We start from the raw sequence: 57671 nt of genomic DNA, 5'->3' as shown, positions 1-57671 counted from the left end.
CTCTTTAGCTGTAATACTTTTTTCTTGCTCGATTAATTTTAACAACATTTGAATTTCTCTTTTTGACAATTGCATGACTCTTAATCTCCCTTACATGTTCACTATACAATTCGTAAGCACTTCCAACAATACAAAATAATTGCACTTATATTAGTGCAACTACACGTTAGATGATTGATCTTTTTAAACAAAACAAGTGCATTCCACCCAATTTTTTTAACAACAATCGTTTTCTTACATTACTTATTTTACTTTTTTCACTAATTTTTTTGCACTAATTTGATGCACTATGTAAAAAAAATACGATGAATGTTCAAAAATTAAACATTCATCGTACTTTATTTTATTCTGCATGAACTATTTTTTGATTATTATACACTTCTTTATCCAATGCATCGACACTTTCAGCAACCAACATTGAAATGAACACATCATTATTCACATTCAAGAAGGTACGGAACATACCAGCAAACCAATCCACGCCAATTAATAATGCAATTGAATCTAATGGTAAACCTAGTGACGTTCCCAGAAATGTTGCCACTACAGCTGCACTACCTGGAACTGTAATCGTTCCTAATGTTAACATGATGGATAAACCAATTCCTATCAATAAATTCAAGAACGATAACTCGACACCAGAACTTTGTTGCATAAAGATAATCATGACGACATAACACATCGCAGCACCGGCACTACCCATAGTCATCCCAACACTCATGGTAAAATTCGCGACATCTCGACGAACACCGAATTTTTCAATACAGTCCTTTAAGGCTGTTGGAAATGTAATCGCTGAACTTGTGGTTGTCAATGCCACAATAGACATGTCGACGAATTTCTTCGGCAAGAGCATCGGATTAATCTTACAGCGAATAGCTACGACACTTGCCATGACAATCATCATTACAAGAACACCAATTAATAGAATCCCCAAATATTTAATCATCGGGAAAATAATTTGAATCCCTGTACTTCCGGCTACATCTGCTAATAAACAAAAGACCCCAATTGGCGCAACTTTCATTACTAATTGAATCACATTCAAGACAATCGTATGAATTTCTTTGATACCATCGAGTACAATCGTTTGTCCCGTTTTTTTCACAAACATATTTAAACCTGCCCCAAAAAGTACCGAGAAAACAATAATCGGAATCATATTGGCGGTTGCCATTGCTTCAAAGATATTTGTAGAAACAAAGTTGGTCAATGTTTCTTGAAAGCCCATTGATTCAGGGGCTTCGACAGCAAGTGTTTCACTTGCCATCATTCCTTTTCCAGGTTGAATCACGACAGCTAAGAAGTAACCTAATGCAGCCGCAATCACTGTAAAAGTGATAATCCACTTAAAGGTATTGACCCCCATTTTAATACCAAAAGTGGTATCTTCTTTTTGCCTCGCCATTTCACCGATTGCTGAAATGACGGAAGTCATTACTAATACAACGATTGACATTTGAATTAAGCGAATAAAAATGTCTCCGATAAATTTTAAATTTCCTGCCCATTCACCGACAACTGTACCGAAGAGCATTCCCCCAACTAATGCAATAACCATTTGTGTGGTTGTAGATTTCGCAACCCACTTAAAAACGTTCATCTCCCTCAACTCCTTTTTAGATTATAGATAATCATATTACATATTGAAGCTGATTACAAAAGTTTTAGTACATTATAATGTAAGATTTTGTGACAAATGAATCTTTTCTAAGCTTCTTTTGAAGTATCTAATAAAAATGGTTTATGCGCATCAAGAATAATCGAAACCATCCCCATTTTTTCACGACTATTACGCGTATCAAAACGCAATGACCGCCCAATTTTTCCATCAGCTGGATTCCAGTATTTATAGTGGAATACTTCTTGTTCATCGCAATATTCAAGCAAATCTATCATAAAACCAGCTTCTTCAAAAACATTTATCAGACGCTGATAATCATACAACACTTTGTGGGTAAAAGCTGGATGATCTTCTGGTCCTGGTCCACCCACTTGCACTAATTGCAAAAAGTCCGGATCATGAAAATTGCCATCTGGTACCGCAATTCGCAAATAACCGCCTTCTTCAAGATAGTCATAACAATTTTTTGCAGCTACGATTCCTTCGTCAATTGTCAAATGTTCCCAGACATGTTCAGCCAACATCGCCTGTGCTTTTTGCTGACCAAAAAATTGTTGAAAACTCTCACGCTTCACTAAATTCAATTCTGTTTCATTAGTGGCAATCCAACCAGGTAACGTTGTTTCACCTGCACCAATCATAACCTTCATTTGAGTCACTCCTTCCTTGGTCTATTTCCAGTGTATCATAAAACTTCTTCTGAATTTCTTCTCATTATTGCAATTATTTCTATCCAAAATTGCTATAATAAGTTCACTTAATTAACTATCGAATAGGATGTGTAACAATGATTTTTCTTTTTATATTAACTGCTCTCGTAGTAGCTATAATTGGCTTACGTATTACCCCTGTTAAAAATTGGCAAACACTAATTTTCTCTTTATTTTTTGATACAATTTATACCTTCATTGGTTCATTAACAGTTGCACGATTTATCTTCCAACAACGCCAATTATTTTCGACACCTTTTACCTTTTCCTTATACGGAGGGAAAGTTGTTTTACTAACATTTGTGGTGGGTGGCTTATTATTGTGGATTAAACAACTCGTCATGCAACATTTTCCACAAAATAACCCAAAGAACAAACGTGGACTTCGCAGCCTACTTACTATCTTCTTTATTCTAGGAAGTATTTTGGGGATTGGCTCTTTCTGGTTTATTCATTTCTTTGGTAAATTGACACCTGAACAGTTTATTTTTAATTTCAATTCACCTGTAACAGGTACCGCAGATGGTGTCACGCAAGCAATTATTGATACACCGGTTCTTGGTGCACTCGCTCTAATATTGATTTTCTTAATTATCCTTTGGTATCCAACATATAGTCGTGTGTCTTGGCGTGTAATTAGTGCTATCACACTAGGAATCTTTCTAGGAGGTACAGCTTATAGCGTACATGAATTGCAACTGATTCAGGTATATCATGCATATTTTGATAATTCGACTTATGTTGAAACAAACTATGTAGATCCTAAAAAAACGGCGCTTGCGTTTCCTGAGAAAAAACGTAACTTTATTCATCTTTACTTAGAATCTTATGAAAATTCCTATTTTGATAAAGTTTCTGGTGGTTACATGACGGATGATTTAATGCCCGATTTGAAGAAATTATCTGCGGAAGGCATTCATTTTTCACAAAATGAATCGTTTGGTGGGCCTTACCAAACATACGGTTCTAGTTGGTCAGTAGCATCTATGATTAACATGAATGCCGGCCTCCCTTTAAAAATTCCGATGAACGGCAATTCCTATGGAAAATCTGGACAATTCCTTCCTGGTGCGACAACCTTAGGAGATATTCTACATGATGAAGGGTATGAGCAAACAGTAATGTTTGGCGCAGACGCTGATTTCGGTGGCTTAACTTCCTTCTTCTCCACACACGGTGATTTTAAAATTTTTGATTTGAAATATGCCCGAAAAACTGGGCTAATCCCTAAGGACTATAAAGTTTGGTGGGGATATGAAGATAAGAAACTTTATGAATACGCAAAAGATGAGCTGACAAGATTAGCTGCTACTAACAAACCCTTCCATTTTGCGATGGAAAATGCCGACACGCACTTCCCTGATGGTTATTTAGAACCAGGTGCACCCACACCTTATGATTCACAGTACGCAAATGTTATCTTACATTCGCAAAAAGAAATCGTGCAGTTGGTTCGCTGGATTCAAGAACAACCTTTTTACGAAAATACGACGATTTTATTAACTGGTGACCATTTAAGCATGGATAAAAAATTCTTTAAAGACTTTGATAAAAACTATCATCGTACGACATTTAACCTCGTATTAAACCCAGACTTTAAGAACAAACATATTCAAGCAACAAATCGGACTTTTGCACCTTTTGATTATTTTCCAACGATTCTGTCTAGTCTAGGTGTGACTATTCCAGAACATCGCTTAGGCTTAGGAACGGATTTATCGTCAAATGTTCCGACACTATTAGAACGTGACGGCGTTGAGCACTTTGATGAACAACTGTCTCAAAATAGTCAGTTTTATAATCAGGCTTTCGTTTCAGAAAAAAATGCGAAATAACGAAAACCGCTGTCCGAACAAACTGTTCAGATAGCGGTTTTTCATCTAATTCTTTAGTTTACCAAGTGTTTCGAGTAGTTTCGTGTAATCGACAACTGAAAAATCGGTGACATCATACTCATACAATGTTCCTAAGCAAAACTGATGATACTGACGATCCTCGATAATTTGACGAAATCCCTCTTTGGTAATCCGATTATCAGCAAGCTGGCGATTTTCTAATGTATCACCAAAATGATAATGACTCATAATATGACTTAAATGACGATCTGGTTGAATATCACGTTGCTTCCTTCGTTCCCAAAGTTTCTCAAAATCAGCAACTAAACGAATTGTGATGACTTGATAGTCATGTTCTTCTGCTAAATGACTTAACTGTGCTTTTTGTTTATCTGAAAAAGGATATTCAGATAAAATAAACTGTCTACCAATTTGCATGTATAAATCAAGTACCTGATAATAGACTGACCAGACTTGTTCTTCTAATTTTTTCTTCTCATCTAGATTGTCAAATCCAACAGAATCAGCGATATTTTCTTTTAATTCATCGGGTGTAATAATAAAGATATTGGGTAATACTTGTTTAATTTTATTCGTCAAATATGTTTTCCCAGTTGCTGGGCTGCCTGCCAATAAAATGAGGTATTTATTCATGCCTCTTGCCTACCACGAGTGGTTCTTCCAGATTCATAAACAAACCGATTTTGTGTTTCACAATTTCTTTGACTTTTTGATTGGCAGGAATCACATTGTAACGTAGTGACTTATTGACTTCAGTTTCAGTAAAAGCCGTTTTTGCTTCTTTGGTCCAATTGACTAACAATTCAGTTCCCACATTAAATTTACGAATGCCATTATTGATTAGCTCTGGGTAATCTTCTTCTTTGACACCTGTCCCACCATGAATCACCAATGGAATATCCACTACACGATGAATTTCTTTTAATAACGGAATATTGACGTCGGTTTTTGATTTAAATTGACCATGATTAGTACCAATCGCAATGGCTAAGGCATCTACTCCTGTTTGTTTAACAAATTCAACAGCATCTTCTGGACGTGTATAAACTTTATCGTTTTCAGCAACTGAAATACCTTCTTCAGTGCCACCAATCGTTCCTAATTCGCCTTCTACCGATACACCATGGGCATGAGCATAAGACACGACGGCTTTGGTTTTGGCAATATTTTCTTTAAATGGTAAATGCGAACCATCATACATAACACTAGAAAAACCAGCATCAATCGCAGCCTTAATTTCATCAAAATCGCGGGCATGATCTAAATGCAAGGCCGCATCAACCATTTCTTTTTCCGCAATCTCTTTAATCACTGCGACAACTACATCATAACCAATATATTTTGCCGTATCGATACTTGTTTGGATAATGATTGGACTGCCCATTTCTTTGGCCGCTCGCAACATTTCAGGCAACATTTCTAAGTTATGTGTGTTAAATGCACCAATTGTCATGTTTAATTCGGTTGCTATTTGAGTAACTTCTTTTAATGTTTTATACATAAAGCTCTTCATCCTTTTCGTTTAGTTTTCTCTTGAAATCATTAATTTTTTTGCAATTTGACGCATATCATCCATTTTGTTCATATACTTTTCAATCCCTGCATCATCACCATTACGAGCGGCTTCTGCGCGTTTTTGATTATACAAACTCATTAATTTTTTATAGCCATCGCCCATCGTTAATTTTAACTCTAGACTTTTTTCTAATTCAGTAATGGCTTGCTCATCATTCAGTTCAGCGTAAATTAATCCTAATTCTTCATGTAGCTTTGCTTGTACTTCCATAGCTAAATCTGCTTCTGCTAATTGTGCTTGTTTTTCTGTTATTTGTTGTTGCAACACTAATTTTTGTTCTTCGGTCAATGGTTCCTCTTCAGAAACCACAGCCTTGCTTTCTTTTTTCTTGAAAAAGCCAAACATTTTCTTCTCGCTCCTTTTTTAGAACATTTTTAGAATCGGACTTAAAATCCATGCGTATAATAAGGCAGCTACTACGGTATCGACATCGGTTGCTGTCGCATTAATAAAGCCCATGCTGTTAAAAATTGTCACTAACAAAGCTGGTAATAACGTGATAAAGAAGCCGTGGAAAATACCGCCAATAATTGCACCTCTTCGTCCACCAACTGCATTACCAAAAATCCCTGCTGTCCCTCCAGCAAAAAAGTTGGTTAACATGCCTGGTAAAATCATCGCTAAACCAAATACTGGTAACGTAAACATCGCAATTACGGTTCCGATGGTCGTTGTAATAAAGCCTAAAATAACGGCATTCGGTGAGTATGGGAAAAACACGGGGCAATCCAGTGCTGGAATAGCATCCGGTACTAATTTCATCGCAATTCCTCGGAAAGCTGGGACGATTTCTCCTAATAACAAGCGTACGCCCGATAACAAGACATACACACCTACGACAAATTGAATGGCTTGTAAGAATGCAAACATCAAATAATGCTGTGAGCCAGGATCACCAACATCTGGTCCTGCAAATGCTGCCGTAATAATATATAATGGCACCATAACTACCATCACAGACAAATACGTATCTTGTAAAAATTCAAAGGAAGCTGGAAGACGAATATCTTCAATTGATTTTTTCTTTTCCCCTTTTTCGCCAAAAATCTTCGCAACTCCTGCTTCAAACATGTAGCCAATCGTACAAAAATGGCCCAAGGCAATATCATTTGAACCAGTAATTTTCCGAATAATCGGTTGTGCAATTGCAGGCATTGCCACTGCAAAAGCCCCACCAACAAAGCCTCCGACTATGATTAAGACCATACCACGTAAGCCTGCAAAGTAACCCAAAACAGTCGTCATTGTTGCCATCCACAAAATTGCTTGCCCTGTTAAAAAGATATATTTCCATTTCGTGAAACGAGCAATCAAGATATTAAAAATAAAAATAGCTAAAAATGTTAAAGCAATATCTCGACCTAAGCCCAATTCATTCATCGCTTGACCATTAATCGCTTCAATCGAGGGAATAATTCCCTGTATCTGAAAACCAGCTGTAAAAATTTCCCCAAAATAAGTTAAACTGCCAACAATAATACTTGAGCCCGCACTTAACACTTGAAATCCTAGAAGCGTTTTCAATGTTCCTGAAATAACTTGACCCATTGATTTCTTTTGTAACATCAAACCTAGCATAGCAATTAAAGCAATTGTAATTGATGCTTGCGTTAAAATATTATCAATAATAAAATTTACAACACCCATTGATGATCATTCCTTTCGATTTTATAATGCGCCTTTGGCTGCTAAGACTGGGACTAATTTTTCTTCAATCTCGGCTTTTGAAACAATATTTTTTAAATAAACAATTGCTGTTTTATCCGAATCAATCGCAAATTTTTCAAATTGTGATTGAAAGTTTTGTGCTGTAATAATAATATCTGGACTCATCGACGCTGCTGTTGAAATATCTACATGATCGAGCTTCGCCTGTACGTTATGTTGATTCAACACATCCTCGGCTGCCATTTGAGCAGCAAAACTACTTCCTAACCCTGCACCACATACAAATAAAATTTCTACTTTTCTTCCCATTTTCTTTTCTCCTATCTATTTTTAATTAAAAAGAGTTAATTTGAACTCTTCGATTGTTTCCGCTTGTAACAATTGATTCAGTTTCTGTTCATCATTAATTAAATCAATTAACCCTCGCATAATATTCAAATGTGAAAATGAATCCACTGCCGATAAACAAAAAATGATTTTCACTGGATCGTTTTCTTCATGCCCAAATTTCACAGGCGTTTTGACAGTTGCGACGCTCAACCCTAATTGGTTCACGCCATCTTCCGGTCGTGCATGGGCTAACGCCAAATGTTCACCAATCACAATATACGGACCAAATTCTTCCACCGCCTCAATCATTGCTTGAATATATTTGTCAGTAATTGCCTCTTCCTTCAATAAAGGCTGCGAGACAATCGTAATTAATTCCTGCCAATCATCGGCTTCTACATTCAATAAAATATTCTCGTCTTGTAAGAAATCTTTAATCATCGGTTGCAACTCCTTTGTGTTAATTGATAACTGATTTTCTCTAAAAATACGTGCTAATTCTTGATACAGGTCTTCTGTAACTTTTGTTTCGTTTTCGATTAGCTTCAAAATAGCCGAAAACATCGAAGTCGAGTCTTCCCGATTGCTAGAGAATCGACGATACTGATTGTACTGCTTTAAAAAGTCAGCAATTGCTGCTTTGCTATCTTCTTTAATGATCGGTTCAACAATCAGCAATGGCTTCTTTTCTACTTCAATCGGCACAGTTGAGAAGACCAAATCAACGTCTAATTTCTCAATTAATGCGACTTCTCGTGAGCTTAAAACTGCTAATACCTCAATATTAAATAGCTCCTTCAAATTTTCGGATAATAATTTCCCGGTTGCCACTCCATGATTACAAATAACAACTGCACGATAAAAATAGGACAATTCCTGATTTAGTTCACTGAAAGCTGAAGAAAAATGAATTGTTAAAAAAGCGATTTCATCTTCTGACAGCTCTTTTCCCAAAAGTTTTGTAAATTCTGGCGTAAAACTTTGCACTGCTTGGTAGAGTATTCCGTAGTTTGATTTAATATTTTCTTTTAATGGATTAGCAAATTGCACATCATAACGCACACGACTTAGTAAACTACCAATATGTTGATACAAACCTTCTTGCAAATCTTTTTCTTTTTTTGAAAAAGGAATATGCGTACTCGCTTCAACATGTTGAATCAGCTGAATAGAAAGCATTTGTGCTTGTCCCCATTCGACTGATGTATTCATATTTTTGGGATTAAAGGTATCAAGCATGAAAGTTAAGTAGCTACGTTCATTCGCTTCCTCTTGAATGGAAAAAGTCTCAAAAATAGCTTGTACAAATGCTTTTAATTCCGGTGTTGTGTAGGAGTGTTTCTTCACCCACGCTGACATTTGCAGACTGCCTTTATTCTGCAGCCTTGTAAACCAGATTGACGTGAATAGCACTAAATTTTTACGGTACAAGCTATCTTCACTTGCCGAAATACATTGATCGTAAATTCGGTCAATTTTAGTAAATACTTCTAATGAAATATAACTAAAAATAATTTGTTTTTTGACCGACCGATTCTTTAATTCATCGGTTAGAGTGAAGTTATCCACCATTTTATTCACAAAAGAATAAATCATGGTTCGAATGACTTTTTCTTTACCGCTTAAGATTAAGCCTTCTTTTGGTACACTGACAATTTCTACTTGATACTCTTTCATCATTTGTCGCAAACGTCGCATATCTTCATCCAACGAACTTTTTGAAATTTGAAATTCGTTCTCTTTTTGATATAAAAAGACACGCTCTTTTCCAATTGAAATTGATAGAATTAAATCTAATAGTCGTTCTTCACGAGTCAAAATTTGCTCTTGATTCTCACTCCCGATTAATTGAATTAATAACTTTTTTTGACTTTCAGTTATCGATAGTTGAAGACCTTTGCCACGAATGGTCTGTAGAGTCGGTAAAGCATTTTCAAGTAAATAATCATTCAATACGTTGATTTCATTTCTGATTGTTCGTTCACTTAGCATAAATTCTTCGGTTAATCGAGTGAGACTAATAGGAAAATCAGAAACAATGAATGTCCTCAACAATTTGATTGTTCGATCGCGCATCTTTCTATCTCCTTTTCTGACTTAAGTATAGATGGAGCTATTGGGAATTGTTAGTAGATATTTTTGCATTATTCATCCGCAAAAATGTAAGCGGTATCTAAAAATAATATATTTCCTTTATTTAATACCACTTCCCGTAGCTAAACATCTGTGTTTCATCCTAACAAATTTTTGATTCCCTACAAACCACTTTCCATTTGCTTGTTGATATATTTTAGACAAAAAAAATCCAACTACTTCCTTATAGAAAGTAGTTGGATTCAAACATATATTAATTATTTTGCTTCGACTGTACCAATAACCGTATTCGCTGTGTTTTCACCAGCTTCAATCGTTAATGAAGAAATGTTGTCTGGGTTCGTAAAGACAACAATCATATCTGTTTTACGATCAGCTGCTAAAATAGCCTCTAAATCAACTTTTGCAATTAATTGGCCACGAGCGACTTTTTGACCTTCAGAAACATATAATTCAAATGGTTCGCCTTTCAAGCTTACCGTATCAATTCCCATGTGTAATAATACTTCAACACCAGATGCTGTTTGGATACCCATCGCATGTTTTGTCGGGAAGATATTCATGATTGTTCCTGCAACTGGTGCAAAAATTTCACCGGTTGTCGGTAACACTGCAAATCCGTCACCCATCATCTTTTGTGAGAAGACTTCATCTGAGACTTGTTCAATCGGCACAACTTGACCATTTGCCACAGCATACACATCATTGACAGAAGATACTTCAACAACTTCTTCGACAGCAACAGCTTTATCAGTAGCTGCTGCGACTGGTGCACCACTATGAATACGAGACAATTCGTCTGCTACAAATTGTACTTCTGTTCCAACGATGACTTGGATATTTGTTTTATCGATGACACTAATTCCAGGGACGCCTGTTGCTTTAATTTTTGCTTGGTCAACCGCGCCTGTATCTTTTACTTGTAAACGTAAACGAGTTGTACAATTATCAACAGATGTTAAGTTATCTGCACCACCTAAACCAACAAAAATACGTTCAGCCATTGCTGCATATTTGTTATCGCCAGATGTTGCAACATCTTCTGTTTCTTCGCCAGTACCCTCTTCACGACCAGGAGTCATTAAGTTGAATTTTTTGATTACAAACAAGAAAGTAAAGTAGTAAACAACAGCCATAATTAAGCCTAATACGATTAACATTAATGGTTGGTTTGCAATTGGTACACGTAAGCTCAACAAGTAATCGACTAAACCAGCACTAAAGTTAAATCCAGCTGTCCAATGGAATGATGCTGCGATAAACATTGAAATACCAGTTAACACTGCATGAACAACATATAATGGCCATGCAACAAACATAAATGAAAATTCTAATGGTTCAGTTACGCCTGTAAAGAATGCTGCAAAACCAGCTGCTAACATAAGTGAAGCAGTGACTTTTTTCTTTTCAGGACGAGCACATTGATACATTGCCAATGCACCAGCTGGTAAACCAAACATCATCACTGGGAAGAAACCTGCTTGATACATACCAGTTACACCTTTAACACCTTCACTTGCCCAGAATTTACCGATATCATCAATTCCAGCTAAGTTGAACCAAAATACATTATTTAATGCATGGTGTAAACCAGTTGGAATTAATAGACGGTTGAAGAATCCGTATAGACCAGCTCCTACAGGTCCCAAGCTAGAAATAAATTCACCAAATGTTACTAAACCAGTATAAACAGGTGGCCAAACAAAAATTAATAATGCTGACAAAACAGCCATCACTGCTGCAGTTACGATTGGTACGGCGCGTTTTCCGCTAAAGAAAGATAATGCCATTGGTAATTTTACACCACTAAAACGGTTATACATCGCTGCTGCAACTAAACCTGCTAAAATACCAACAAATACGTTTTTATTATTTATTGCATCAAAAGCAACATTTACTTGCTCAATATCAACTTTTCTAAACATCGCCACTGCACCAGAATTAACTAATGTCATTGGTGTTAAGAAAGCAATTAAACCTGCTAAAGCAGATGATCCATCTTTATCTTTGGACATCCCTAAAGCCAAACCAACTGCAAATAAAATTCCTAAATTATCTAAAATAGTTCCACCAGCTTTAATTAAAAAAGCGGCTAATAAATTATTACCACCCCAACCACTTGGGTCAATCCAGTAACCAATTCCCATAAATAATGCTGCTACTGGAAGTGTTGCCACTGGTAACATCAACGAACGTCCCATACGTTGCATATATGCTTTCATTTCTATTCCTCCATTTTAGCTAATCTTAGTCGCTCAATGTGAATCGCTAAGTAGCCTAATTCTTCACTTGTTGTTGAAATTTGATAATTTTTAATAAGTAGTACCCGAATTTTCTTTGCTATTTCATAACTTTCGGGGTATTTTCTTTTGACCATCTCAATAATCTCGTCATCCAATACCGCATATTGTTGATTGTGGAAACGTTGTAAAAGTAGTCGTAAATGATTCGCTAAGCGTGAATAATTTAGTACCATCTGATCGGAATGAATATCGACAGCTAGCTCTTTTTCAATCAAACGAATAATATCTGAAATAATTGTCACTTCACGAATACTTTGATGATTGCTACTATGTCCACTGCGTGCGCTATGCACATGAATGGCAATGTAACCTGCTTCATCATAGGTATAAGGAATCCCTAGTTCTTTGTTTAAATAATCGACTGCCCATTGTGCAACGCTAAATTCATCGCTGTACAACACTTCAATTTCTCGAAGCAATTTGTTACGAATAACAATTCCATTGCGAATATTTGATGCAGCAAAAGCAATATGGTCAGTTAAAGCAATTAGTACATGCTCGTTTAACTTTTCCATTAAAACCGTCTCCGCATGATCAATAATACGCTCGGCAGCAAATAAAAATTGCTCATCTATTTGATTCAATAGATTTTGTAATTTCACTTGTCCTTCAGCTTCCATCACAAAAATGCGTTCAACTTCTCTGGAAAATAACCGGTCATTGCGTTTTTTCTCAAAACCGATTCCTTTGCCAATCGCTACTTTCTCTTCCCCATCATCGTCAACCAGTACAGCATTTTGATTCAAGATTTTTTTGATTTTCATTTTTAACAATTCCTCTTCTGCAGAATAGCGGTTTTCAGTAACTAAAGAAATTTGCGGCCAACAAATTAAAAAAGCATGGAAAAAGCCCCTAAAAGTGTACACGACACCCTCGGAAGTTTTTTCCATGCCTAGTCTCTCCTAGTCACATGAAAACAAATATGTTAACAAGGCTAATTGTATAGACCTATCTACTTTTTGTCAAGTCCAAATTACAAATATTTTGAAACCGGATTATATAGTTCTAAACTCCTGACACAAGCGTTGAATTTCTTGATAAATTTCATTTACTTCGTCTAAGTCTTTGGCATTGGCACCACTTGCTAGTGGATGTCCACCACCGTGATGTTGCTTCGCTAACTCATTAATCACTGGCCCTTTTGAGCGTAAGCGGACACGATAATAGCCTTCTGGTTGCTGAACGAAAATTGCCCATGCTAACACTTCTTCTACTACCCCTGGTAAAGAGACAATACTTGCGGTTTCCGCATCACTTACCTCAAATTTATCCATAATTTCTTTTGATAAGATAACATAACCCGCGCCGTTCGCATCAACAGTTACATTTTGATAAACATAACCGGACAAATGCGCAACTTTTTGTGATACTTGTTGGATTTGACGGTTTAATTCAGCGGCATCAAAATCATATCGCAATAATTTAGCGGCAATCTCTAACGTATGCGCACTTGTTGAAGGATACAAAAAGCGACCTGTATCGCCAACAATCCCACCGTACAATAGACGTGCAGCTTCTTCATTCATAATTAATTCATCAAATAACTCCCAAAAGTCAGCAATCATTTCACTACAACTACTTGCATTGGTATTAACCCATTGCAAGTCACCATAAGGCTCGTCATTTGGGTGATGATCAATTTTAATTAAACGTGCGCCTAAATCAAAACGTGAATCACTAATACGTGGGGCATTCGCAGTATCAGTAACAATGACTAACGCCCCTCGATAAGTATCTTCCGAAATATCTTGCATCTCTGCTAGATACTCTAGCCCTTCCACCGGTCCACCAACTTGGTAAATGTTTTTTTCTGGAAAACTATTTCTTAATAATTCTGCCAAACCGACTTGTGACCCTAATGCATCGGGATCAGGTCGTTGATGACGATGGATAATAATCGTGTCATATTTTTTTATTTCTGCTAAAATCTCTGCTTGTACAGTCATCTATTTTCCTCCTAAGGACGTTCCATTACTTGGCAAACAACGATTGCTTTGCCGACCAATGAATTTTCAATAAAAATTTCGATGTCTAACTTGGCTGAACGTCGACCTAATTCTAAAATTTTCGGTTGCAATACAATCTCACTTTCTAACTGAATTAAACGAAAATAATGCAGATTTACTTGTTCAATCCACGTATTGCGACGTTGGTTGGCAATCATGGTACGTTTCGTTGCATTCGCAATCACTTCATTTAAGACGCCGAAAGAGATTGTCCCTAATTCATCAACCATTTGTGGAGATACCGTAAAACGAAAATGTGGTTGTTCTAGTTTGCTTCCATCAAAATCCTGCTCAATGAGCTGAACTTGTCCGGTAATTTGGTCTGAAATAGTATCAGAAACTTGTGGTTGACGTTGGACCAATTGCATTGCCTTCATCACATCTTGACGAGTCACGATTCCAAGCAACGACAAATCATCTGCTACAACGGGCATTACTTCTAAGCCATCCCAAATCATTTGGTGGCTCACGGATGCCACACTCATTTCTTTTTTGACCATACGTGGATCTTTGGTCATCACACGTTCAATTAATTGTGAACTTGATTTCTCTAAAATATCTTTGGCAGTCACAATTCCAACCACTCGCATGTTCCGATTGACCACCGGATAACGTGAATGTTGCGTTTCTTCCGACAAGCGTTTGTAATCTTTCACCGTATCATAGATGGATAAATACTTGGTCTTTTCTAATGGCATATAGATGTCGCCAACTAATAAAATCTCTTTTTTGATTAATTGATCGCTCAATGCACGATTAATCATTGTTGCTACGGTAAAGGTATCATACGTTGTTCGTAAAATCGGTAGAGCTGTCTCGTCTGCTAATTGTTGAATTTCAGGGGTTGTTTCAAAACCACCGGTAATCAATACGGCTGCCCCTTGTTGCAACGCCAATTTTTGGACGTTTTCACGGTTTCCGACAATCATTAAAGAACCTGGTGTAATGTAGCGTTCCATGGCATTTTCTTTCATCGCTCCAATGACAAAGCGATTCAAATCTTTCTCTAAACCTGATTCTCCACCCAAAACGTCGCCTTCGATAATTTGTACAACTTCACCAAACGTCAATTTTTCAATATGTTTTTTTAATTTGCGTTCAATACGGATTGTCCCTACACGCTGAATGGTTGAAACCAAGCCAATATTTTCAGCATCTTTGATTGCTCGATAAGCAGTTCCTTCGCTTACTTCTAAATCTTTGGCAATACCACGAACAGAAATACGCTCCCCCACAGGTAAGCCTTCGATATGTGCCAAAATCAAATCATGTTTTGTCGCCATTTTTTTACACCTCGATTGTTTTCCTAAATGAAATTTATATTGCTATTTCATTGTTTAATTATTACTCTTTGACTTTGTTTAAATTAGTACAGAACAACAAGAAGAAAGGCTTGATATCTTCTCTTTCATTGACACAGTATAACACAACTATTGTAACAGATAATAACAGATAATTAAATTATTACGTTGTTAAGTAAAAATATTTATTTATAAATTTATCGTGCAACAAGTTATTTTAAGTAATAGAACCTACAAATAACTCTAAAAATTCTGAACAATTTTCTCCATGTTTCTTCAATGAGAATACAAAAAAACCTGTATCCCTACAAACTAGCGTTGCAGAGATACAGGTTTGCTATTTTTTATAATTTACTTGCTGCTTCTTCGTCAACAATCACGATAACATCATCATGGTTTTGTAACACACTTGCTGGTAAATCAGTCGTTGGTGCATCATTAATCATCCCTTTAATTGCATCTGCTTTTGCTTCGCCAAATGCCATTAATACGATTTTTTTACTTTGCATGATTGAACCAATTCCCATTGATACCGCACGAGTAGGTACATCTTCTACTTTATCAAAGTAGCGTTTGTTCGCATTGATTGTTGATTCTGTTAAATCAACGACTTGTGTTTTTACATCAAATGGTGTGCCTGGTTCGTTAAAACCAATATGGCCATTTTGACCAATCCCTAAGATTTGGATATCAATTGGATGTTGCTCGATAATTTCATCATAATGTTTGCATTCTGCTTCTAAATCTTCTGCTTTACCATTTGGCACATATGATTCTTTAAAAGGTTTTTCGTTGAAAAGGTGTTTGTTCATAAAGTAACGGTAGCTTTGTTCGTCGTCGCCGCTTAAGCCTACATATTCGTCTAAATTAATAGAAGTTTTATCAGAAAAATCTAAGTCACTTGCAACTAAATAGCTATACAATGTTTCAGGGGTACTTCCTGTTGCTAAACCAAATGTTGTAGCGCCTTTTGCAATACCTTCTTTAATAATTTCAAATGCTTTTTTTCCGCCTTCATCGGCATTTTTTACACGAATAATCTCCATGAAAAACTCTCCTTTGTATTTCATTTTTGGTATATGCCAATTTTACCACCCTTTTATTGGAAAAGCAAGAACCCTTCGAGTGAAATCACTTTATTTTTTTGTAAGCTGCTTCAATCTCGGCAATTAAGTCCTCATCCATCAATTTTGTTATTGATTGAATAACTTCTCGAACTGTTTTTTCTGTTAAAAGCTGTGTCAACTCAACGCTTTCTTGGTCATTCACATCTTGATAATGCAAAATCATCGCGACTACTTCTACTAAGTGTTGGTAAGAAAGCCCACGTTCCTTCGCTTCACGGATTGGACGAATAAACCGTTCATCAAAACCTAGCTTGCGAATCGGTGTCCTTGCAACGCGTGAAATATCATCGGAAATATATGGATTTTCAAAGCGATGAATGATTTTTTCTGTATATTGTACATGTGTTTGTCGATCAAATCCCCATTTTTCAATTAATAAATTACCGGTTTCTTGTAATACCTGCTTTAATTGACTCAATACTCGTTCATCAACAATTGCTTCACCAATTGTTTGATAACCATAAAAACTTCCTGTATAAGCCGTTGTCGCATGTCCAGTATTGACAGAAAACAGTTTTCGTTCAATATATGGTTCTAAGTCTTCTACGTACAACACGCCATTCAATTGTAACGTTTGATTTTTACACTGCGTTGCATCCACGACCCACTCACTAAAGGGTTCTACTGAAACAAACAAGGGATCTTCATGATGTTGGATAGGTACAATCCGATCGACTGCCGCATTTGGAAAGCCTACAAATGCTTCAACGTATGCCAAATCTTCTTTCGTTAGATATTCATTAACTTTCGAGAATAAAAATTGACTGCCACCAATCATATTTTCACACGCAATCACATCAAGGGGTGCTGTGATATCTGCAGCTCGACGTTTTTGAATCCCTTTGGCAATTAATTCCGCAATAAATGGCAAAATATTTGGTCCAATTGCAGTAGTTACTAAATCAGCATGAGAAATCGCAGCAATCACAGCTTCTGGTTCTGTTTGATTGTTTAGTCCATTGACATTCGATACGGTAATGCGTTCTTTTCCCTCGCTGGCTAATTCAATTTCATAGCTCTGTCTTTCTTTTAAGGCATCAATAAGCGTCGCATTGATATCAACAAAGTCGATGGAAAAATCATTGTTAAATAAAATCTCTCCGATAAAACCACGGCCGATATTTCCTGCACCAAAGTGAACAGCTTTCATCCTATTCGACCTCCTCAAGCAAGGAAATAATTTCTTCAACAGAAGAAGCACTCACTAATTTCACAACATTGTCCACATCAGAGCAGAAAATAGCAATTTTTTGTAAAATGTCTAAATGTTCATTATCCACACCCGCGATACCAAAGACGACCATTGCTAATTTTTCTTCCTCGTCTGTACTAAAATCGACTCCTTGCGGTACTTGGATAATCGAAATGCCACTTTTTTTCACGTATTTTTTGGCTTCATCGGTACCATGTGGAATGGCAATAAAATTCCCCATGTACGTCGAAACTAAATTATTTCTTTCAATCATTGCATCGATATACGCTTCTTCTACGCAGCCAGCTTCCACTAATAAACGGCCACTTTCACGAATTGCTTCTTCTTTAGTAGTAAATTCTTGGTTTAATAAAATCATATTTTTTTCTAATTGCATTATTTTTCCTCCTCTGCCTCTCTAATTTCATTCACAAAGAGAGAACTAATTAATTCATAAATAACTTCTTTGGTTTCATTTTGATAAATCTCCATATTCAAATCACTTTCAATAATGGACGCGCTAATTAAGCCTAGTAATTTTTCTTCTACCGGTGTCATTGGTTCAGGAGCGAGCATCAACAACACGCGTGAAAGTGCCATCGGCCGTTTGTCCATACCTAATACTGGAATAGGCGAAGTTAAGTCGAATATGCTAAAGTAAGGAGCTTTCACATAGGGATTAGAGCTATGAAACAAAGCTAAGTTCGTACCAGGAATCCCAATGGGCGCTGTTTGGTGTCGTCTTAACACGCGTTCACTCACTTTTAGGGCATCTTCAACAATGACGCCTTCCAATCCTTCCATAATTTGTTGAATCGTCGCTTCCAATGTTTTGTCTGTTTGAATGGACTTAATATCAAACTGTGTTAATAAGTCATTGCCGACTTTCATTAAGTCATAAACATAATCAAATGAACCTTCTGATTCTTTAGCAACAATGACAGGTTCTGCACTTTTAGACTCAAAACGTTTGTCTGCAATTTCTTGCTTTAATCGTTGAACTTCATCGTCTAATAACAACGGTGAAATCAATTTATATGGCAAAGTAAAATCTGGTAAGAAAATCGTTGAAAGGATTAAATCAAACTTTTTATAATCGACATGACTCATCTGCGAAATTTTAATGATTTGAATATGATCAATTTCAGGAATATATTTTCGTAAACGACTTTCTAAAATTTTTGCCGTACCAATTCCACTTGAGCATAAAACTAAGGTAGAAATAGCTTTTTTCGTAGGATGACGTTCAAGCGAAGCCGCAAAGTGAATTACGATATAAGCTAATTCATTCGTTGAAAACTGTTCATCTGGAAATTGGTTTGATAATGCTGACTGAATTGCCTGTGTCAATGCCTCGTATTGCACCACAATTTTGTCAAGTAAAGGGTTATTAGCTAATTGGACTAAATTATTCATCCGTTTAAATGCCGCTGACAAATGGGTCAATAAGTCATAGTACAAGACATCATCCACTCGAAAATCAATTTGCATTTCTTCAGATACAATACGAATCACTTCGCGCACTTGATAAGACAACGCCACATCAAAACTTTCTAAAAAGATATTTTGCGGTTTTTTGTAATTCACACCTTCTAACTGACGAGCAAAAAAGAGGTACTCTTCTTCCGGCATCACAACACCATGTTCCGTCACATTAGTCATAATTTGCTCAGCTAGTGCATAAATTTCAGCGGAAATTTGGCTCTTATTGAATGAATTGTTTAACAAATGATTGGTTTTAACCCGGTCAATCGATAAGGCTAAAATCGTAATCACTTGCTGAATTTGATTGTCTGTTACTTCTAAAAATAATTTATTGCGTTTATCTAAAATCACCGTCTTAGCAATATAAAACGCTTGTGGGGTGATTAATCGTAAGAAAAAATTAGTCGTCATCGCTTCTGTCATTGTTGCTGTAAGTGACGATAAATAATGAAAAAATTCATACTCACTCACACCGCTATAAATCGTATTTCCAAGAATTTGACGCCGCTCATATTCACCGCCTGTAATGATAATGCCTCGTGCTTTACGACGTTCTAAAGTTAACGAATAGTCTTTTAAACTTTCTTCCACCAGTTGTAAATCGTTATGAATCGTACTCGGACTGACGTCAAAATCAATTGCTAAGCCTTCAATTGTTTGTTCTTCATCGGCTAATAGAAGATTAGAGGCCAACGCACTTTGACGATGGACATTGTCTATAGGCATTTGCTTATCTTTTTGGATAACTTGTTTTATATCTGCAATTTTCTTCGCCTCACCAACGAGTTGGTACCCTTTACCGCGCGGTTTCACAATTTGAATTTCTAATGGTTTCAAGCTTTTTTCAATACTTGATATTTCACGATACAGTGTCCGTTTACTGATTTGCAGTTGCGTTTGTAACTCTTGTGGAGTAATCCCTTCTGTATATTCCACTAATAGCTTTAAAATTTGTTTTTCCCGATTAGAGAAATACAAGTTATTCACCTCCTAAAAATGACGAAAAGCAGTTTATGTTTCACTGCTTTTCGCCCTAATTGTGCTAACGAAATGTATTAGCTTGATTGTTCTTTCATTCGATTAACTACTTCTTCATAACGAGGGCTATTCATAAAGTTTTCAACGGTCACAAAATCTGCCGACGGTGCTTTTTGTTTGGCACGTTCGTATAACTCTACTTGAGTGACAATTAGCGTATTTGACTCATCTTTTAAATTATTAATTGCCGAGTTACTTACTGGTATCTCTACACCTGCTTTTTTAATCATGTTTCGTAAAACAGATGCTCCCATCGCACTAGATCCCATACCGGCATCACAAGCAAAAATGATTTTATCGATTTTCTTATCTACTGTTGGTACAACAACTGTTTCCTCAACAGCAACCGCTTGTCCTTTACTTTCAGCTTTAGCTGAAGCTACCGCTGCTTGGGATGCAGCAAATTCGTCTTCAGTCGAACGGTCAGCTTTTAAGATAACCATTGAAATAAGGAATGAGACTACTGCTGCAACGACTACCCCAGCAATCACAGGAAGTGAGCCACCTTTAGGAGCCATTCCCAAAATCGCGATAATTGATCCCGGTGAAGCAGCGGCTTGTAAACCAGCATCCAATAATTGGAATGTGAACGTTCCTGAAATTCCTCCACCAATCACCGCTAAAAACAGGAGCGGTTTCATCATGACATATGGGAAGTAAATTTCATGAATCCCGCCTAAAAATTGAATAATCACTGCACCTGGAGCCGAAGATTTAGCAGCGCCTTTACCAAAGAACATGTAAGCTAATAGCAGACCAACACCTGGGCCAGGATTAGCTTCTAATAAGAATAGAATGGACTTACCTGTTTCAAGTGATTGTTCCGTTCCTAACGGTGTCAAAATACCGTGATTAATCGCATTATTTAAGAACAGGATTTTAGCTGGTTCAATGAAGATATTTGCTAATGGTAGTAAGCTAGCATTCACAATGGCTTCTACACCATTGCCCATCATCGTTGTTAATGAACTTACAACTGGGCCAATACCATAAAATCCTAAAATAGCTAAAGCAAAACCAATCAAACCAGAAGAAAAGTTATTAACTAACATTTCAAAACCTGCACGAATTTTATCTGAGAATAATTCATCAAATTTCTTTATACACCAGCCACCGATTGGACCCATAATCATTGCCCCAATAAACATTGGAACTTCTGATCCAACGATTACCCCCATCGTTGCAATCGCTCCGACAACTGCTCCTCGTTGACCATGAACCATGCTACCGCCTGTATACCCTATCAATAATGGCAATAAATACGTAATCATTGGGCTAACCATTGATGCTAATTGTTCATTAGGTAACCAACCTGTCTCAATAAATAAAGCTGTAATAACACCCCATGCAATAAAAGCACCGATATTCGGCATAACCATGCCACTCAAATAGCTACCAAAACGCTGAACTTTGGCTTTTATTCCTTTTTTCTCTTCTGCCATGTCCTTTTCTCCTCCCAATAAATAAAATGTTTGTCTTTACATACTTAGTCTAATTCAAAATGATAGGGTTTTCAATCACTTCTACATAGAGCTTTGGCACACTTCTTTGTGCCAATACTGTATGTGAAAAATAACACTGCACACCAATAAACTCTGAGTAAAACAAAAAAACAGCCTATAACCATACTCGGTTATAGGCTGCTTCGCTTTCTTTATCTTTTTCTATTTCGTTGGCTTGCTTCCATAATCACTGGCAAAATAACTGGACGTCGTTTTGTTTGTTCAAATAGGTAACGACTTAACTGATCGCGAATATCTTGCTTCAATTTACCCCATTCGAAATCAGGTTCATTTAGATGTTTGTCTACGATTTGTTCCACCATTTCGCCACCTTCACGAATCAAATCTCGGCTAGCCTTGACATAAACAAAACCTCTTGATGTAATTTGTGGTTTCGAAACAATTCGTTTTTCACGCCGATTAATCGTTACAACGGCAACAAATATCCCATCTTCTGATAAAACTTTACGATCTCTTAAGACGATATTTCCAATGTCACCGACACCAATACCATCGACCATCACATTTTCCGCAGGCACACTACCAGCTGAAACAAGTTCACCTTTTGTATATTCTAAAACATCCCCACGAGCTGTAATAAAAATATGGTTTAACGGAATGCCCACTTCTTGTGCTAATTTAGCATGTGCTGCTAATAAGCGATACTCCCCTTGAACTGGTAAGAAGTATTTAGGTTTCATAAAGTTTAACATCAGCTGCAAATCATTCGGACTTGCATGACCAGAAACGCGCAAATTATCTGAGATACTCTTAACAGTTGCACCCGTACGATAAATAATATCCTCAGTCTTCGCAACAAAAGTTTCCATCGCAATCGTTGGAGTGGTTGTAATGTAAACCAAATCTCCTTCTTTGATTTTCAGCGTCCGATGAGCGCCACTGGCCATACGTTGCAAAGCTTTGATTGGCTCACCCATACGACCAGTTTCTAAGATTACAATTTGGCTATCGTCATACTTACTCATTTCTTTTTGTGTAATTAAAATATGCTCATCAGGAAGTTTAATTTTATTCAATTTCATCGCAGTACGAATAATTTTACCAAAGTCTTGTCCGGTTAAAACGACTTTACGATCCGCACGATGGGCAGCTTCAATCACTTGTTGAACACGTTGTAAATTACTTGCCACGCAAGCAACAATAATGCGACCTTCCCAATAACGAATAGTATCAGCTACTTCATCAGCAATTTGAGCTTCTGAAGCCACTGTTGCTGCATTTTCAGCATTACTTGATGTACTTAATAAGGCTAAGACACCTTCTTTACCAATTTCAGCTAAACGAGCAAAGTCTGTTTGATACATTGGAATAGCTGCTTGATCAAACTTGAAATCGCCTGTATAAACAATATTTCCTTCAGGTGTATTCAAACAAATTCCGACAGAGTCAGGAATCGTGTGTGTCGTTGAAAAGAAGCTAACAGTTGTGCCTTCAAAATCAATCTCAGAATGCACATCAATCACATGGAATTCTTTAAATTTCTTTGTTGGCTCATAACGATGTACCGCCATTTTTGCTAATTCAATTGTCAGCTGTGTACCAAATACTGGGACTTGGATTTTTTCCAAAAAGTACGGTAATGCACCGATTGCATCTGCGTGACCGTGCGTTAAAAAGACCCCTGCGACTCTCTCAGCATTTTCTTCTAAATACGAAAAATCAGGAATAACTGTATCGATTCCTAATAACTCATTTTCTGGATAGCGTAGACCACAATCTAACACAAATATATCCTCTTCCACTTCAGCAATGTACAAGTTTTTTCCATTTTCTCGCACACCACTAAGTGGGATAATTTTGATTTTACTCAAAATTTTCACCTCTCAATTAATTATTTACTACTCTTTAATAAGTATGTATATTCGACATTTATAAAACATCCAATGATTTTTTAATACAGGGATTAAACCATATGCTTGATAAAAATCATGATCTGTTTTCCTCTATCTTCTATTTTCCCTAAAAGATTCTAATCTAGTATACCATAATTTACGAAACAAATAAGTATTCCCGTTTAAAACTCTGTGTTGTTTATAAAAAAAGCTAGCTTCTATATGTAGAAACTAGCTAATGGTCTTATTTTATGCGTTTTTTCTACCGTTAAAAATGTCATAGTCAATTTCATTGACTGATTTTGCTACTACAATAGCAGAATAAACATCGGAGTTAACATTCAAGATAGTCCGTAACATGCCAACAAACCATTCGACTCCTGCAAAAATCGCAATACTCTCAATCGGCAAGCCCATTTGCGGCACAATAATTGCCAGAGAAACAAGACCTGCACCCGGAACAACTGCATTCGCTAATGAAATAATTGTTGCTGCCACAGCGACATAAGCAATTTGTGCCAAACTAAAATCAATTTGATACATTTGCGAAATAGTCATTACCGTTATCGCCATATGCATCGCTGAACCGTTACTATTTAAGGACATGCCCAACGGTAAAACCAAATTAGTAATCCGTTGGCTGACACCTAATTTTGTTTGGGTTTCTTCCATTGCTGTAGGCAGTGTAATTGCTGAAGACGTAGTTGCCAATGCCATGACAGACATATTTTTCATGTTTTTGATTAATCGAATTGGACTTACCCTTACGTAGACCGAAATTAGGGTAATCCATAGTCCTAAGAATAAAACAGTTGCTAAAGCATAGACGCCTAAATAAGATAACAACGAACCAATAATATCTAATCCTAAATTACTAATTGTTGAGGCAATTAGTGCAAAAATGCCTAGTGGTGCAATAATCATAACATATCGAATAATCATGATAATTACATCATTAAAATCTACAATTACCTTACCTAGAGGTGACTCTGGATGAGTACTCATAAATTTGTTTAGCGCCACACCAAAGAATAAGGCAAAAACAATAATTTGCACAATCGTACCACTTGATAATGCATCAAAGATATTTGTTGGTACAAAACCTAAAAAGGTTTCTGTAAATGAAATTTCTTTCGCTTCCACAGCTACCTCACTAGCTGCTGATAAATCAGTCCCTGCACCTGCTTTGAATACAATTGCCATTAAAATTCCCCAAACAGCAGCCAAGAAGGAAGACAAGCCAAAAACAACAATTGTTCGTCCGCCTAAGCTTGTTAATTCTTTTGTTTCAATGCTTGAGACAGCTTGAATAATTTGCCCCAAAATCAGCACTGGAATTGCCATCTGCATCAATCGCAAAAATAAGTCCCCAATAATTTTTAAATGTTGCCCAACAATTGGGAAGACTGCTCCCAATAAAATTCCTAACACAACCGCAATTACGATTTGTGTGGTCATTGACACTTTCTTAGTCATGATTTCTCCTTTTCTTCTAATTTTCTACGACAATATATTTCTAATAAGATTATATCCTAAAAAAAAGCCGAGTGAACTATAATTGCTCATAGGTCACTCGGATAGCTGTTAGCGATGAATTGTTACTTCTTTCGTTGTTTCCACCGTTACGCGGCCATTTTTAATGACAAACAAGCGAGTTGGAATATCAATAATTGCCTGTTCCACCACTTTTGTATCTAACAAGACGACATCCGCTTGATTTCCTTCTGCAATTCCATAGTTCTTCAAACCAATCGCACGTGCTGGATTTGTCGTAATCATCGGTAAAACCGTACCTAAGTCATCGGCACCACCTAAGTGTGCTACTGGAATTGCCAACATAGCAGTTTGTAAAATATCCCCATTTCCATATGGTGTAAAAGCATTGCGAATATTATTCGTTGCAATACACATATTGACACCACCGTCACGTAATTTACGAATTGGTGTAACTGCACGGCGTACATTATATTCATCCGAACGAGCACCTAAGTGCAAGTCAGTAGCTGGTAACGCCATGACATTAATATCCGCTTCTGCCATTAACTCAATAATGCGAGCTAATTCTTCCGGCGGTAACGCATGTAATGCTGTCAAATGCCCAACAGATACACGACCTTGATAGCCTTCTGCAATGGTTTTTTTACAAAGATATTCAATACTCATATTATCAGCTTCATTCGCAAAATCTTGGTGTAAATCAACATCTTTGCCGTATTTTTTAGCAATTTCAAAGACTAAATCGATATGTTCATTTGCTGGTGCATCATTGTAAGGAATACCTCCTACAACATCTGCACCCATTTCCATCGCTTGGTACATCATTTCTTCCGTTCCAGGTGCTTTAAAAATACCTTCTTGCGGGAATGCAACCACTTGGATATCAACTAAATCTTTGTACTCTTCCTTCAATTTCAAAATTACTTCAAAACCAGTAAATCCTTGGGCTGGATCAAATTCAGAATGGGTCCGAATTGCTGTTACACCATTTGGAATAATCATATCTAGCACACGTTTTGCACGATCATAAACATCTTCGCTTGTAAACGTTGGTTTCAATTCAGCAGTTACTTTAATTGCTTCTTGAAGCGTTCCTGATTTATTCGGTTTACGATCAGCGATTAATGCTTTGTCTAAATGAATGTGACTTTCCACAAAACCTGGGATCAAGACACGACCATCGGCTTCGATCACACGAGTAGCTGATTCCTCAATATGCTCAGCGATTTGAACAATTTTTCCATCATTAATGGCGATGTCTTTTAACGAATCACCATCTGCAATTCGTGCTTGTTTAATTAATAAATCCATAGTTATTTTCCTCTCCTTTAACCTTTTTCAACCTAAGCAAAAATGAACGATACAATCAATAGAATAACTGAAGCAAGACTAATCCATTTTACGTTACCTTTTACAATATCAAGAATTGGTAACTGGAATCCTGAAGACAAAGCTTGCATTGTAATATTTACAAAACTCATTTGACTTCCCAAACCAACACCAATCGTTACAAAGCCTAGAGCAACTGGTGAAAATCCTAACGATACTGCGACTGGTAAAACCAATGTTAATACCGAACCAACGTATGCTCCCGCAGGAATTCCAATTAAAATACCCGTCAATACCGCAACCGGTACGACAATAGCTGTCGGCGCAGCATTTGCCAAACCAGCAATTACCGCAAATGTTCCAGTTTGAGCAATGACATTAATAAATGCCAAGAAAATTCCGACTTGGAATAAACGTGTTAAAATATAAGTCGAACCATCAACCATAGCTTCAACTGATTGATTCATATTGAATTTAGTACAAATGAAAATCAACGCTAGCGTAACAATCATATACGTTAATGGAGTAAACATCACAATCCCTGTCACATCATTCACTAAAGGTCCAAAGATGACGGCAAATAATAAGAAAATAGCAGGTAAGGTAATTTTGAATAATTGACCATTACTCATCGTGCCATACTCATCATTTTCCTCTTCTTTAAAACCAATGTTTCGGCGCTTTGTTCCCCAAAAAGCTAAGACAATGGCTAAAACAACAAATGCTAACCAGTAAGGACGCATTGTTGCTACATAATCACTAACCTCTAAATTTCCTAGTTTAGAAACAATACTTGATTCTAAAGAAGCTGGTGAAGTCGTAAAGGATACTGCTGCAGCTAAAGACATTGCTGCAATCAATTCAGGTACCACGCCTACTGCCGCAAAAGCTAACGGAGCAATAACCATCGCACTTCCGCCACCAATTCCTGACATATACGTTGCTGCGGCTAATAAGACCACGATAAACGCTGAAACCCATTCAACTTTTCCTTTGGTTCCACGTTTAGCCAACGTCAAGGCCGCTGAATAACCACCCGACTTAAATACAGCCATCGCTACTGCTGAATTAATAATTGGCACTGTAATGCTTAACATGGTTGGAATTGTTTCTAGCAACTGCTTATTTGCTTCTGCTAAACCAACCCCACCAATAATCATTGCTAGCACACCACCGGCCAATCCGGCGATAATCATATCTACTTTTAAGAACAATAAAGTTAACACGACAATTAAAGGAACAATTGTTAAGACAGCCATAAAACCAGTTGGTGCGGCAATTTTGTCAATTGTATCTGCCCAGGTAACTGTCGGAAAAAGAATACCTAGTACAATAACCGTGAGAATAAAACCTAATTTTTTAGGTACTTTCATTAGAAACACTCCTTTTTGAGTTATATTTTATAATTACTTTGTGAAATGCCATAAAAAAATAATTGCTTTGTAACATTAAACGATCATTTTAAAATAACGCTATCAAAATATCCTCCCTTCTTTACTCATTTGTTACTCTTATTTTAATCGTTGTTGTTTGCGTTTTCATTGGATAAAGTGCTAAAACAACTGGCTATTTTTTATCCAAAAAGCGAATTTCTATTTAAAACAAACACTAAGAAAACACAAAACAATAACAATTATACACAATTCTAAACTAGGGATATATATTTTTGCTCATAAATTGATTATGAACATACTATAAAAATATTACATCTTTAATTAAAGAAAGCGTTCCCTATTGTTTGTTCTTACAAAACACGTTATGATAAACAAAAAAAGAGGAGGTTTATCTATGCGTCTGTCAACTATCATTGATAATAACCAAGAATACCCTGTGATTGTCGTCAAGCAAGGTGTTGTTCCTTTGACTGCCTTAACGGATCGAATTGGTGCTATCTACCAAGAAAATTTACTAACGTTAATTAAAGAAGCACGAATTTTGCCTTTAAGAGATTGGTTCCTCGAAGAACACAATTGGTTGAATACACAAACAGATTTGATTTTACCGTTTGACAACATCACCTATGGTCCTTTGTATCGTCATCCGAATCAAATTTTTGGGATTGGTGTAAATTATATGGGCCAAGCAAGTGCGCTAGCTACCGAAATCCCCACTGATTTTCCAAGTAGCTTTTTCAAACCAGCAAATACAATTATTGGCAATAATGATTCTATCGTGCTACCAAAACTATCAGCTGAACCGTTAACGACTGGTGAAGCTGAATTGGCAGTTATTTTAGGTACTGAAGCCAAAAATATTGACGAAGAAAATTGGCAAGATTATATTGTTGGCTATACTACAGCACTAGATATGACTGAAAAATCCATTCTACTACGTAATCCGCGCTTTATGGCAATTGCCAAATCATTTGACACCTTCTTTAGTTTTGGACCGCAATTAGTGACACCTGATGAAGTTCCTGATGTTTCTGCATTAACTGTTCATACTATTTTGAACGGAAAAGAGCTAGGACGAGATACCGTCAATCACATGGCTTTTTCACCCGCACGCCAACTTGCCTTAATTAGTCAAATCCAAGGCTGGCAAGCCGGAGATGTCTTAATGACTGGAACACCCGCTTCTACGCCTTTACAAATAGGCGATACCATTGAATGTCAAATCACTGGTCCTAATAACTTTTCTTTTGAACCATTGAAGAATCCTGTCAAAGCATAGAAAAAAAGCGTTGTACAATGCACAACGCTTTTTTCGATTATTTTTTGATGAACTTACCTGAAAATTCACTTGTCACGCCTGTCTCTTGACTATAAACAACCTCTCCACGTAATATTGTTTGAACAACTTGTGCTCCAATCTCACGTCCAATATACGGACTAATTGGGTTACGATATTCTAAATCTTCTACTTTTAACGTGTATGGAGCATTTGGTTTAATTAAGACAAAGTCTGCGTCTTTGCCAATACTAATCCGGCCTTTTTGCGTTAAATTATAACGATCAGCTGGATTTTTAGCAATGATATCTGCAAATTGCGTCAAACTCATCCCGCGTTTTTGTACCCCTTCATCAAATAAAACATCCACATTGTTTTGAACACCAGAAATACCACCCCAAGCATCAAATGCATTGTCTGTATCTTTCAAATCTGGTGTACAAGGTGAATGATCTGATGTCACAAAAGCAATTTCATTGTTCAATAATTTCTCCCATAAACCGTCTTGCGCTTTTTTATCACGAATTGGTGGTGAACATTTTACGACTGGTCCAATAGCATCTAGCTCGTCTGTTTCAAAGTATAGATAATGCGTACACGTTTCACACGTGACATCAACACCTTCTTCACGCGCTTTGGTTACTTCATCTACACCTTCAGGACAAGCGACATGGCAGATATGAATGCGACAACCTGTTTCTTTTGCTAATAAAATCGCCCGACGAATTGGCTCAACTTCGGTAAAGACAGGACGTGTTGCGACATAAGCTTTTAAGGTTGTCTCCCCATTTTTATAAGCAATTTCACCTAAACGATCGGTAATTGCTGCATTTTCGGCATGAATTGCTAAGACTTTTCCAGTTTTAGCAATTTGTTTCATCCCTTCATATAAAGAATAATCATCCACATTCATAAAGTCTTCTGAAATAGCACGATCCCCACAAGTTGCCATAAAGCATTTATACGCAGCCACGCCACCGTCATTTAATTCCTGAATACCACCATCTAAATTAAATGGAACTAGACCGCCGAATGAAGCAACGTCTGCTTTTAATTTATTTTTTCCTGCATTGTATTTGACTTGTAAAGAATCACCGTCAAATGTTGCTGGAATTTGATTTAAAGGCATTTCCATAAAAGAAGTTACGCCACCTTTGGCACATGCGGCCGTTCCAGTAATGTATCCTTCCCATTCATCACGATAACCGCCTCCTGGATCAGTGATGTGTACATGAGCATCCAACATTCCCGGACTCACGATTAATCCTTTCGCATCGATTTCTTTGTCGCCAACCAATCCATCACCAATTGCTGCAATCAAACCATCTTTCACAGCAACATCTGTCTGGACTTCGCCACCTTCTAAAATAACTAAACCGTTCTTAATGACTAAATCATAACTCATACTTGCTTCCCTCCAATTATAATTATCTCTTCTATTTAGAAGATTTTTTTGGTAAAAGTAAATAAATAGTAAACGCTGATCCAAAACCAACTAACCACGAAATATCCGAAATAGCTTTTAAAGCTGGAATAAATTGTCCGCTTAAGGACAAGATAAGTCCCACGATAGTCGCGATATATGCCGATTGGTTGATTCCTTTGTAAATATTCTTTGTATTCTTGTTGCTAGTGTCCATATACAAGTCATTCAAGTTAATCTCTTGTTTTTTAACAAAATAGAAACTAGCGATCATCACACCAGCAACCGGTCCCAAAACAGCACCAATCGTATTCAAAAAGATAAAAATACTATCCGAATTTTCCATCAACTTCCATGGCATAATAAGGAAACTAATCATGCTGGCAATCAATACGCCTTTTTGGTAATTTATTTTTTTAGGGAACAACGCGGTTAATTGATAAGCTGCTGGGATAATATTCCCTGTTGCATTCGTCGATACCGTCGTTAATAGAAAAACAGACATCGTAATAATAATGGCTGGAGTATTGTCCCATCGCTCAATAATATTCAATACATTCCATTCTTGAATGCCATAATGGATCGAACCACCAATTAAAATCACTACACTGAAAATCGCAAAAATAATATATCCAACTACTAAACTAGCAGTCTGTCCAATAACTTGGTCTCTTGTCGATTTAGCATTTTGAGTAAAATCTGACACACTTGCGCCAGGAGCCGCCCAAACAGCTAATACTGAATTAATCACCATTAAATAACCAAAGATAATTGGTACGTTTTGGGTTGCCCCCACGGTATCATAAGTCAATATTTCACTAATATCTCCACTGACGCGAAACGCCCAAATCGCCATTCCTCCAAAGACGATATAAATTAACGGACTTAAAACAGCTGTAAAACGATTTAAAATTTTGCCACCACCAAAACCAATCAATACATTAATTGCCCAAAAAATAGTAAATGCAATCAAACCTGGGATGCTAATCCCCAAAAGCGTTGTATCACCACCGATTGTTAAAAATTGTGGCCAAATTTTACCAATTAAAATAAGTAACGCTAATGAACCGGTAAAGTTTTGTAACCCAAACCACGCAATTGCCGCCACACAACCTCTTAAAAAACCTGGTAATTTAGCTCCGACATCCCCATACGTTGAACGTAAATGCAATGCAAACGGGATACCATATTTCGAACCTGCTTTGCCATTAATTGTCATAAATGCTGCAACAACAATCGAGCTGATAATCAGAGCAACCATGACATTCAAAGGAGACAATCCTAAAAATAAAAATCCACCAACTGCTGTATAATTTGGAATATTATGAACTGATCCCATCCACAACGTAAAATAATTTTTCCAGCCCATGTCTCTTTTTTCAAACGGCTTTGGCAACAAATCTTGATTATATCCTCGTTTTTCTAAGATAGCCAATTCTTCTGGTGTCATTTGATAATCTGTTTTTTCCAAGCATACCTTCCTCCTTTATTAATATCTACCTATAGTGTAACCGCTTTTAACAAATTCGTCATTCTTCACACTAAAAAAAATTAAATTTCATTCGTTTTTTTACAATAGATAAAATCAAAAAAAGAAATGAGAGGTACTCTTTACCTCTCATTTCTCTCTATTCATTAAGCTTTTTTCGCTTGTTTCATATTAGAAAGTAAGAACAATACGGTTCCGACAACTAACAAAACAACTGAAATATAAAAACCCATTTCTTTTGAACCCGTCATATCTGAGATTTTACCTGTTAGACTTGGCGCAATAACCGAAGACATCATACCAAAGAAGTTAAATACACCTAGTGTCGTACCAACTCCAACTTTTGGTGCATTTTCTCCTAACCAAGAAATAATAATTGGTTCTACTGCTAATTTTCCTAGGAATCCGTATAAAATTAGAGCGATTAATAAGAATACTTGGTTCGTTGCTTGAACAGTAATCAATAGCATCGCAGCTGCTAATAATTCTAATACCACGATAAATTGAATTTTTTTATTCATGTATTTATCAGCTAAGCGACTAAAGAATAGTGCACCTGGAATTGAAGCAAAGGCAACTAACGAAGCAGAAAATCCAATCGCTACTCCTTCAAATCCACGTTCTGTTCCTAAAAAGTTTGGTAACCAAGTAACCGTCATATAGTATGCATAACAAGTTGCAAAGTATAAGACATACGTAAATAACATTTTTGGTGCAAACAACTTAGCTGGTGAAATTGTTGGCTTCGATTCTTCTGTTGATACCGCAGCTTTCGCTTTTGCTTCTTCTCGTTCAATAAAAGCTACATCATCTTTATTCGAACGAATAATTAATGCAAAAGCAATCAACATACATACAGTTAACGCTGCTGAGATATACATCATTGTCTGCCAAGGCATTTTCATTTGAACAACGATGAAACTTGATAAAATTAAACCAAAGCCTGAACCTACCGCCGAACCGCTATTAACAATAGCTGTAGAAAAACTTCTTTTATCTGCTGGAATATTTTGTGATGTCAATGAATAGGCCGAACCATAGAAAGAACCACAACCAATTCCTGCTAAAAAGCTTCCAACATAAATCATTGAAATATTAGCTGCCTGCGAGATTAATAATGCTGCTAGAGCAAATAAAATAAATCCAGGAATCAATACGCGCTTCTTCCCAATCTTATCTACCAAATATCCCGCTGGAATTTGCATAATCACATACCCCAAGAAATAGAAACTAGAAATTGAACCCAAAGCGGCATCCGAAATGTTCCCCCCTAAAGATTCATTAATTTGTGGAAATACCGGTGATAGAGCCGAGCGATAAATCCAAATTGTTACCCATCCTGAACATAACAAGATGATAATTTTCTTCCAATATTCCATACCGGAGTTTACTTGTTTTTTCTCCATTCTTTCCCTCCATAACTACCCATTAATTACTTCTTTTATATACATTTAAAGCGGCTTTGACTGCTGCTCCTTGATTGATTGGTGCATCATAGTAAATCAAAGCAGCTTCTAATGCTGCTAATACATGTAGGACATTTTCATGACGACTGCTATAACCCATATTACCAATACGCCATACTTTTCCTTTTAAATCCCCAAAGGAAGATGCAATTTCGACACCAAATTGCTCTAATAGCAATTCACGAATGGCTTCACCATCCACACCTTCAGGAATCATTACTGGCGTAACTGTTGGCATTTTTGTTTCTAAATCACCATAAAATCCTAAACCCATGGCTTTAATTCCTGCCACAATCGCTTCATCATTTTGTGCGTGACGAGCAAAAACATTTTCCATGCCTTCATTGATAATCGAACGTAATCCTTCATGCAAACCATAAATCATGTTGGTTGCTTCGGTATGGTGATTAATTCGTTCATCACTCCAGTAACGTTGTAATTGACTTAAATCAAGATAGTTACTTGCAATGTGATTTTCATTACGATCATCTTTACTTAAACCTAATTCTTTTTGGTAACGCGCATCTAACACAGCTTCAACACGGTCATTGTAAGTGACCAATGCCAACCCAGATGGTACGCTAATACATTTTTGAGTACCAGCAACGGCAATATCGACACACCATTCATCCACATGAATTGGCACACCCCCATACGTTGCAACCATATCGACCATAAAGAAGACATCATTTTCACGACAGAATGGACCAATCTTATCAATCGCTTGCATTTGACCGTTGGCTGTCTCACCATGAATCATGGCAACAACTTTTGGTTGAAATTCTTTAATCGCTTCAATAACATCCTCTTGATCGAAAGTTCCTGTCCAATCTTTTTCAAGATACTTAATCTCTGCTTTTGCGCGTTCACAAATTTCACCTAATAAGTAAGCAAAGCGTCCGTAAGCTGGAATTAATACTTTATCTCCCGGTTCAATTAAGGCAATTAATGCTGCTTCTAAACCTGAACGAGACGTCCCATCTACTGCAAAAGCTTGCTTATTTTTTGTCCCAAATGGAATTTTAATCATTTCTTTGACATTGTTCATAATTGTTAGAAAAGCTGGATCAAACTGTCCTAACATTCTGGAACTCATTGCTTGCAAAGCGACAGGATTTGATTCAACTGGCCCTGGTGTCATAATTGTTCTACTTGGTATTACTAATTCATTAAACATAAAAATTACCCCTTCTTATTTCCTATTATAATTTTATTCTTTTCTAGCACATAATACAAATATTTTTTGATTATTTTTAAAATAAAAACAATTCTAAAAAATACTTACTTTTCTTATAATTAACGCTATATTAGGTTAAGATAACCTCTAGAATAAGGTTGATATTCCAGACTCTCCTCTATTCTTTATACGCTAATTCATACAATGCTTTTGCTAAGACTTTCACACCTGCAACTAAATCTTCTTCCTTGGTTGCTTCCGCTGGATTATGACTGATCCCCTTGATACTTGGCACAAAAATCATTGCCGATGGATAATGGGGCGCAATAATTTGTGAGTCATGTCCCGCACCACTATGCATTACTTTGTAGTCCATGTTTTCTGCTTGCGCTGCTTTTTCTACCGTTGCTACAATCGCTTCATCCATTGGTACTGGGGCTTCATCCATCCATAAATCAATCTCAATCGATAGACCATGTTGTTCGGCAATTGCTTTCATCAACGCTTCCGCTTCTTCGGTGAAATGCTTTAACACCTCTTGGTCAGTATGACGACAATCCATCGTGAATAAGACTTCTCCCGGAACGACGTTAACCGTATTCGGTTTTGGCTCCACCTTTCCAAAGGTCACTACAAGCGGATCTCCGACGACCAATGCGCGGTCAATGATTTCTCCACAAATCTTAGAAAAACCGTATACAGCGTCCTTACGATAGCCCATAGGGGTCGTTCCAGCATGATTCGCTTCACCTTTTAAGACAATGGTGTACCGTCGTTGACCAGCAATATTATTCACCACCCCAATTTGTAACGCTTCATTTTCTAACACATTGCCTTGTTCAATATGAATTTCTACAAACGCTTTGATATCGTCACGTTTTTCTGTTGCTTCCTTACGGAAATCAAATCCTTGGCGATGCATTTCATCGACAAATTTTTTCCCTTCAAAATCACTAATCCCTTCGATATCTTCACGCTTTGCTTCGCACACAAAATTTTTACTTCCCCAGAAAACGGTTGGGAAACGACTACCTTCTTCTTCAGCCATTGAAATCACTTCTAAAGAACGTAATGGTTTGCCATAAGTTTCTAATAAGTATTGAATCGCTACATAGGCTGCAATCACACCAAATTGTCCATCTAAATTTCCACCATTCACAACTGTATCAATATGTGAACCAGATAAGATGGTTTCTTCTGGGTATTTTGTTCCTTCTACACGACCAAATAAATTTCCTACTTCATCAAATGCAGCTGTTAGTCCTGCATTGGTTAATTGTGTTTCTACAAATTTTTGCGCTTCTAACCAAGAATCAGTATACAAAAGGCGTGTCATTCCGCCAGTTGGGTCGCTGCCAATCGCTGATAGGTTGGCAATATTATCGGCTAATACTTTCTCTAAATCCATAACATTCAACATCTCCTTTAATTTTACTCTAATTATAGGTTAATCTTTTCTTTTTTATTCGTCAATTACAAAAAGAGCTACACTACTAATCGTTTGATATAAAACGTTCAGACAAATACTTGTGATTCATCCTGTTTTTTTATCTTTCGATTTATAGTGTAACTCAGCTAATCTTTTTATTCCCTTTACATCCAATCATTCTGGCTTGCAGAATGATTATGCAACAGAATGCTTGTTCATAATTTGAACAGCATTCTGTTGCCTAGTCCCTCAGTTTTTATTGAATTGATTTTTCTTTAGCCAACACTGAGAATAAAACTAATCCGGCAATTAATAAAATACTAGCTACATAAAAACCAATCTGCATAGAACCTGTCGCATCTGCTAAATAACCTGTCAAATACGGTGCTAAGATAGAACCTGACATTCCAATGAAGTTGTATGCACTTAAAGTTGTTCCTAAAGACCCTTTCGGTGCATTACGCGTAACATATGTCACAATAATTGGATCCAATGCCAATTTCCCAGTCAAACCGTATAAAACTAGCATAGCAATTAAAATGGAACGATCTTGTACAAATGCAATAGCAAAAACAGAAAGAATTGCTAAAGGTACTAATGAGTAAACCATCAATTTTGTTTTTCCTAATTTATCATTGATACGTGCAAATAGTAATGCTCCTGGAATAGATGCCCAAGGAACTAATGAAGAAATGAAACCAACACTTGAACCTTCAAATCCACGCTCGGCAATTAAAAATTGAGGTAACCAAGTAATAATTACAAAGTTTGCATAGATACTTGCGAAACATAGAATGAAAGCTGCTAATAAATTACGATTAGAAAAAATTGCACCTAGAGATACTTTTGCTTGGCTTTCGTTGTCTGTTTCCTCTTTTTTACCCACATCTTCTGGACGAATTACTTTTTCTTTAAGCATTGTATAAAAAATAATACTCACAATTAATGTCGGAATAGCCATAATGAAGAATGGCTTACTCCAATGCTCGCCGTTTTCTAGTACTAATTTACTTGATAATAAATAACCCCCAGATGTTCCGAAAGCCATCCCACTATTAATAATTGCATTCCCTACTGTTCGTTTTTTATCAGGAATTGCTTCTGTAGATAGTGCATACTGAGGTCCATAATATGCTCCTTGTCCAATTCCAGCAAACGCACGAATCATTAAAAAGATTACAAATGTTGAAGCAATACCTGTTAAGTATGTCATCGCTGCTAAAACTAAAAATCCTATTGTGATGACTAACTTACGGCCATATTTATCTCCAATTGCTCCAAATGGAATTTGAGCAATTGCATATGTTAGAAAGAACACACTATTTGCTAAACCTAATTGTGTATTGCTTAAGCCATATTCTTCTCCAACAATTCCCATAACCGGGTTAAAAATTGTACGTGTTGCGTACATCAGTATCCAACCAACAAAGAAAATTGCAACAACTTTCATCCAATAGTTATTGCTAACTTTTACACCTGCTGGCCCTTTCTTCTCCATCATACTTTTTCCTCATTTCTGTGCTCATTTTAAAACAATACAAGCATTGTTTTATTGCCTTTATCTTAAATGTTAAGGGAATACGCTTACAATAGTACATTGTCCAAATTTTAACATCAATTTTTATCCTTAAAGCGAAAAAGTATGTGAGAGTAGCTTATTCTCACATACTTTATTTAAAAATTATTTAGATTTTTTCATATTTGCTGATAAAAATAGCAATGTTCCAACAACCAGCAGTACAACTGAAATATAAAAACCCATTTCTTTTGAACCCGTCATATCTGAAATAGACCCTGTTAAGCGAGGCGCAATAACCGAAGACATCATACCAAAGAAGTTAAATACACCTAGTGTCGTACCAACTCCAACTTTTGGTGCATTTTCTCCTAACCAAGAAATAATAATTGGTTCTACCGCTAATTTTCCTAAGAATCCATATAAGATTAAAGCAATTAATAAAAAGACTTGGTTGGTTGCTTGCACAGTAATTAATAACATTGCTGCTGCCAATAATTCTAAGACCACGATAAATTGAATCTTTTTATTCATAAATTTGTCAGCTAAACGACTAAATAGTAATGCTCCAGGAATTGATGCAAAAGCTACCAATGAAGCAGAAAAACCAATCGCTACTCCTTTGAATCCACGTTCAGTACCTAAGAAATTAGGTAACCAAGTAACTGTCATATAATAAGCGTAGCATGTGGCAAAATATAAAATATAGGTAAATAACATTCGTGGTGCAAACAAGCTCTTGAATGACACATCTTCTTTGACTTTTTCGGGTGTTGCTTGCTTTTTCTCTTCTAATTTTATTTTTTCAATAAAAGCTACATCGTCTTTATTTCCTCGAATAATCAAAGCAAAAGCAATTAACATACAAATAATTAATATAACTGAAATATACATCATGGTTTGCCAAGGCATTTGCATTTGAACAACTAATAAACTAGACAAAATTAAGCCAAAACCTGAACCAATTGCAGAACCGCTGTTTACAATTGCTGTAGAAAAGCTTCTTTTAGCTTGCGGAATATTTTGTGATGTTAAAGAATATGCTGCTCCATAAAATGAACCACAACCAATTCCGGCTAAGAAACTTCCTGCATAAATCATTCCAATACTTGTTGCTTGCGAGATTAAAAATGCTGCTATTGCAAATAAAATAAATCCTGGTAGTAAAACTTTTTTCTTACCAATTTTGTCGACTAGAAATCCAGCAGGAATTTGCATAATCACATAACCTAAAAAATAAAAACTTGAAATTGATCCTAAGGCGCTGTCAGAAATACCGCCACCTAACGAATCATTAATTTGTGGATATACTGGTGCTAATGCTGAACGATAAATCCAAATTGTCACCCAACCTGAACAAAGCAAAATAATTATTTTTTTCCAGTACTCCATACCAGAATGAACTGTTTTTGTTTCCATCCTATTTCCTCCATCCATGTAAATTGCTTTACAGTTAATTATTTTTATAGATTTTCGAGTAGTTTCATTGTATCGTCACATCCTCAGATATGAATATCTCAAAGAAAATATCAGCTAATACAACAAGATTAATTCATTCTCTCAAGTTTTAGACATATATTGTCACTTTTGCACAATTTGCGTCTAAAATGAGCGATTTTAACCAAAGAATAATTTGAGTCTCTACACCTTTTTTTATATAATGACCAAAAGGAGATGTTTTTGTGAAAACCTTAATCGATTTATTAACGATTCCTCGCTTTACAAATTTAACCTTACTTACCAATTCAGCAGACGCTACAAATGAAATCGAGAGCGTCGAGATTACGGAAACACCAGATATTGCACACTATATTCCTGAAAAAACCTTCATCTTAACAACAGCGATGTCTTACAAAGATAATCAGCAAGAGCTTTTAACACTCATTGATTCGTTAAAAGAAAAGCAGGCTGCTGGGTTAGGAATCAAAGTTGGACGATTTATTGAAGCAATTGATTCTGATGTTGTTACATATGCTAACCAAAAAAAATTACCTATTGTGCAAATACCTAGTACCATTCCGTTAGGTAGTTTGTTGCATCAATTGCTGAATTTATTACGATATACCAAAACTGAACAATTAAGTTATGCGCTAGATATTCAAAAGGAATTTTCTGATATGTTAGTAAATGACGTGAGTTACGAACGCTTCATTGATAGTTTTGGCGAATTAGTCAATGCACCAGTTATCTTACTGGATCCATGCAAGAAAATAATGGCTTATTCAAAGCATTTTTCTAAAATTACCGCATCTGCAAATTATTATGTTAGCCAATTATTACAACGTAGTTTCTCGTGGTTTCAAAAGAAAGAGCACTCATTATTAATTAAAGATTCAGATAATAAAAAATTGCAAGTTGCATACTATCCTGTTGAAAGTAATAGCTATTTTCCACACTACCTTATGATTTTGAATCCGGAACAAATACCTTATCCAGTCTCTGATTTTGCTATTGATCAAGCAAAATTAGTACTGTCATTTATGCTGTATAAAAACCAAAAAATTCAAGAGTCTTTAGATCATCTAAAAACTGACTTTTTGACACGCATGATAGAGTATCAACAATCCTCTTCTCCTAAAGAACGTGATTGGCTTGATTTAGGCATCAACTATGGATTAGTTAAAGCCCGACATTATCGTATTATTTACATCGCTATTCATAACTATGAGTCAAAAAAAATCCGCTATCAAGAAGAAGAAAGTCAAATTGCTTTTCAATGGTTACAAGAATCACTTACTCCGCAAATCAAAGATATGAGCTTATTTAAAATCAAAAATACCAATCATTTTGCCTTACTTATTCAACATAAGCTAGATAACGTAGAGGATATTTTATTAAAAAATATGAATGAACTAAAAGCAACTATTGGCATTCAACTAGTATTTGGTATTGGAAATGTCTACGATAATATTCAACAAGTAGCAAAATCATTCATTGAAGCAGAACATGCTTATAACGGACTATTAACAACATCGCTCACATTAGAGAAGCCAATTGCTTACTACCAACCACGCGGAATGCGCAATTTATTTGAAAAAATGAATATGACAGATATCCACTATTTTTGCGAGAGTACACTGAAAGAATTAGCATACCCTTCAGAAGATGCTTTTATCGAATTACGAAAAACACTCAAATACTATTTAGACTGTCAATGTGAAATTACTCAGACAGCCAAAGCTCTATTTGTCCATCGAAACACAATTAAATATCGTATTGAGCGTTGTTCGCAACTCCTTGGAAAAGACATTCATGACTCAGTAACTAGTCTTGACATTCGACTTGCCTTAGAGTTATCAGAAGAGACTTTGGAACAGTAATCATCTGAGAACAAGAGAAATCTTGTTCTCTTTATTCTTTTTCAGCAAAAGCGTTCGAGCCACCATATTTATTAAAGTGGACCGTATCACTTTTCAAATAATCATAAACACTGGTCGCAATAGGAATACCACTTTCCATATAATTTTCAAAATTCAATTGATTAATTTCACCCGGGTAATACACTTGTTTAAAACCTTCTGCTGTTGGAATTGCATGTAAATCATTTACCATTGTTTCAATATTTTCTTTAAATTGCGCTACATCTGTAAAACGTTTGGGATCAATTAAGATGAAAATTTGTCCTAAATCACGACCTTTTGTCAAATCGTTATACATAGACGACACATTCTTCCCAAAAGGTAACCCTAATAACATCCCCGACAAAATATCCACCATCATCATTAAACCAAACCCTTTCGGACCTGCAATTGGTAATAAACCATGAACATCATGAGGATTGGTAGTTGGTTTCCCTTCACTATCGACTGCCCATGTGTCTGGAATATCTTTGTTTTTAGAACGTGCATCTAAAATTTTGCCCCATGCCTGTACTGTTGTTGCCATATCAAAAACAACTGGATCACCAATTTTTCGTGGTGCTGCAAAAGCAATCGGATTTGTCCCAAAATAATTTTCTTTTCCGCCAAATGGCACAACCATTGGATCAGATTGGCACATCGAAATTGCAATTAAATCCTGTTGCGCAGCTTTTTTTACGTAATAAGAGAGCGCCCCGCTATGACTCATTTTATGAATACCAACGACTGCAACCCCCGATTCTTTTGCTACATCGATTGCATAGTCTAAACTCTTCAACGCCACAAATTGTCCGACACCATTCTCCCCATGAACGATTCCAGTACTTGGTCCCGTTTTTTCAAAAGTAATTTTCGGCTCAAGATTGACGCCACCTTTAGCGATTCGTTCAGCGTAATAATCTACACGAACAGCACCATGTGAATGAATCCCATTTGCATCTGCAAAAACAAGATGATTGGCAACTTCATTAGCATGCTCTGATTTCAATCCAGCCTTTTCTAATTTTGCTTGGATTAATCGATGTAATTCATTTGGTTGTACAGTAACTGTTTCTTCCATTTATATGCTCCTCTGCCTTAAATTTCAGGATCGCGGTTGCAATCTTTTGAATATACATAAGCTAATGGTTCTCCTCGACCAACAGCATATGCAGCTTGTTGTACATAAGAACCCATAAAAATGTAGTCCCCTTTTTCAACGGGGTACCATTCATTATCTAAGTTGTACATCCCCTTACCTGAAAGTAGGTAAGCACCATGCTCTTGATAGTGGGTTTCAACATAACCATGACTTGCACCAGGTTCAAATGACAAGATATGGAAATTCATATCAAAACCAAGGTCTTTAGGTAAGAAGTCCCATAATAAAACATCCTCCATCCCTTCATATTGAACAGGTTCAATATCTTCCATGTTACCTACCACTTTATGTGCTTCATAACCTTCTAATGGTTGATAACGTTTCTTATAAAGGAAAATCTCTGTTGGTTCCTCTTGGGCATTCTTCAAATACATCAATTGACTTACAGGAAAATAAGCATAACCACCCTTTGTAAGTTTATGCGTTTCTTTATCATCACGAACTTCCAATTCTCCTTGAATCACGTAGACAAATGTCTCCACACCTTCTCCACCAAATCCTCGATTATTTTCCCCATCTTTTTTCATTGTGATGATATAATCAACAAAATTTGCGCCAATTTGTTTAGAACCTAAAATTGAGCAATCACAGTTTTCAAATCCCGGAATGACATTATTTACTAAGCCATCGTGCGGTAGAATGGCAAAATTGTTTTTCTTAATTACCGCTCTGGATTGTAATAATCCATCTAAATATCCTGTGTTGTTGTTTTTGTATCCCATGTTTGTCTCCTACTTTCTACTCTTTATAAGCTAATTCATATAAGGTTTGTGCTAAGACTTTCACACCTGCAACTAAATCTTCATGTTTTGTTTCTTCTGCTGGATTATGGCTAATCCCTTTTATACTTGGCACAAAAATCATTGCAGAAGGGTAATGTGGTGCAATAATTTGTGAATCATGTCCCGCACCACTATGCATCACACGATAGTTCATTTCTTGTTCTTTCGCTGCTTGTTCAACTGCTGCAACGATTTCCTCGTTCATTGGTACAGGCGCTTCATCCATCCATAAATCAATATCAATGGATAAACCATGGTGTTCGGCCACTTCTTTCATTAACGCTTCGGCTTCTTCTGTGAAGTTTTTTAACACTTCTTTGTCCGTATGACGGCAATCCATGGTAAATAGCACTTCGCCTGGAACCACGTTGACTGTGTTTGGTTTTGGCTCCACTTTACCGAAAGTCACCACTAATGGGTCGCCCACTTCAACTGCACGATCAATAATTTCTGAACAAATTTTAGAGAACCCATAAACAGCGTCCTTACGGTAGCCCATTGGTGTGGTTCCCGCATGATTTGCTTCACCTTTTAAGACGATGGTGTAGCGTCGTTGACCAGCGATATTATTGACCACACCGATTTGTAAGTCTTGATTCTCTAACACATTTCCTTGTTCAATATGAATCTCTACAAAGGCTTTAATGTCGTCACGTTTTGCTTCGGTGTCATCACGGAAATCAAATCCTTGGCGACGCATTTCATCCACAAATTTTTTGCCTTCAAAATCACTAATCCCTTCGACATCTTCACGTTTTGCTTCACATACAAAGTTTTTACTTCCCCAGAAAACAGTTGGGAAACGGCTCCCTTCTTCTTCCGCCATCGAAATAACTTCCATTGAGCGTAAAGGTTTGCCATAAGTAGCTAATAAATATTGAATCGCAACATAAGCAGCAATCACGCCATATTGTCCATCTAAGGTCCCACCATTTACTACCGTATCAATATGTGATCCTGATAAGATGGTTTCTTCTGGATATTTGGTCCCTTCTACACGACCAAATAAATTTCCAACCGCATCAAAATGAGCAGTTAATCCTGCTTCAGTCAATTGTTTTTCTACATATTTTTGAGCATCTAACCAAGAATCGGTGTAAAGAAGTCTGGTCATACCACCTGTTGGATCGCTGCCAATCGCTGATAGATTAACAAGATTATCGGCTAATACTTTCTCTAAATCCATATTATTCAACATCTCCTTTGTTTGTTATCATCATTGTAAACGTTTTTTCACAAATTATCATTGTGCATTATTAACAAAAACAATTACTATTTTGTGCTAATTTGCTAAATAAAAAGCAAAAAAAAAGAGCTTAGAATATCTAAGCTCTTTTTTCTTAATCCGAAACAATAGTTGTTCCAGCATCATTTTGAATATTTTCTAAATTCTCAATTGAAGTAATCACGGCTTTGCGATTGCTTGCGCCTTTCACAAAGTCTAATGCTGCTTCAATTTTTGGTAACATGCTACCAGCAGCAAAATGCCCTTCTGCAATGTATCCTTCAGCTTCAGCAATACTGATTGTTTCTAAGGCTTTTTGATCCGGTTTGTTGTAATTGATATAAATGTTATCCACGCCCGTTAGTAAAATTAAACGATCTGCTTGAACATTTTCTGCTAAGACTTTTGATGTGAAATCTTTATCGATTACGGCTTCAACGCCCACGTATCCGCTATCTTGTGCAACAACTGGAATACCACCACCACCTGCACTAATTGTTACAACACCGCCTTGAATCATTGTACGAATCGCATCTTTTTCAACAATGTTTTGGGGTTGTGGCGAAGGAACAACTTTACGATAGCCTCGACCTGAATCTTCAATAAACGTTGAATTATCTTTTTTGGCTTCAATTTTTGCTTCTTCTTCTGTAAAGAATGGACCAATTGGTTTTGTTGGGTTTTCAAATGAAGGATCATTTACATCAACCTCTACTTGTGTGACAACCGATACAACTGGTTTTGTCACGTTGCGTTTAGAAAATTCATTATTTAACGCGTTTTGCAACCAATAACCAATACTTCCTTGGGTCATAGCTACACATGAATCTAGTTGTAATGCTGGATTCTTTTCACTTTCACCCGCTTTTTGTTGTAACAATAAATTTCCTACTTGGGGACCATTTCCATGGCAGATAACAACCTCTTCCCCTTTTTCTACAAAATCAACAATATATTTTGCTGCTTTTTTAATAAACTCTTTTTGACCAACATCTGTAGGATCGGTATCTAAGATAGCGTTACCACCTAATGCAATAACATTTAAACTCACGTGATTCTCTCCTTTTTCTCGTCATTACCCAGAGCCAACAATAAACCAAAACTTAAATCTTTCCCTGAGGAATGTCCAATTTTCATTATATGCTGTAGATCTTTTTTTATAACGGCTCTTTCTTTGTTTGCTTCTAAATCTACATAAAGTTGATAAACAAGCGAATTAACATAACCTTGAATCGAGTACCAAATATATTCTTTACTAATATCGGTAGTTGAAAGAGGCTGTTGCAAAGCAGTGAGAACTTCTTTTGCTCGGCTATCTTTCATGACATGTAGCATCACTAAATAGGCGACTAGAATATCATCCCCACTAGGCGTCAATCCCTTCCCTCTACCAACAAGATACGCAACAATTTCTTGCCATTCAAGTAGGGTTTTCCGTTTACTTTGACGCATTTTTTGAAAGATAATTTGCTCTTTGTTTTCTAAAGGTAAACCAATTTGTTGTTCTAAATTTGCTTCCAATAGAATTTCCTTTAGCAGTGCTTGTTGGGAAGTAGTTAATTGAAAATGTTTTACTTGTAGACTAACAATTTCATACTCTGTCCATGTAATTTTTTTAATTCCATCACGACTATACAACATCAATCCATTTGAGAAAATTTTCACGAGGTTATCTTGTTGTACATAAGGAGTCATCGCTTGGAAAAGATTATCTGGCAGGTAAATTCCAAAACTTGACAGGTAGCCCTCATAATTAGCAACATTCACTAAACGATTACCTACTTTAAGATTAAAAGAACGATCAAAAACGCTATGGATTTTTCCCATCTTACCAAATTGGTCGATGGGAAAAATGCCGTCGCTAATTTTTACGTTACTCAAAGTCGATTCCTAATTCACGTGCATAGGCTTCAAGAGCATTTTCGAAACATCCTAAAGGTGCGCGCACGGTACCAGCACCTACTTGTCCACGTCCTGCTTCTCTGTGAGCAATCCCAGTATTGATTAATGGTGTAATACCAGTTTCAACTACTTTACGAATATCAATTCCTAGACAAGTTCCTTTAAAGTCCCAAGTTGGAATCGTAAATGTTGGATTGTGCGTTACACAAATTTTAGCCATTTCATTAGAAATATCTAGCGCATCTTGGAAACCGCCCGCACCAACGAAACGAGTAACACCAGGAGCCGCTACCATTGCCATACCACCAACACCGACTGTTTCAGTGATTGCACTATCACCAATATCTGGATTACCATCTTCTTCTGAGAAGCCAGTAAAGTACAGACCTTTAGGCGTATTTACTGGTGCGTTATGCCAAGTATCACCGGTTTCAGCAATCCGAACCCCAAAGTCTACACCATTACGTGCCATGGTTGTCACGATTGTTCCTTTTGTATCTTTACGAGCACCATCGACAATTGCTTTGCCTGCAGCCATCATAATATTCAAGAAATATTGATCCGTATCTGCTAAGAATTTGATAACGTCATATTTATCTTCCTCAGAAATGTCTAATTTAGTAATTAAAGGTGCCATTTCTTTCAAGAAGTTCAATGAAGCAGCGATGTTACGTTGATGGAACTCATCCCCCATTGTAATCGAACGAGCCATTAATACATTTAGGTTCAAGCCTTCTTCTGTCGTTTGTAATGCCTTAGATAAGGTTGGTCCTAAGACGTTTTGAATCCAAGTTAAACGATCGACTACTTCTTGAGAATACGCACCAAATCGTAAAACTTTTCCGATACCTTCATTTAAAATACAGTATGCGCGATTTCCAGTTAAACGGTTTTCAACCACATTCATTGGCATATTTGCTGAAGAAATTCCACCCATTGGACCTACAGCTTGCACATGATGACAAGGGATAAATCGGACTTCGCCATTTTCAAATAAAGCTAGAGCTTCTTCTTCTGTTTCTGCCCAACCTTCATACAAAGCAGCTCCTAAACAAGCACCTTGCATTGGTTTTGTCATTGCATCCCACTCAATTGGCGGTCCTGCATGTAATAATGTTTTTTGTTCTTCATTTAATTCAGGAATAACTGTTTTAGCTGGCACAACGTCGATTAAGAATGGTTGCGCATTTTGCATCTTATCAATTACTTTTTGATTTTCAGCTGCAATTTCTTCTTCACGTTCTTCCAGTGCATCTAAAATACGAATCATTTTCTTATTCCCGCTTGCACGTGGTCTCCAGTTGAATTGCTCTGACTTACCGCCATATTCAACAATTGATTCGTTAAAACTTTGTAACCCAATGTTAATAATTCGTGGTTTTGTATTTAGTAATTCCATCACTTTTTCGCCAGCAGCAGGTACGTCAATGGTTGTTCCTTCATAAGGCACGACTTCTTTATCCTCTTCAGTGAATTCAATACCTTTTAATAATAGAGCTAAGCGAACTGCTTTGGCATTACTATCTTCAACATATACACCTGCATCTTTTAGGCGTTTAACAGTTTCATGATAGTTTTGAGGATCTTTTGTTGTTCCACAAACTGTTGCAACAAAATGCAAGTCACGTCCATCAGCTTTTGCTGTTTGGCGTGCTTCCTCAATCGCAGGTAATAATGCACTAGCCATGTCTTCATGCGCACCATAACCAATCACGACATCGAATAAAATAATTCCTGTCGCTGCATCAGTTGCATATTCACGAATTTTATTAATACGAACTTCTGGATCAATCATTGGGTGAGGTTTACCTTGTGTATAAATATCGTCTCCTAAATCCATCACTTCATAACCATGTGATTTTAAAACATAACCTTCTTTTTTCACTAATCCCTCTAACCCTAATGCTTCAGAAATCAACATACCTGCTTCAGAAGCCAATGTTCCACCAGAATATAAACCTTTTACTACCTTATCTTCTGCTAAGACAGGTGCATCTGGTTTAGCAATTGGTTCTAAATAATTAGCTTTTACAGCCTCTTCGTTTGCTAAATCAACCGCAATGCGTGCAGTTTCTTCTAATGTGTGTGCCAAGTAAACTTTACCTTCATGTGCTTCAGGTTTTTCACCTAAGAAAATAGCAACAACTGGTTTAGAAATACTTTGCAATAATTGCACAACTTCATCGCGAACTTCTTTTGCAGGTGGTTTAGAGATGACACATACCACATCTGTTGGCTCGTGATTTTCTAACGCAACGATGGCATCTTTCATTGTAATAGCGCCAACTTTATCACTTAAATCGCGTCCACCAGTCCCAATAGCATGCACAACTCCGCCACCTAGGCGATCAATAATTGTTGTTACTTCTTGAATCCCAGTACCAGAAGCACCTACTACACCAATGTTTCCTGGTGAAACAACATTGGTAAATGCGATAGGAATACTAGAAATGATTCCTGTACCACAGTCAGGCCCCATCATTAATAGCCCTTTTTCATGAGCTAATTTTTTCAAACGAACTTCGTCTTCAATTGGAATATTGTCTGTAAATGAGAAAACATGTAAATCATTTTTTAAGGCTTTTTCCATTTCAGGTGCTCCATATTCGCCTGGAATACTGAATAATGCAACATTCGCATCAGGTAAAGCTTCTAATGCCTCGGCCCAAGTAGTTGATGCTGCTTTTTCCTCGGAGCCACCTTTTGAAGATAAATCACTTAGAAATTCATCAACAGCCGGCAATACTTCGTCCATAATATTTTCTTCTTCACTGTCTACAACAATCATTAAATCATTGGCAGAAGCGGATTCTGCTTCAGGTGTCAACAAATCAGTATTACGTAAAATATCTTTGTTTGCATCTGTTCCCATCATAATTTGACTCATTGTTACGGTTGAAAATTCATTGATTTTGTTTGTTAACAACATCAAATTAATTGAATCTTGGTAGTTATTCTTTAAAATAACTGTCTTTAACATAATTCTTCCTCCTTTGATTACTTTCATCCTTATTGTAAAATATCTTGTTTGCGTTTACACTGGATAAAAGGCTAAATTTATTTTATCTTTTTTATCCAGAAAGCGCAAAAGAGGGAAAAATATGAAAATTAAAGAATTAATGGCACTCGAACTATTTCAATCATGTAAGTTATTAACAAAAGAGATTGGTTTAGATAACGAAGTTGATTCAGCAATGGTTTTGGAAGCCTTAGATATTGAAAATTGGAGCCAAAAAAATCAATTAATTTTAACTTCATTCTACGCATTTAATGATTTACCGGAATCAGAGTTTGCCACTTTTTTTGAAAAAATGAAAAAAGTTGGTGTTAGTGGCTTGGTTGTTAAAATGGATCGGTTAATTACGATGATTCCCGACTGGTTAATTGACTATTGTTTCATTTACGAAATTCCTTTAATTAAAGTAGAACAAGAAATCAGCTACGAAAAAATCATTCTAACAATCTATGAACCCTTATTAAATCATCGTGGCCATTTGCTTCGTACCTACTATGATGTACGCCAACGATTCACAAAAGTAGGTCGTAATGTGCATTCATTTGAGAATATTATGGAAACTTTTTACCAATTAATTCAGTTACCATGTTCATTAGATATTCCATCTCTAAACATCCATTTACATTACGATAGTCCGTTTGAAATTGCGAACATATTAGAGAGAAGCTATGTACAAACAAATGAGTTCACTAAAAACATTTACCAGCGAATTACTTTTAACACTAGCTCTGGCCAACAAATGACAGCTTTAGCATCCGAAATAGTGACACCTTTTGACCAATTATCAACCTTAATGGTGTACCAACAAGGTGAAATAATTACTGAATCACAAATGATGATTTTAGAAAACGTCATTGACATCATCTACGAACGTTTACAGACTGAATACTTAATAAAAAAAGACCGTTACACTCGTTTGAATAACTTAGCAGATGCTATTTTACAAAATACGCCAACCAGTCCAGATGAATTAAATAGCTTATTGGATGATGCAAAAATCAATCATCATAGATATTATCAAGGGATTGCTTTTTCTTCTAAAAATGGCGATACGCAGGCATTAGATCGCAATATTTTAAAACAGTTATGTGCACTACGTCCTAAACGCATCTTTTTTGAGCACTATAACTATACGATTATTTTATTCAACTTAGAAACACCTGAAAAAGAAATCCAAAAAAAGGAGATTCAAAAACTATTTGATACGTCTTTTATCAAAGCACATGAATTGACTTTCTCGATGAGTCTTGTAAAAGAAAAGAAAGGCTTAAAAGAAATTTTACTAGAATGCTTAGATGCGATTCGTTTCAATCAAGTTCTACAAATCGATCCAGTCGTCTCAATTAGCGATTTAGGTATCTTCCGCTATTTCATGCAAGAAGAGCAACTTGACCAATTGGAGCGACTTATTCCTAAACAACTAAAAAAGCTTTGGGAACAATCACCCGACCTTTTCGATACGCTGTATACATTTTTTCAATCTGGTCGTAATTATAAACGAACAGCCGAAATTCTCTTTCTCCATTCGAAAACAATCCGTTATCGTTTAAATAAAATCGAAGGGTTACTTAAAATTGATTTGACAAATCCGCTACAATTAGTTAATTATGAAATCGGAACTTATTTATTACATCAAAGGAGCGAAAATAATGACTAATCTTACCTTGTCTACTGGCGCAACAGTCACAGTTACCTCCCCTACGGATGATCAGCATAAATTTATGCTTTATTTTCATGGTGGTGGCTTTGTCTATGGTAGCAAAAATGATTTACCACAAGCACTAGCACAACACTTTTTAACAGCAGGTTACACTATTTTAGCAGTGGATTACTTATTGGCACCCAATCATTCACTGAAAGAAATTTTAACGTCAATCCGACAAACATTCGCTGAACTAAAACAAACAATGATTAAAGATGCCCCTTTTAGTTTCTGTGGGCGTTCCGCAGGTGGATACGCAATTCTATCCTTAACTGCTCATTTATTAGAAACCGAAGAAACATTGCCTGAAAATCTTGTAAATTTTTATGGTTATTATGATTTGGACTTTATCAACAACCCTCGCCAACTTTCTGATTTGACGATTACATCGGAGATGATTGCTACCATCGATCAAGAAAGTACAGTTTGGGATGACCCCTTACTACAACGCTCTGTATTATATATGTATGGTGTGCAGCAACAAAAAATGGCTGAGTTTTACCAAGTCACCGATGAATCGATGGACGATTTTGCTATTTCTCAAGAACAGTTGAAACAATTTCCACGGACATTTAGCACTGCAAGTACCACAGATGAGGAAGTTCCTTTTAAATACAGCAAATCTTTAAAACGTTTAATACCTAACTGTAAATTCGTCCCGGTTTATGATTTATCCCATGACTTTTTAAAACAACCAGAACATGAACAAGTCCAAAAAGTTTTTACACAATTAGAAAATTGGCTTCAATCGAACTAAGGCAAATATATTTACCAGTGAAAACGTCTCCGATATACTTATATCAAAGGAGGCGTTTTTATGTTTGATGCTATTTTAGCGATTGTTATCATCATTGTAATGTTGGTTGTTCTTCGAACGATTTTTAATTGGCGTATGAAACTTGCATTAAATCAGTCAATCAAACACGAAGAAAAAAGAGTTCCTTCACTTTCTGATGAAGCATTGCAGAAGCGAATCAGCCAAGCAGAAAAAATTCATGGAAATAAATTTTTGAATGGGTTTATTGGGTTATTCTTCGCTAAAGGTTATACAGCATATAAAGAGCAACTGATGCAATTGTATAGACAAGAAGCGACTAAAAGGGGTATTTTATAAAAAATTGAATAATGGAGGCGTTAACTATGAATGAGTGGTTATATATTATTGGGTTATTGATACTTTTGGTTGTTATTATGGTTGGTTTCCGTTTCTTAATGATGAAGATGTACAAATCTGGTCTAAATAAAGAAGAAACAAAAGTAAAGAATTATTCGGATAAAGTCTTATTAAAAAGATATAAAAATTTAGATAAAACACGCAAAAATAAATTTTTAGCTTGGTATACAATGGGATTCTTCTTTTATAAGGAATACCTCCAATACCTTGAGTCCTTATATCAAATTTATCGACAAGAAGTATTAAGTCGTGGGTTGATGGGACAATAATGCTAATTGATTCCGTAACAAAAAAGCTAGTTTGACTGAAATTATTCAGCCAAACTAGCTTTTTTACGTTATACTTATTATTTCATCTGGACAGATAACCTTGTTCCTAAGCGACTAAGGACTTCATTTGTTAGAGAGTCTGATTTTGATGCCAATTCTTCAAAACTATTGCCAATCGTTAAGTATGCATCGACTTCACAATCAGAGATATTGGTTAAATCCACCAGTAACATATCCATACAAATCCGACCAATTTGAGGAATTCGTTGCTTCCGATAAGTAAAATAAACATGTTGATCACCTAACATTCGCGTAATCCCATCTGCATAACCAATACTCACGATGCCGATGACTTTATCTTCATTAAAATACGTATCTAAACCATAACCAATCAGTTGACCTTTTGCGACTGTTTTTTTCGCAATTAGTCTGGCTTGTATCGATAGAATCGGTTTTAAATTTACTGGGATATTGGTCGCTAGCATTCGTTCACTGTGAACACCGTACAGTCCAATTCCTAAGCGAACATAGTCATACGCAAGATTCGCATAATTTAAAATACCGTACGTACTTTGTAAATGAGTAATACCGACAGCAACGCCCATCATTCGTAATTCTGCTAAGACATTATCAAACCGACGAATTTGACGCTCTGTCCGTTGAATAGCAGTTCGATCCAAACTGTCTGACGAACCAAGATGCGAAAAAATGCCTTGAATGTTTAAATAATCGGATTGATAGAGTCGATAGATAGCCTTACTATCTGGTGCAACGCCCAAGCGATGCATACCAGTATCAATTTCAAGATGACATTGTATCTCCACTTGTTGCTGTTGCAAGCGTTCCGCATACTCCTCGCTAATAATCGCTTGCGTGAGTGCATAATTTCTGATTTCTTTGATGCGTTCAACCGGTGTATAACCTAAAATTAACAGTTGTCCCTTAATTCCGCGCATGCGTAAATGAATCGCTTCATCAATTGTCGCTACAGCAAAAAAATCAATCTTTTCTCGTTCCAGTTCACGCGCGATGACGACATCTTCACAGCCATACCCATTCGCTTTAATGACCGGCATAATTTTGGTGTTTTCTGGAATAATCTGTTTGATTGTGTTTAAATTCGCTAGTAATGCACGGCAATCAATAACTTTTTGGGCACGCATCTCAGGTGAGAATAAAGTCTGCTTTACTTGATAAATTATCCGCACAATTGCCCGACTAATAAACATACGCAAAATAATTGAATGGAAGACAATCAATATTTTTGTTCGTAACTGCTGGCTCTTTTTTTGCTTCTTATTCATTACTTAGACACTTCTTTCAGATATTCAAGGTATTCTTCTAATACCCATCCTTGATTCATGATAATTTCACTATGGGGTAATCCTACAAAGCGAAAATGCCAAGGTTCATAGGCAATCCCCGTCAACTCTTCTTTATTTTTAGGATAGCGTAAAATAAAACCATAATACTTCATTTGACTTAAAAACCGCGCCACCACTGCTCCTTTATCAAAATTCGGACAAATCGGGTGGTGCTCTGCATCGGCCAAACCGATATCAATCGCCAGTCCGCTTTGATGTTCACTGCACCCAGGTAAAGCAACATATTTTCGAGTAAATTGTTCGCCATGTTCAAGCAATGATTGTTGCCACAATGCCGACTGCATCTCCTCTGTACGATAACCGTCCAACACCACAATTTGCTCAGTCGCGTCAATTGCTGTGATTAATTTTGTTAACTGTTGTGCTACGCTAGCATGGATTAATACATGCTCTTTTGCATAAGGAGCTGGGACAAATTCCTGCATATTGGCCGCTTGTATTATTGGAAACTCACGATTAATTAATTGTAGGTACTTGTTTGTTCGCATATTCTTTCTCCGCCAATTCAATTAGTTTTTGGACAATGTCTATATAAGTGACCCCTACTTTCGCCATCATGGTTGGAAATCTGGAATGTGAAGTAAATCCCGGCATCGTGTTTATTTCATTTAATAGAATTTGGCCCTCCTCAGTCAGAAAGAAATCAATTCTTGCTAGTCCCTTACAACCTAGCTGACGATACAATGTTTCTGCAGATTTTTTAATCGTCATCGAAACTTCTTCTGGAATTTGTGCGGGTATTTGAATCGTTGTCGTAACCATTTGATATTTCTCTGTGTAATCAAAAAATTCTTTGGTTAATTGAATTTCATCGCACTCACCAATAATCAACTGCTCATTTCCTAAAATAGCACAGCCGATTTCAACCCCTGTTACTTCAGTTTGAATAATAGCTTGCGTACCAAATTGCCAAGCGGTTTTTAAAGCATCTTGTAGTCCCAATAAATCATGGACTTTTTCAATCCCTTTAGACGAACCTGCTTCATTTGGTTTTACAAACAGAGGAAAACCATGCGTCAAAACAAACTGACTAATTTCAGCGAGTTGATAATGATGTTTTGATACCAACAAAGCAGGTGTGCTTTGAATACCGACACTTTTAGCAAATCGATGCAATAAATACTTATTCATACATAAAGCCGACACAGTGACACCACAGCCAACATACGGCAACTGCATTAATTCAAATAAGCCTTGGATACACCCATCTTCCCCAAATTTCCCATGTAATACTGGAAAAATAACATCTGGTGTAATTGTCACTCCTGCACAAAGAAAGCCATTGCCATTTAACAACGGGACAGCTTTTACACAATGCTCATCAGAAAACCAAAGATTACTCGCAATTTTATCTGTTTTACCGGCATAATGAATCCATTCTCCCTCTTCCGTAATGCCAATTTTAGTTATTTTATAGTCTAATTTTTCTAATACTTGAATCACAGCAGTTGCTGAAATTAAAGATACCTCATACTCCGCAGAGTTTCCTCCGAAAATGACGGCAATATTTTTCATCTTATTTTTCCTCACTTTTCAATTTTATATCGATGACACCTGTGAAATAGTGTTGTACATGGTCACTGCATCAGTAACGTTATATTGTTCGGTCAGTGGATTCCCATCGGCTCCTGTGCTGACCAATAAATAGACCTTGCCATTGATTTCAGCAATGGAAGCAAGACAAAGACCAGCCTTTTGGGTATAACCTGTTTTTCCACCAAGTATTTTTCCTTCTTTTAATGCTAAGTGATTACCTTCGCGTAATAAAGTACTCTTAATGTAATAGCCTTCTGGTTCGTACCTTTTTGCATCTGTCGTGTATTCTAATGTTGTAAACACTTCATAAAAGGCTTCGTTCTTCAATGCTTGTTCTAGCAAAACAGCTAAATCAGCTACCGTTGAATAATGATTGAGTGCATCTAATCCTGTTGCATTACTGAAATGAGTATTTTTCAACCCCAATTGCTGACCGTACTGATTCATTAACTTGGCAAACTCTTTTTCACTCCCAGCAATGAAATTCGCTGCGACAATTGAGGCATCGCCACCCGAAGGCAACATAATGCCATAAGCTAAATCTTTAATTGTTACTTCTTCATCACGTCCAAAACCGGACAAAGAGGCTCCTTCAGCGCTTAACTCATCAATGATTGCCCCATCAATTGAAACAACCGCATTTAGATTTTCTGCCTTGTCTAACAGAATATATGCCGTCATAATTTTGGTTAATGATGCTATCTCTGTTTTTTTATCTTCCTTTCGACTCACTAATACTTGATTTGAAGACAACTCTTTTAACAAATATTGTTGACTATGAATACCAGATACCTTGAATTGTTTTTGACTCGCTGTGTGATTCTCAATTTCCCACTGATTATTAACAAGAGCGTCTCTTTCAAAAGAACCTTCTTGCTTGTTAAATTGATAGAATGCTGCAGTTGATATCAGCGCCAAACTGACACCGATTGTTAATAATTTTCCTTTCATCTATCCTCACCTCAGGGAAAAATATAACAATAAAAACATATCTAGTTATAAAGTATTTATGTAGGAAATCTTATTTTTTATTAAGAATTTCGTTTTTTTGGCAAAAAAAACAAGCATTCTCGTTTCGAATGCTTGTCATTCCTATTTTTCTACACGCGGACTAAATCCATTTCGTGCAAAGTTTCAGCGATTTGCACAGAGTTCCATGCAGCACCTTTTAACAAGTTGTCAGAAACAACCCATAAATGGAAGCCATTATCAACGTCCACATCTTTACGGATTCGTCCAACAAACGTTTCTTTCTTGCCGATACTGTTCAATGCTTGTGGATAGATTTGTTGACTCGGATCATCTTCTAAAACTACCCCTGGTGCATTTTCCATTAAGGTACGAATATCAGCAACAGTCAAAGCTTCTTTGGTCTCAATATAAACTGACTCCGAATGCCCGCTAGCAACAGGAATACGAACACAAGTAGCAGATACTTTAATTGCATCGTCTTCCATGATTTTTTTCGTTTCATTAATCATTTTCCACTCTTCATACGTATAACCTTCTTCAGCAAAGACATCAATTTGTGGCAAGGCATTGAAAGCTAGTGGATAATGTTTTTTATCCCCACTACATGGAAGAATTTCAGCAGTTAATTCTTCTTTTGGTGTGCCATTCAAATAAGCTTGTGTTTGTTCTTCTAATTCTTTAATCGCACTCGCACCCGCGCCTGATACTGCTTGATAAGTTGAAACAATCACACGTTCTAAGCCAGCTTTTTGACGAATAGGTTCTAAAGCAACCATCATTTGAATCGTTGAACAATTCGGGTTGGCGATAATGCCTTTGTGTTTTTTCAATGCCTCTTTATTGACTTCTGGTACTACTAATGGCACTTCTGGGTCCATGCGGAAATGGCTTGTATTATCGACAACGACCGCTCCTCGTTTCACCGCTTCTGGGGCAAATTGTTTCGAAATACCGCCACCAGCACTAAATAACGCAATATCAATTCCTTCAAATGAATCGGGAACCAATTCTTCAATTACTAATTCTTTGCCATTGAATACAGCTGTTTTACCAGCAGAGCGCTTAGATGCTAATAACTTAACCTCTTTAATGGGTAATGTCGTTTGCTCTAACATCTCAATCATTTTTGTGCCTACTGCACCTGTAGCTCCTACAACTGCAAGACGATATCCTGAATCCATCTAAACAACTCCTTTAATTTTTACAGCATTTTCATCATTTTATCATATTTACAGGAAATGCCAAGTGTTCCAGTTCAAAAATATTTCGTAATCGCTTTTTATTTGGTAAATATCCAAAAATCAACATAAAAATTCATTTTTTCACCAAAATCATGGTCCTTTTTTCAAAATAAGTCGGTCTTTACACGAATATTTAATGAGAATTTTCTAATTATCAGATTTTTTCGTCATTTAAATGGTTTTTATTTGTGAAAAACCCCTTCCATGTTCTATACTTAGGGTAGGAAGAATTTTGGGGAAGATTCTTCGCAACGTGTATAGGAAGCTCTGTTCCTATTTAATAATGAAAGATAAAGGAAACAAGAA

Annotated in this window: 47 protein-coding genes (1 of these 47 running past the window's edge); 7 read left to right on the top strand and 40 right to left on the bottom strand. The window is 36.5% G+C overall.

Annotated features, from left to right (window positions below; translation table 11 throughout):
- The 3 genes from BAU17_RS10355 to BAU17_RS10345 all read right to left on the bottom strand — a co-directional run.
- A protein-coding gene (locus tag BAU17_RS10355; RefSeq protein WP_161902749.1) for a BglG family transcription antiterminator crosses the window boundary here: on the bottom strand, positions 1 to 75 show its 5' portion. It extends 1797 nt beyond the left edge of the window; the window shows 75 of its 1872 coding nt (coding positions 1-75); its start codon is at positions 73 to 75; its stop codon lies beyond the left edge, outside the window.
- A gap of 268 nt (positions 76 to 343) precedes the next feature.
- On the bottom strand, positions 344 to 1603 hold the full coding sequence (locus tag BAU17_RS10350; RefSeq protein WP_161902748.1) for a dicarboxylate/amino acid:cation symporter: 1260 nt from the start codon (positions 1601 to 1603) through the stop codon (positions 344 to 346).
- 107 nt (positions 1604 to 1710) lie between these two features.
- Positions 1711 to 2274 carry a class I SAM-dependent methyltransferase gene (locus tag BAU17_RS10345; RefSeq protein WP_161902747.1) on the bottom strand — a complete coding sequence of 188 codons (564 nt, stop codon included), beginning with the start codon at positions 2272 to 2274 and terminating at the stop codon, positions 1711 to 1713.
- A 137-nt stretch (positions 2275 to 2411) separates the two neighbouring features.
- Between BAU17_RS10345 and BAU17_RS10340 the strand changes: the two genes are divergently transcribed.
- A complete protein-coding gene (locus BAU17_RS10340) occupies positions 2412 to 4169 on the top strand; it encodes an LTA synthase family protein (protein WP_161902746.1) in 1758 nt (585 codons plus the stop codon).
- 45 nt (positions 4170 to 4214) lie between these two features.
- On the opposite strand, the gene BAU17_RS10335 is transcribed toward BAU17_RS10340, so the two are convergent.
- From BAU17_RS10335 to BAU17_RS10245, 19 genes are all read right to left on the bottom strand, one after another.
- Positions 4215 to 4823 carry a P-loop nucleotide/nucleoside kinase family protein gene (locus BAU17_RS10335; RefSeq protein WP_161902745.1) on the bottom strand — a complete coding sequence of 203 codons (609 nt, stop codon included), beginning with the start codon at positions 4821 to 4823 and terminating at the stop codon, positions 4215 to 4217.
- A complete protein-coding gene (locus BAU17_RS10330; RefSeq protein WP_161902744.1) occupies positions 4816 to 5691 on the bottom strand; it encodes a class II fructose-bisphosphate aldolase in 876 nt (291 codons plus the stop codon). The genes BAU17_RS10335 and BAU17_RS10330 overlap by 8 nt, the downstream gene beginning before the upstream one ends.
- 21 nt (positions 5692 to 5712) lie before the next feature.
- Entirely contained in the window at positions 5713 to 6111 is a 399-nt protein-coding gene (locus BAU17_RS10325; protein WP_161902743.1) for a tetratricopeptide repeat protein, read from the bottom strand.
- Positions 6112 to 6129: 18 nt separating this feature from the next.
- The gene (locus BAU17_RS10320) at positions 6130 to 7413 is read right to left on the bottom strand and encodes a PTS sugar transporter subunit IIC (protein WP_161902742.1); all 1284 of its coding nucleotides are present in this window, start codon (positions 7411 to 7413) and stop codon (positions 6130 to 6132) included.
- Between the two features lie 21 nt (positions 7414 to 7434).
- Positions 7435 to 7743, bottom strand: a complete 309-nt coding sequence (locus tag BAU17_RS10315; protein ID WP_161902741.1) for a PTS sugar transporter subunit IIB — start codon at positions 7741 to 7743, stop codon at positions 7435 to 7437.
- A gap of 21 nt (positions 7744 to 7764) precedes the next feature.
- A complete protein-coding gene (locus BAU17_RS10310; protein WP_161902740.1) occupies positions 7765 to 9840 on the bottom strand; it encodes a BglG family transcription antiterminator in 2076 nt (691 codons plus the stop codon).
- 275 nt (positions 9841 to 10115) lie between these two features.
- Positions 10116 to 12080 (bottom strand): N-acetylglucosamine-specific PTS transporter subunit IIBC, encoded by a 1965-nt coding sequence (gene nagE, locus BAU17_RS10305; RefSeq protein WP_161902739.1) that lies wholly within the window; start codon positions 12078 to 12080, stop codon positions 10116 to 10118.
- Between the two features lie 2 nt (positions 12081 to 12082).
- Complete coding sequence (locus BAU17_RS10300) at positions 12083 to 12925, bottom strand: PRD domain-containing protein (RefSeq protein ID WP_161902758.1); 843 nt, start codon at positions 12923 to 12925, stop codon at positions 12083 to 12085.
- Positions 12926 to 13156: 231 nt separating this feature from the next.
- Positions 13157 to 14107, bottom strand: a complete 951-nt coding sequence (locus BAU17_RS10295) for a DHH family phosphoesterase (RefSeq protein ID WP_161902738.1) — start codon at positions 14105 to 14107, stop codon at positions 13157 to 13159.
- Between the two features lie 11 nt (positions 14108 to 14118).
- Positions 14119 to 15450, bottom strand: a complete 1332-nt coding sequence (locus tag BAU17_RS10290; protein WP_161902737.1) for a DRTGG domain-containing protein — start codon at positions 15448 to 15450, stop codon at positions 14119 to 14121.
- Positions 15451 to 15812: 362 nt separating this feature from the next.
- Positions 15813 to 16514 (bottom strand): glucosamine-6-phosphate deaminase, encoded by a 702-nt coding sequence (nagB, locus tag BAU17_RS10285; RefSeq protein ID WP_161902736.1) that lies wholly within the window; start codon positions 16512 to 16514, stop codon positions 15813 to 15815.
- A gap of 85 nt (positions 16515 to 16599) precedes the next feature.
- Positions 16600 to 17745: a mannitol-1-phosphate 5-dehydrogenase gene (locus tag BAU17_RS10280; protein ID WP_161902735.1), complete on the bottom strand. Its 1146-nt coding sequence runs from the start codon at positions 17743 to 17745 to the stop codon at positions 16600 to 16602.
- Position 17746: 1 nt separating this feature from the next.
- The gene (locus BAU17_RS10275; RefSeq protein WP_161902734.1) at positions 17747 to 18184 is read right to left on the bottom strand and encodes a PTS mannitol transporter subunit IIA; all 438 of its coding nucleotides are present in this window, start codon (positions 18182 to 18184) and stop codon (positions 17747 to 17749) included.
- The gene (locus BAU17_RS10270) at positions 18184 to 20259 is read right to left on the bottom strand and encodes a BglG family transcription antiterminator (RefSeq protein WP_237579116.1); all 2076 of its coding nucleotides are present in this window, start codon (positions 20257 to 20259) and stop codon (positions 18184 to 18186) included. Before BAU17_RS10270 ends, BAU17_RS10275 begins: the two co-directional genes overlap by 1 nt.
- Positions 20260 to 20327: 68 nt before the next feature.
- The gene (locus tag BAU17_RS10265; RefSeq protein WP_161902732.1) at positions 20328 to 21752 is read right to left on the bottom strand and encodes a PTS mannitol transporter subunit IIBC; all 1425 of its coding nucleotides are present in this window, start codon (positions 21750 to 21752) and stop codon (positions 20328 to 20330) included.
- A gap of 212 nt (positions 21753 to 21964) precedes the next feature.
- Positions 21965 to 23644 (bottom strand): ribonuclease J, encoded by a 1680-nt coding sequence (locus BAU17_RS10260; RefSeq protein ID WP_161902731.1) that lies wholly within the window; start codon positions 23642 to 23644, stop codon positions 21965 to 21967.
- Between the two features lie 270 nt (positions 23645 to 23914).
- Positions 23915 to 25141 (bottom strand): dicarboxylate/amino acid:cation symporter, encoded by a 1227-nt coding sequence (locus BAU17_RS10255; RefSeq protein ID WP_161902730.1) that lies wholly within the window; start codon positions 25139 to 25141, stop codon positions 23915 to 23917.
- 108 nt (positions 25142 to 25249) lie between these two features.
- The gene (locus tag BAU17_RS10250; RefSeq protein ID WP_161902729.1) at positions 25250 to 26473 is read right to left on the bottom strand and encodes an amidohydrolase family protein; all 1224 of its coding nucleotides are present in this window, start codon (positions 26471 to 26473) and stop codon (positions 25250 to 25252) included.
- Positions 26474 to 26505: 32 nt separating this feature from the next.
- Complete coding sequence (locus BAU17_RS10245) at positions 26506 to 27864, bottom strand: citrate transporter (protein WP_161902728.1); 1359 nt, start codon at positions 27862 to 27864, stop codon at positions 26506 to 26508.
- A gap of 415 nt (positions 27865 to 28279) precedes the next feature.
- On the opposite strand from BAU17_RS10245, the gene BAU17_RS10240 reads away from it, so the two are divergent.
- A complete protein-coding gene (locus BAU17_RS10240) occupies positions 28280 to 29164 on the top strand; it encodes a fumarylacetoacetate hydrolase family protein (RefSeq protein WP_161902727.1) in 885 nt (294 codons plus the stop codon).
- A gap of 37 nt (positions 29165 to 29201) precedes the next feature.
- On the opposite strand, the gene allB is transcribed toward BAU17_RS10240, so the two are convergent.
- The 7 genes from allB to BAU17_RS10205 form a co-directional block, all read right to left on the bottom strand.
- Positions 29202 to 30566, bottom strand: coding sequence for an allantoinase AllB (gene allB / locus BAU17_RS10235; protein WP_161902726.1), 1365 nt, complete (start codon positions 30564 to 30566; stop codon positions 29202 to 29204).
- Between the two features lie 31 nt (positions 30567 to 30597).
- Entirely contained in the window at positions 30598 to 32055 is a 1458-nt protein-coding gene (allW, locus tag BAU17_RS10230) for an allantoin permease (RefSeq protein WP_202622316.1), read from the bottom strand.
- A gap of 164 nt (positions 32056 to 32219) precedes the next feature.
- Positions 32220 to 33479: an MFS transporter gene (locus tag BAU17_RS10225; RefSeq protein WP_161902725.1), complete on the bottom strand. Its 1260-nt coding sequence runs from the start codon at positions 33477 to 33479 to the stop codon at positions 32220 to 32222.
- 22 nt (positions 33480 to 33501) lie between these two features.
- Entirely contained in the window at positions 33502 to 34716 is a 1215-nt protein-coding gene (locus BAU17_RS10220; RefSeq protein ID WP_161902724.1) for a pyridoxal-phosphate-dependent aminotransferase family protein, read from the bottom strand.
- Positions 34717 to 34894: 178 nt separating this feature from the next.
- On the bottom strand, positions 34895 to 36124 hold the full coding sequence (gene allC, locus BAU17_RS10215; protein WP_161902723.1) for an allantoate deiminase: 1230 nt from the start codon (positions 36122 to 36124) through the stop codon (positions 34895 to 34897).
- A 277-nt stretch (positions 36125 to 36401) separates the two neighbouring features.
- A complete protein-coding gene (locus tag BAU17_RS10210; protein WP_420022108.1) occupies positions 36402 to 37646 on the bottom strand; it encodes an MFS transporter in 1245 nt (414 codons plus the stop codon).
- 180 nt (positions 37647 to 37826) lie between these two features.
- Complete coding sequence (locus BAU17_RS10205; protein WP_161902722.1) at positions 37827 to 39080, bottom strand: MFS transporter; 1254 nt, start codon at positions 39078 to 39080, stop codon at positions 37827 to 37829.
- A gap of 263 nt (positions 39081 to 39343) precedes the next feature.
- On the opposite strand from BAU17_RS10205, the gene BAU17_RS10200 reads away from it, so the two are divergent.
- Positions 39344 to 40981: a PucR family transcriptional regulator gene (locus tag BAU17_RS10200; RefSeq protein ID WP_161902721.1), complete on the top strand. Its 1638-nt coding sequence runs from the start codon at positions 39344 to 39346 to the stop codon at positions 40979 to 40981.
- A 31-nt stretch (positions 40982 to 41012) separates the two neighbouring features.
- Here BAU17_RS10200 and allD read toward each other — a convergent pair whose 3' ends face one another.
- The 6 genes from allD to BAU17_RS10170 all read right to left on the bottom strand — a co-directional run bounded on the left by allD (position 41013) and on the right by BAU17_RS10170 (position 49050).
- Positions 41013 to 42080, bottom strand: coding sequence for an ureidoglycolate dehydrogenase (gene allD / locus BAU17_RS10195; protein ID WP_161902720.1), 1068 nt, complete (start codon positions 42078 to 42080; stop codon positions 41013 to 41015).
- A gap of 17 nt (positions 42081 to 42097) precedes the next feature.
- Complete coding sequence (gene allE, locus BAU17_RS10190; protein ID WP_161902719.1) at positions 42098 to 42883, bottom strand: (S)-ureidoglycine aminohydrolase; 786 nt, start codon at positions 42881 to 42883, stop codon at positions 42098 to 42100.
- Positions 42884 to 42899: 16 nt separating this feature from the next.
- The gene (allC, locus tag BAU17_RS10185; RefSeq protein WP_161902718.1) at positions 42900 to 44129 is read right to left on the bottom strand and encodes an allantoate deiminase; all 1230 of its coding nucleotides are present in this window, start codon (positions 44127 to 44129) and stop codon (positions 42900 to 42902) included.
- A gap of 154 nt (positions 44130 to 44283) precedes the next feature.
- Positions 44284 to 45219 carry a carbamate kinase gene (gene arcC / locus BAU17_RS10180; protein ID WP_161902717.1) on the bottom strand — a complete coding sequence of 312 codons (936 nt, stop codon included), beginning with the start codon at positions 45217 to 45219 and terminating at the stop codon, positions 44284 to 44286.
- Complete coding sequence (locus BAU17_RS10175; RefSeq protein ID WP_161902716.1) at positions 45216 to 46049, bottom strand: oxamate carbamoyltransferase subunit AllH family protein; 834 nt, start codon at positions 46047 to 46049, stop codon at positions 45216 to 45218. Before BAU17_RS10175 ends, arcC begins: the two co-directional genes overlap by 4 nt.
- Positions 46042 to 49050: a bifunctional FdrA/YlbE family protein gene (locus BAU17_RS10170; RefSeq protein WP_161902715.1), complete on the bottom strand. Its 3009-nt coding sequence runs from the start codon at positions 49048 to 49050 to the stop codon at positions 46042 to 46044. Before BAU17_RS10170 ends, BAU17_RS10175 begins: the two co-directional genes overlap by 8 nt.
- A 121-nt stretch (positions 49051 to 49171) precedes the next feature.
- Here BAU17_RS10170 and BAU17_RS10165 point away from each other — a divergent pair, with 121 nt between their 5' ends.
- The 4 genes from BAU17_RS10165 to BAU17_RS10150 are packed head-to-tail and all read left to right on the top strand — an operon-like array spanning position 49172 to position 52231.
- Positions 49172 to 50743, top strand: coding sequence for a PucR family transcriptional regulator (locus BAU17_RS10165; RefSeq protein WP_161902714.1), 1572 nt, complete (start codon positions 49172 to 49174; stop codon positions 50741 to 50743).
- The gene (locus BAU17_RS10160; protein ID WP_161902713.1) at positions 50736 to 51545 is read left to right on the top strand and encodes an alpha/beta hydrolase; all 810 of its coding nucleotides are present in this window, start codon (positions 50736 to 50738) and stop codon (positions 51543 to 51545) included. The genes BAU17_RS10165 and BAU17_RS10160 overlap by 8 nt, the downstream gene beginning before the upstream one ends.
- A gap of 60 nt (positions 51546 to 51605) precedes the next feature.
- Entirely contained in the window at positions 51606 to 51902 is a 297-nt protein-coding gene (locus BAU17_RS10155) for a hypothetical protein (protein WP_161902712.1), read from the top strand.
- 26 nt (positions 51903 to 51928) lie between these two features.
- On the top strand, positions 51929 to 52231 hold the full coding sequence (locus tag BAU17_RS10150; RefSeq protein WP_161902711.1) for a hypothetical protein: 303 nt from the start codon (positions 51929 to 51931) through the stop codon (positions 52229 to 52231).
- A gap of 77 nt (positions 52232 to 52308) precedes the next feature.
- On the opposite strand, the gene alr is transcribed toward BAU17_RS10150, so the two are convergent.
- The 5 genes from alr to BAU17_RS10125 all read right to left on the bottom strand — a co-directional run bounded on the left by alr (position 52309) and on the right by BAU17_RS10125 (position 57305).
- A complete protein-coding gene (alr, locus tag BAU17_RS10145; protein ID WP_161902710.1) occupies positions 52309 to 53535 on the bottom strand; it encodes an alanine racemase in 1227 nt (408 codons plus the stop codon).
- Complete coding sequence (gene vanXY, locus BAU17_RS10140; protein WP_161902709.1) at positions 53535 to 54104, bottom strand: D,D-carboxypeptidase/D,D-dipeptidase VanXY; 570 nt, start codon at positions 54102 to 54104, stop codon at positions 53535 to 53537. Before vanXY ends, alr begins: the two co-directional genes overlap by 1 nt.
- A complete protein-coding gene (gene vanC / locus BAU17_RS10135) occupies positions 54073 to 55131 on the bottom strand; it encodes a D-alanine--D-serine ligase (RefSeq protein ID WP_161902708.1) in 1059 nt (352 codons plus the stop codon). The genes vanXY and vanC overlap by 32 nt, the downstream gene beginning before the upstream one ends.
- A gap of 24 nt (positions 55132 to 55155) precedes the next feature.
- Positions 55156 to 56103, bottom strand: coding sequence for a D-alanyl-D-alanine carboxypeptidase family protein (locus tag BAU17_RS10130; protein WP_161902707.1), 948 nt, complete (start codon positions 56101 to 56103; stop codon positions 55156 to 55158).
- A gap of 149 nt (positions 56104 to 56252) precedes the next feature.
- Positions 56253 to 57305, bottom strand: coding sequence for an aspartate-semialdehyde dehydrogenase (locus tag BAU17_RS10125; RefSeq protein WP_161902706.1), 1053 nt, complete (start codon positions 57303 to 57305; stop codon positions 56253 to 56255).
- Between the last annotated feature and the right edge of the window lie 366 nt (positions 57306 to 57671).

It is taken from the genome of Candidatus Enterococcus willemsii (assembly GCF_009933335.1).
Classification (GTDB): Bacteria; Bacillota; Bacilli; order Lactobacillales; family Enterococcaceae; genus Enterococcus_F; species Enterococcus_F willemsii.
The sequence above is the reverse complement of the archived record's forward strand: the minus strand, read 5'-3'. Positions and strand labels throughout refer to the sequence as shown.

What these genes read in the sequence shown, in the direction of transcription:
- BAU17_RS10245 (WP_161902728.1), bottom strand. Translation starts at nt 27,864, where the DNA reads ATGAAAGTACCTAAAAAATTAGGTTTTATTCTCACGGTTATTGTACTA.
- alr (WP_161902710.1), bottom strand. Translation starts at nt 53,535, where the DNA reads ATGAATAAGAAGCAAAAAAAGAGCCAGCAGTTACGAACAAAAATATTG.
- vanXY (WP_161902709.1), bottom strand. Translation starts at nt 54,104, where the DNA reads ATGCGAACAAACAAGTACCTACAATTAATTAATCGTGAGTTTCCAATA.
- BAU17_RS10165 (WP_161902714.1), top strand. Translation starts at nt 49,172, where the DNA reads ATGAAAATTAAAGAATTAATGGCACTCGAACTATTTCAATCATGTAAG.
- BAU17_RS10330 (WP_161902744.1), bottom strand. Translation starts at nt 5,691, where the DNA reads ATGTATAAAACATTAAAAGAAGTTACTCAAATAGCAACCGAATTAAAC.
- BAU17_RS10155 (WP_161902712.1), top strand. Translation starts at nt 51,606, where the DNA reads ATGTTTGATGCTATTTTAGCGATTGTTATCATCATTGTAATGTTGGTT.
- allC (WP_161902718.1), bottom strand. Translation starts at nt 44,129, where the DNA reads ATGGATTTAGAGAAAGTATTAGCCGATAATCTTGTTAATCTATCAGCG.
- BAU17_RS10240 (WP_161902727.1), top strand. Translation starts at nt 28,280, where the DNA reads ATGCGTCTGTCAACTATCATTGATAATAACCAAGAATACCCTGTGATT.
- nagE (WP_161902739.1), bottom strand. Translation starts at nt 12,080, where the DNA reads ATGAAAGCATATATGCAACGTATGGGACGTTCGTTGATGTTACCAGTG.
- BAU17_RS10125 (WP_161902706.1), bottom strand. Translation starts at nt 57,305, where the DNA reads ATGGATTCAGGATATCGTCTTGCAGTTGTAGGAGCTACAGGTGCAGTA.
- BAU17_RS10280 (WP_161902735.1), bottom strand. Translation starts at nt 17,745, where the DNA reads ATGAAAGCTGTTCACTTTGGTGCAGGAAATATCGGCCGTGGTTTTATC.
- BAU17_RS10225 (WP_161902725.1), bottom strand. Translation starts at nt 33,479, where the DNA reads ATGGAGAAAAAACAAGTAAACTCCGGTATGGAATATTGGAAGAAAATT.
- BAU17_RS10210 (WP_420022108.1), bottom strand. Translation starts at nt 37,646, where the DNA reads ATGATGGAGAAGAAAGGGCCAGCAGGTGTAAAAGTTAGCAATAACTAT.
- BAU17_RS10255 (WP_161902730.1), bottom strand. Translation starts at nt 25,141, where the DNA reads ATGACTAAGAAAGTGTCAATGACCACACAAATCGTAATTGCGGTTGTG.
- BAU17_RS10350 (WP_161902748.1), bottom strand. Translation starts at nt 1,603, where the DNA reads ATGAACGTTTTTAAGTGGGTTGCGAAATCTACAACCACACAAATGGTT.
- BAU17_RS10310 (WP_161902740.1), bottom strand. Translation starts at nt 9,840, where the DNA reads ATGCGCGATCGAACAATCAAATTGTTGAGGACATTCATTGTTTCTGAT.
- nagB (WP_161902736.1), bottom strand. Translation starts at nt 16,514, where the DNA reads ATGGAGATTATTCGTGTAAAAAATGCCGATGAAGGCGGAAAAAAAGCA.
- BAU17_RS10150 (WP_161902711.1), top strand. Translation starts at nt 51,929, where the DNA reads ATGAATGAGTGGTTATATATTATTGGGTTATTGATACTTTTGGTTGTT.
- allD (WP_161902720.1), bottom strand. Translation starts at nt 42,080, where the DNA reads ATGGAAGAAACAGTTACTGTACAACCAAATGAATTACATCGATTAATC.
- BAU17_RS10320 (WP_161902742.1), bottom strand. Translation starts at nt 7,413, where the DNA reads ATGGGTGTTGTAAATTTTATTATTGATAATATTTTAACGCAAGCATCA.
- BAU17_RS10275 (WP_161902734.1), bottom strand. Translation starts at nt 18,184, where the DNA reads ATGCAATTAGAAAAAAATATGATTTTATTAAACCAAGAATTTACTACT.
- BAU17_RS10335 (WP_161902745.1), bottom strand. Translation starts at nt 4,823, where the DNA reads ATGAATAAATACCTCATTTTATTGGCAGGCAGCCCAGCAACTGGGAAA.
- allB (WP_161902726.1), bottom strand. Translation starts at nt 30,566, where the DNA reads ATGAGTTATGATTTAGTCATTAAGAACGGTTTAGTTATTTTAGAAGGT.
- BAU17_RS10265 (WP_161902732.1), bottom strand. Translation starts at nt 21,752, where the DNA reads ATGGCAGAAGAGAAAAAAGGAATAAAAGCCAAAGTTCAGCGTTTTGGT.
- BAU17_RS10315 (WP_161902741.1), bottom strand. Translation starts at nt 7,743, where the DNA reads ATGGGAAGAAAAGTAGAAATTTTATTTGTATGTGGTGCAGGGTTAGGA.
- vanC (WP_161902708.1), bottom strand. Translation starts at nt 55,131, where the DNA reads ATGAAAAATATTGCCGTCATTTTCGGAGGAAACTCTGCGGAGTATGAG.
- BAU17_RS10205 (WP_161902722.1), bottom strand. Translation starts at nt 39,080, where the DNA reads ATGGAAACAAAAACAGTTCATTCTGGTATGGAGTACTGGAAAAAAATA.
- BAU17_RS10160 (WP_161902713.1), top strand. Translation starts at nt 50,736, where the DNA reads ATGACTAATCTTACCTTGTCTACTGGCGCAACAGTCACAGTTACCTCC.
- BAU17_RS10340 (WP_161902746.1), top strand. Translation starts at nt 2,412, where the DNA reads ATGATTTTTCTTTTTATATTAACTGCTCTCGTAGTAGCTATAATTGGC.
- allC (WP_161902723.1), bottom strand. Translation starts at nt 36,124, where the DNA reads ATGGATTTAGAGAAAGTATTAGCCGATAATATTGCCAACCTATCAGCG.
- BAU17_RS10290 (WP_161902737.1), bottom strand. Translation starts at nt 15,450, where the DNA reads ATGGCGACAAAACATGATTTGATTTTGGCACATATCGAAGGCTTACCT.
- BAU17_RS10170 (WP_161902715.1), bottom strand. Translation starts at nt 49,050, where the DNA reads ATGTTAAAGACAGTTATTTTAAAGAATAACTACCAAGATTCAATTAAT.
- BAU17_RS10300 (WP_161902758.1), bottom strand. Translation starts at nt 12,925, where the DNA reads ATGAAAATCAAAAAAATCTTGAATCAAAATGCTGTACTGGTTGACGAT.
- BAU17_RS10345 (WP_161902747.1), bottom strand. Translation starts at nt 2,274, where the DNA reads ATGAAGGTTATGATTGGTGCAGGTGAAACAACGTTACCTGGTTGGATT.
- allE (WP_161902719.1), bottom strand. Translation starts at nt 42,883, where the DNA reads ATGGGATACAAAAACAACAACACAGGATATTTAGATGGATTATTACAA.
- BAU17_RS10250 (WP_161902729.1), bottom strand. Translation starts at nt 26,473, where the DNA reads ATGGATTTATTAATTAAACAAGCACGAATTGCAGATGGTGATTCGTTA.
- BAU17_RS10220 (WP_161902724.1), bottom strand. Translation starts at nt 34,716, where the DNA reads ATGTTTAATGAATTAGTAATACCAAGTAGAACAATTATGACACCAGGG.
- BAU17_RS10130 (WP_161902707.1), bottom strand. Translation starts at nt 56,103, where the DNA reads ATGAAAGGAAAATTATTAACAATCGGTGTCAGTTTGGCGCTGATATCA.
- BAU17_RS10295 (WP_161902738.1), bottom strand. Translation starts at nt 14,107, where the DNA reads ATGACTGTACAAGCAGAGATTTTAGCAGAAATAAAAAAATATGACACG.
- BAU17_RS10325 (WP_161902743.1), bottom strand. Translation starts at nt 6,111, where the DNA reads ATGTTTGGCTTTTTCAAGAAAAAAGAAAGCAAGGCTGTGGTTTCTGAA.